The following is a 54519-nucleotide window of genomic DNA, read 5'->3' on the forward strand; positions in this document are numbered from 1 at the left end:
CCGGCCGCTCGGCCGCCTTGTCCGCGCCGCCCGCCTCGGTCTGCAGGCGCGCCGACAGCTGGTCGAAGGCCGTCTCGCTGTCGCCCACGAAGATGGCGCCCTGCTGGTCGATGCTGACCGACAGGGGTTCGGACTTGGTCTCGACCGCGCTGGCTTCGGTCTTGGGCAGCTCGACCGGCACCCCCACCGTCAGCAGGGGCGCCGAGATCATGAAGATGATCAGCAGCACCAGCATCACGTCCACCAGGGGCGTGACGTTGATCTCGGTCAGCGGGCCTTTGCGCCCGCGCCGACCCCGACGCCCGCCGCCGCTCGAACCACCACCGCCAAGCGCCATGGCTCAGCCGCCCCGCTTCAGGCTGAGGTCGGAGGCCGGCGGGGGCGGAGGCGGCGGGGCCGACGGCGCGCCCAGCCGGCGCGCGACCGCAGCCTGCAGGTCGTCGGCGAACGCCTCCAGCCGGCCGGTGAACTTGCCCGCGTCGATGGAGAATTTGTTATAGGCGATATAGGCCGGGATCGCCGCCGCCAGGCCGATGGCCGTCGCGAACAGGGCCTCGGCGATGGCCGGCGCCACCGTCGTCAGATTGGTGTTGCCCGCCGCCGCGATCCGCCCGAACGCATTCATGATGCCCCAGACCGTGCCGAACAGGCCGATGAAGGGCGAGGCCGTGGCCACGACCGACAGCACGCCCAGGCCGTTCTCGATCCGCTGGCTCTCGCGCGCGATCAGGCTGTTCATCGCCTTGTCGATCCGCACCATCAGAAGGTCGCCCTGGTGCTCGTTCAGCGCCCCGCGCTGCCGCGCCTCGCGCCAGTCCGACAGGGCGATGGCCAGCATGCGCGGCAGGGCGTGGTCCGGCTCCGGCCCGGCCTGGGCCGACACCTCCTCCAGCGACCGGCCCGACTGCACCGCCTTTTCGAATTCGTCGGCCTGTCGGTTCAGGGCGGTGAACCGCACCGCCTTGTCGATGATGATGGTCCACGACCAGATCGAGGCCGCCGCCAGGCCGATCATGACCGTCTTCACCACCCAGTCGGCGGTCATGAACAGCTCGACGGGGTTCATCATCGAGGCGTCGACGGGCAGGGTCATTCAGGCGCTCCGGGCGGATTCGGGATCGGTCACCTCGTCTTCGACCCAGCCGACGTGACCATTGTGTGGCGTCCGGCCCGTTTAACGACGACCCGACCGCCCGTCATCTGACAGGCGCGTCATAAGGGTTAACAGCGGGTTACCGCACGTCCGATCCCTATGCCGCTCAGGCGATCAACGAAAACGAATTGCCGAAATTGTGCAGCAGGACGGGCAGCAACAGGCTCCCGGTGCGCAGGCGCAGCCAGACGGCGATGAACGAGGGCAGAGCCGTCAGCGCCATCGTCATCGGATCGAAAGAAAAGGACCCGTTCGAGAAGCCGAAGGCGTGCGCCAATCCAAACAGGGCGCAGGACAGGACAGCGCCCCAGCTCCAGTCCACGCCGAGGAACCGCTTCGTCCCGGTGAACGCCTGGCACAGGGCGAACAGCAGAACGCCGCGATAGAAGGGCTCCTCCTCCAGGCCGGGCAGGGTCAGTTGGAACGCGACATCCTCGCCTGTGGCCGGCCCGCCAGGAAAGACCAGGGCGATCGCCACGAAGAAGGCGCAGTAGAGCACGGCGACCGGCAGGGCCGCCTTCAGACTGCCGGTCGCCTGGGTCAGGGTCAGACCCGCGCGGCGCCATCCGAACGCAGGCCATGCGGCGATGGCGAGGGTGGCGGCCAGCGCCAGCAGCTTGCCTTGCCAGTTCCAGGCTCCGCCGATCATGTCCGGCAGCCGGCCGTAGAATCCGGTCAGCAGGGCGTCATTCACAGCGACCAGAACCGCCGCGACGACCAGCCACCGCATCGAAAAGCGACGCCGGTCCAGCAGCCCTAGCACCGTTCCGACTCCCAGCAGCAGCACCAGCACGCCGCCCAAACCGATCAATCCATTCATACGTCCACCTCGTTTCCGTTCGACGGCGGCGGACTATCGGCGCGGGCCGCGGGCGTCTTCTCAAAACCCGGCTTTTCGCCGCTCAAAAGCGGGCGACGTCCGGTGCGGTGGGAACCTCGGCCTGCCGGGCGGCGGCGCGATACTGGCTGGGCGCGCATCCCTCAATCGCCCGGAACGCGCGGTTGAAGCTGGCCAGCGAGGCGAATCCGCTGTCCTGGGCCACGGCGATCAGCTTGTCGTCCGCCCGCGCTTGCGCGCCCAACAGACGCCGGGCCTCCGCGACCCGATAGTGGTTCAGGAAGCTGCGGAAATGGTCATGTCCCAGCTCGCGGTTGATCAGATTACGCACGGTGCGCTCCGGCGCGCCCATGCGGGCGACAAAGGCCGCGAACGTCAGGTCGGCGTCCAGAAAGACCCGCTCGGTCTCCATCAGACCTCTCAGGCGGCGATGCAGCGCGTCGTCGCGGTCAGGCGCCGATCGCGGCGGCGTCCTGTCCGCCGCGCCGAAGGTCAGTACATCGGACCGCACGCTCAGCAGCCGTCCCGCCAGCCACAGGCCGAACGCCAGCACCGCCAGATTCTGCCCCATGGCGAAGGCCAGCGGACGCCAGGCGAAACCGAACAGCACGTCCGCCGTCAGGTCCACGCACAGCATCCCGCCCAGCAGCACCGCCACCATGATGCGCGCGTCGTGGCGCCGCTGGATCAGGTCGCCCTGACGCTCAGCCAGCAGGCGCCAGACCATATGGCCGACGATGGCGAACCCCAGCGGCACCAGCACGACCGACCAGCTTGTCTGCGCCAGCGCCTTGCCGAGAAGCCCCCGGTCCATCGCGGCGATCAGCCCCCACGCCAGGCCGACGCCCAGCACCCCGCCCTTCAGCCGGAACCGGCTGTCGAAACACGACAGGCAGAACCACCACAGAAAGACGACGGTGAAACCGCTCAGCATATTGGCCATCGCCCCGACCGACCCGCCGGGGCTCATCGTCGTCAGCGGCGTATTGCCGACCACGAAACCGGCGACGCACGCCGCCAGGGGCGCGAACAGGATGGCGGGCAGCCCTAGCCGCCGCCGATGCCCCAGCATCAGCCACCCCAGCAACAGGATCGTCACCGCCGCCCCGGCCCGGATGGCGACGTCGATTGAGCCGATGATCATGGCGTCACATCAGGCGACGGCGCGTCGGGGGGAGTGTTCAGTCACTCCGACGCTGGCCGCCGCGTCGGATCGACGGCGACCGACACCGGGGCGCCGACGCTGATGATGACGCCTTCGTGGCCTTCCTTGGCGATGGAATAGGTGGCGGCGTCCCTCAGCAATTGTTCCTCGCACTGACGGTCGCCTGGGCGGCCCAGTTCGGCGCAGCCGCGCCTGGCCGCGTCGGTCCAGCCCAGCACCCGGCGCGTCGCCGCCTCGGCGCGCTTGATCGCCGCCTCGTCTTCCGCCGCCGCCTGGGCGATCAGCGCCTGACGCGCGCCCTGCTGGTATTGCAACTCGGCCTGGCCCGCCATCTTGCGCTCCCAGACCTTGTAATAGGGGCAGCCCACCAGCCCGCCGCCGACCAGCAGCAATGCCAGCAGCCCCGACACCACGACCGCGCTGGCCGACATGCTGTAGGTTTCGTTCGCCATGATCTTTCCCCACGTTTCGCGGTGATTTTAGAGCAATCGCCGAGACCCGACAGCCCTCTCTTTCCGCTCATCCCGGCGAAAGCCGGGACCCAGGTCTTTCGCAGAGAGGGTGCGTCGGATGACCACCGACTTTTGATCTCATGCAACCTTCGCCCAAAGCACTGGGTCCCGGCTTTCGCCGGGAGGAGCGGGATACGAGGGTTCTACCCCGCCCCCGCCAGCCACGGCGTCACCTTTTCGACCAGTCCCTTCGACGGTCGGCGCGGGCGGCCGTCCAGGTGGATGCACACCGCCGTCACCTCGGCCCGGCACAGCACCTCGCCCGCCCGCTCCACGCTCTGGCGGATGATCAGCCGAACGCCCTTCACCTGCTCATAGACGGTGCGGACAACCAGGGCGTCGTCGATGCGCGCGGGCTTCAGGTATTTGATGTTCAACTCGGACACCACGAAGGCCAGCGGCTCGGCTTCCTCCAGCAGATCGGCGTGCCCTACCCCGATGGCGCGCAGGAAATCGGACCGGCCCCGCTCGAAATACCGCACATAGTTGGCGTGATAGACCAGGCCCGTGAAATCGGTGTCCTCGTAATAGACGCGCACCGGCAACAGATGGTCGCGCCCCTCGAATCGGCCGGCGGTGGGAAGGTCGATGCTCATGACCGCAATCTAGCGCAACCGACGCCTCAGCGCGCCCCCGCCGGCGCGCCGGTGAAGCCGGGGCAATAGCGCAGCCGCATCTCGCGGAACTCGGTCGGCAGGGGGTCGTCGCTGAACAGGATGCGGTTGGGGATGGAGACGAAGGCCGTCGCCGGCCCGCCAGCGCGGCGTCCCAAATAGCCGCAAACCGCCCGCCTCTGGCCCGGTTCGGAATAGCGCAGCTCGGCCCCGCGCCCCGCCTGCATACGGATCTGACGCATCACCCGCTCGTTCGCCGGTTCGGGCGCCGGGGCGCCGCTCGGCCGCGTCGCCAGCCACACCCCGCCCGCGCACAGCGCCAGCACCCCCGCCGCCGCGATCAAGGCCGTGGTCCGTCGCTGTTGGGAAAACCGCGCACGCATGGCCTATCCCGCCGAGGCGGCCTCGATGAAGTCCAGCGGCGTATCCGCCGCCGGCAGGCAGCTGCGATCCACCGGGGCGGACGGATCGCGCAGGAAGTCGCGCGCCATCTTTCGCGTGCAGGGGCTGGCGTTGATGACGCCGTGGGTGGCGTTGGTCACGATCACCACCTGGCTACGGGAATAGCCCTTGGCCGCCGCCTCGGTCAGGGGCGGGGGACAGCCGGGGTCGATCTCGGCGGCGACGAACAGGGTCGGGATGTCGGTCGTGACGGGCTGGTTCTCGATGGGCGCGGCCGGGCTCTCGCCCACCGCGTCGCACACGTCGAACAGGCGCGACAGCGACGGGACCAGCACCTCGGCCACAGGATCGCCCGCCGCCCCGGCCGCCAGCCGCGCCTTGGATTCGAACGGCAGTTCCTCCTTGCACAGATGGGCCATGTGCTGGCCTTCGGTGTAGTAGGTGCGGTCTTCCGCGATCTCGGCCACCGGCGCGAAATCGCCGGCGATGATCGCCTCCAGATCGGCCGGCAGCCGCCGCACCCCCGTCGCGCTATAGGTCGTATCCATCAGAAACGCCGACAGGTCGTCGACGGTGAAGGTGCGCCCGTCCTTGCCCGTGACCGGCCCGGCCAGCCATTTTCGCGCCTCGGACTCGAACCGCGCCTGCAGGTTCGGATGTCGCGCCGCGCACGCCGCCTGCGCCTGGCATTTGGCCAGGATCAGCCGCACCGCCGCCGACACCTGCTCGGGCGTGCCGACGGCCCAGGCGCCCTCGGGCGGCCAGGGGCTGTCCATCACCGCCGCCCGCACGATCTGCGGCTGGTGGGTGATCACCGCCGCCTCGATGCGCGGCCCGTATGAGCCGCCCCACAGGTCGATCCTGTCGTAACCCAGCGCGTGGGCCAGGTCGCGCACGTCGTCGGCGATGACGGCGGCGTTGTACTGGTTCAGGTCGATCCCCTTGGCCTGATAGGCTTTCAGACAGGCGATCAACCCGTCGCGGTCGACGTCCGACGGCGGCCCCGCATCGGTCAGCTGAACCCCCGGACAGTCCATCGACGGATCGCCCCGCCCCCCGCCGCGCTGGTCGAACAGGACCACGTCCTGATCCACCGCCATCAGGTCCGGCCGCCGGGCCAGCGCGCGCAGCATATTGCCGACGCCCGGCGTCAGCGCTCCGCCCGGCCCGCCGTGAAACATGAACACCGGCGGCAGCGCCCGGCCTGAGGCGTCCTTGAACGGCTGGCTGGCCTTCAGCACCACCACCGCCACCTCGATGCGACGGTCGCTGGCCGTCCCGCGCGCCTCGTCCACCGTCAGGGTTCCGCACGTCGTCTTGCGCACGTCGGCGGGCCAGTCGGCCGGACAGGGCTTTTCGGTGAAGACGGGCGCCGCCGCGCGCGCTGGCGTCGGCGCCGCCAGGCCGCCCCACAATCCAAGGCTCAAAACCAATGCCGCGACAGGACGAAAGATCATGGGGCGCTCCGATGCCGCGCCAGCAAACGCCGATCCGCCCCGGCTTGGCAACGCCTATTCGAACAGGGGGCGGGAGATCAGGCCGCGCGCTTGCGCCGCGCCGCGTCCGTCAGGGCCTGCGCCATCCGTTCGCGCCAGTCCTCACCCTCCTCGGCGAAGGCCTTGATCGTCTCCGCCGACAGCTTCAGCGCCACGTCCTGCTCGGCGGTCAGCCGGGCGTAGAGGTCCGGCATGGCCTCGCGCAGAGGCTGGGCCTTGGCGAAGTCCTCGTCGGTCCATTCGGGATTGTCTGAATCGTCGATCTCGACGTCCGCGTAGTCGTTCGGATCGAGGCTGAGTTTGGGATCAGCCATAGCGTTTGCACTCCCTGGCGTTCGCTCTGGCCCTCAACGTCCCGTCCCGGAAGGTGAAGGCCAGCATATGCAGCCGCCCGTCCAATATACCATAGGCGCGCCATCGTGGCTCGCCGTAATCCTGGCGGTCGTCGGCAAGGACGGCGGCGGCGTGAAGATCCATGTCGGCCGCCCGCGCCAGCGACAATCCATGCTTGGCGCGATTGCTCGCATCCTTGCCTGGATCGAAGCCGATCCTCATTCGAACAGGTCGCCCGGCACGGGGCCGGCGGGGGGCTGCTGCGGCGCGCTCAGCCCCAGATGGGCGTAGGCCTTGGCGCAGGCCACCCGGCCGCGCGGGGTGCGCATGATGAAGCCCTGCTGCAGCAGATAGGGTTCGATCACGTCCTCGACCGCGTCGCGCGCCTCGGCGATGGCGGCGGCCAGGGTGTCCATACCCACCGGCCCCCCGCCATAGTTCTCGATCAGCGCCTTAAGGAACCGGCGGTCCAGGCTGTCCAGGCCGGATTCGTCCACCTCCAGCCGCGCCAGCGCCCGGGCAGACGCCGCCTTGGTGATGGTTTCGCAGCCGTCGGCGTCGGCGAAATCCCGCACCCGGCGCAGCAGCCGTCCGGCGATTCGCGGCGTGCCCCGCGCCCGGCGCGCGATCTCCAGCGCCCCGCCCTCGTCGATGCCCGCGCCCATCTTGCGCGCCGCGCCCCGCACCACGGCGGTCAACTCCTCGGGGCTGTAGAACTCCAACCGCAGCGGAATGCCGAACCGGTCGCGCAGCGGCGTCGCCAACAGGCCCGCCCGCGTCGTGGCGCCGACCAGCGTGAACGGCGCCAGGTCGATCCGCACCGACCGGGCCGACGGCCCCTCGCCGATGATCAGGTCCAGCACATGGTCCTCCATGGCCGGATACAGGATCTCCTCGACCTGGGGGCTCAGCCGGTGGATCTCGTCGATGAACAGGACGTCGCGCGGCTCAAGATTGGTCAGGATCGCCGCCAGATCGCCCGCCTTGGCCAGGATCGGCCCCGACGTCGCCCGGAACCCCACCCCCAGTTCGCGCGCCACGATCTGCGCCAGCGTCGTCTTGCCCAGGCCCGGAGGCCCGAACAGCAGCACATGGTCCAGCGCCTCGCCCCGCCCGCGCGCCGCGTCGATGAAGACCTTCAGATTGCCCTTGGCCTGCGACTGGCCGACGAACTCGGACAGGGTCTGGGGCCGCAGGGCGCGGTCATAGGCTTCGCCGGTCTCGGCCTCGGGGGAAATGATGCGGGTCATGGCTGATCCGAGTGGCGAGTGGCGAGCGGCGCGTTGCGAGTGGAACGTGAGCGCGGAGGCGAGCGAGGTGCAGGGACGGCGACATCACAGCCCACCTCCCGCTCCCTGGCAGTCATCACCCCTCGCCGCTCTCTTCGCCTCACCGTCCCAACTCCTGCAGGGCCGCCCGGATCACCGTCGACAGTTCGGCCTCTTCGCCCAGCCGGATCAGGGCCTGATCGACCGCCCGACGCGCATTGACCTCCACCACGCCCAGGCTCAGCAGGGCCGACACGGCCTCGCCGGTGATCGACGGCGGGGGCGGCGCGATCTCGACGTGCATCCCCGGCGCGTGCGGCGCAAAGCTGACGTCGCCCAGCGGCTTGCCCTTCAACTCGGTCACGATCCGCAGCGCCAGTTTCGGACCCACGCCGTTGGCCCGGGCCACCGCCGCCTTGTCCTCGCGCGCCACCGCCCCCGCCAATTCGCCGGGCGGCAGCACGTCCAGCACCGCCAGCGCGGCCTTGGGCCCCACGCCCTGAATGGCCAGCAATGTCGTGAACGCCCGCCGCTCGTCGCGCGTCAGAAAGCCATACAGGCGCGGCCCCGCATCCTCGCTCCATTGCGAATGGATGTGCAGCGTCGCCTCGTCGCCCGGCGCCGGCAGCCGTCCCAGCGTCCGCGCCCCGCACGCCGCCACATAACCCACGCCCCCGCAATCGATCAGGCATTCCGCCTCTCCGACCTCGGCCAGAACCCCTCTCAGACGACCGATCACGCCGCCCCCCGATGCATCGCTTCCAACAGGTTCCGTTTCCTCAACTGCGCATGGGTGATCGCCACCGCCAACGCATCGGCCGCGTCCGCCTTCACCTCGCCCGCCGCCGGCAACAGCCGTTTGACCATGAAGGCGATCTGGCTCTTGTCGGCGTGGCCCGCGCCCACCACCGCCTTCTTGATCAGGTTCGGCGAATATTCCGCCACAGCCAGACCCGCCTTGGCCGGCGCCAGCATCACCGCCGCCCGCGCATGGCCCAGCTTCAGCGTGGAGGCCGGGTTCACATTGACGAACACCTCCTCCACCGCCGCCTCGTCGCAGCCGTGGGCGGCGCACACCGCCCCCACATGGTCCAGCAGATGCACCAGACGCTCGGCGAAGGGCGCGGCCTCGGGCGGCGTCACCACCCCATGCGCGATCCAGCGCAGCCGCGCGCCCTCGGCCGCGATCACGCCCCATCCGGTGCGCCTGAGACCCGGGTCCAGCCCGATGATTCTGATCGGTTCGTTCGCCATCCGTTCCCCTCATGCCGCAAAGAGGGTTAGCGGGCAATGAACGGTTTCGGATCGGCTCTCAGCGCTGCATCCGCAAAGGCCGCCGAGGCGCAGCGTCCTGCGCCGGCGGCTCCGGCGAGACAGACTCGACATCGACCGTCGCGACATCCCTCTCCACCGGCAGGGGTTCGGCCGTCGGTTCGGAGATCACCGGCGGCGGCTCCACGACCTGGGTTTTTGGCGTCGCCTCCTGCCGCTCGGTCGTCACGGCCGTCTGCACCCGCGTCACCAGCCAGGTCGTAACGGCGGCGGCGCACAGCAGGACGACGATGGCCCCGCCCCATGCGCCGGCCTTGACCCAGGCCCAGCGCGCGCCCTCCACCGGGGGCCCCGCCGCGCCGGGCAGATCGGTCCTCGGATCGCGCGCCTGCTGCATCGTCCGTCGCTCCCGGCCTCAGCCGTGATTTTCGATATAGGTTTCGGGGTCCTTGTTGACCGGCTTGACCCCGGTGATGTGCTCGGCCTCGAAGGCGGCGAACTTGACCGCCAGGTCGTGGCGCATGTCGATGTCGGCGTTCATGCGGAAGTCGGTCAGCCCCTGCCGCTCCTCCTCGCCCATGTGTTTGGAGTTGACCACATTGGCCTCGCCCACCGCCTCGAACCAGGCCTTGGACCCAACCTCGTGCTTTTCGACCGCCTTGACCGCATCGCGCAGCTTGTTGTGGTCCTCGATGGCGTCTTCGGTTTCGCCCTCGACCGTGCCGTCCTCGGCGTCGTTGGCGCCCTCGCCCTGTTTCAGCAACTCGGGATAGAAGAACCGCTCCTCGGCCTCGGCATGGACGTCAAGGAAAGCCGACAGCCGGCCCCACACCTTGGTCAGGGCGTCCGTGTCCTTGGGATCGATCTGTTCGATGATCGAGAACAGCCGGCGCTGTTCGGCATGGTCGTCGAGGATCAGCTGGGTGATGTCCATGGGGCGCTCCGGGCGTAATGGTGAAGCCCCGATACGCCCCACACCCCGGCCGGTTCCGTGCGAACGACTCGCTGCTGTCAGGCCAACGGTTCGCGCGCGCCGTGCCAGAGACGGAGGATCGTGACCGCCTCGTCGCCGACCGCATAAACGATCAAATAGGGCGTGCCCAAGACGGTCAGTTCGCGCGTCCCGGCCTGGCGTCCCTCCCGGCCGCGGTTCGGCATGTCGCTCAGAGTGCGCGCAGCCTCGATCAGGCGATCCTGCACCCGTTCTGCTGCTGAAGGATTATCGGCGGCGATGAAGGCGTAGGCGTCGAGCAAGTCGGCCAGCGCCTCGTCGGTCCAATCGACCCTCATCCCCTGCGGGCGGCCCGCTGCGCAGCAAGCGCTGCGACCACCTCTTCGTGCGAGTGGACCCGGCCTTCCCCCAAGGATTTCAACCCCTGCTCCACGGCCGCCGCGAAGGCCGCCTCCTCGTCTGCCGAGACGAAAGGCGCGGCCTCTTCTTCCACCGCCATGTCCAGCACCGCCATGGCGACGATGTCGTCGATCGGCGCCTGCCGGGCGTCCGCCAGGGCGTCCAGCTTGGCCTTGACGTCCTCATCCAGGGCGATGGTCACGTGCACGGTCATGCGGGGACCGTATCACAGCCCCCAGGGGCGTGAAACGCGCCGCCCGTCACCCCGCGTATTTGGCGGCGTCCTCGTCCGAGACGTCCTCGTTGGAGTAGACGGCCGACACGTCGTCCTCGGCGTCCAGCGCGTCCAGCAGCTTGAACAGGGTGCCCACGGCCTCGCCGGTGACCGGCACGTCCGACTGCGGCTTCCAGACGATGGCGGTGGACTTGGGGTCGCCCAGCACCTTGGACATGGCCTCGGCCACCTCGTTCAGGTCCTCGTAGGCGGTCCAGATCACGTGGCCCGGCGCGTCCTCGTAGATGTCGGGCTTGACCAGGTCGCTCTCGACGTCGGCGGCGCCGGCCTCGATGGCGGCCTCCATCACCGCGTCCTCGCTGCCCGCCTCGGCCGGATAGGTGATCTTGCCCACCTTGTCCCACATGAAGGCGACCGAGTTCATCTCGCCCAGCGCCCCGCCGTTCTTCTTGAAGGCCGTGCCGATGTTGGAGGCCGCGCGGTTGCGGTTGTCGGTCAGGGCCTCGACGATGATGCCCACGCCGCCCGGACCCCGCCCTTCGTAGCGGACCTCCTCCATCGTATCGACGTCGCCGCCGGCGGCCTTGTTGATGGCTCGCTGGATCACGTCCTTGGGCAGGCTTTCGGCCTTGGCGTTGTTGACCGCCAGGCGCAGGCGCGGGTTGGCCGCCGGGTCGGGCAGACCCGACTTTGCCGCCACCGTGATGTCGCGCGACAGTTTGGAGAACAGCTTGGAGCGCTGCGCGTCGGCGCGCCCCTTGCGGTGCATGATGTTCTTGAATTTCGAGTGGCCGGCCATGGGATCGTCTTTTGCGCGTTCTGAAACCTTGAGCCGCGCGTCCTAAACGATGGGCGGCATCCTGTCACGATGGCTCTCGGGGGTGGAACCTCCACCGTTTGGGCGTATTGATCCCGGCAAGAGAGACGGAGCGTAAAGTCATGACCGCCGACGACACCATCTACGAAGCCGAAGGCTATATGGACGACGACCTGCACGAGGCCGACATCGTCGAATGGTACGAGGCCCGCCCCGTCACCGTCTCCACCGCCGTCGCCGCCGGCGCCGTCATCACCGCCTTCACACTGGGCGCCCTCACCGCCGTCGGCGCCCTGTTCCTGGTCGGCCGCCTGGACGACTGAGGGCCGCGGCCTGCGCTACGCCTCTCGTGGGGCGCAGGTGCTTTGGCGATCAGGTAAGCAGGATCTGACGCTACGCCTACATGACGTTCGGCCAGCGATGTGATGGGTAACCTGGTGCGACGTTTGCATTTCACGCTAGGGTCGCATGATGCGCATCCTGACCCTTTTTTGCTTGATCGTGTTCAACGTCAGCTCAGCAGCGGCCCAGGATTCGTCGTCGCCACCGAACGATCCTGTCCTTGGCGCGCGGCTTGTCGAAGGCGTCGCCACCGCACATCGGCTGTGGCTTAGAAGTGCGTCCGGAGCTGTTGTCGCTTTCGACCGAGCCAACGGCGAGCGGCGCATTGTGGTCGAGCAAGGCGCGGCGGATTTGCTGCGCGATTCGGGTCGAACTCTTATCCTGAAATCGGATGGCGCAACGCCGAGCCGTTTTTCTGTTTTTGATCCGGAAACGGGCTTCTCCCTGACGCCAGCGCTTCGCGCTGACGCCCTCGGCCTGCTACGTGTCGGGCCTGACTGGGTCGTCGTCACAAAGGACGCCCTTTATCGGAGCGACGGCGGTCGTTGGCGCAGGCAGGCCATAGAGGGCTCTGGGCGCCGTTTTGGCGTCAGAACCATGGCTTCGACCCCCGACAGGTCGATCTACATCGGCTTCAACTATGGGGAATGGGGCGGCGGACTTTGGCGGATCGCCCCGGGCTCATCGAAGATGGTCGAAGTCCGCAAGGTCGATAACGATCCTTGCCACGGCCCGCTTGCGGCTGAATGCGATCCGATCACCGGTCTCGTTCCCGACGTCGACCATCCCGGATGCCTTCTGGCGTCCATCGGACTGGATCATATGTTGTCCCACGGTCGGCTCATGCGCATCTGCGGTGATGAAGCGACGCTGGTGTTCAGTCGCGAATTGGACGCTCTTCCGGGTTCGATCGAGGCGTTCGCTCACAGCACATGGCCCTTGTTCGGACTGGCCGCGACACCGGACGGATGGCTCGCCATCGCGCCAGGGAAGGTGTTTATTTCGAGCGGCGGCGAGGTGCAGACCATCGATATGCCCAAGGCTACGCCCTTTGCGGATATTCAGGTCTCGCAGGTCGGCCAGGTTCTGATCCTGCCGACGGACGTCAACTGGGGCATGTCGCTCAGCGGCTATACGCCGATGCTCGTTCCGGTCACCGACTAAAACGCTTGAGGTCACCGCCCTCAATCCGCCCGCAGGTTCTCCACCACCGCGCGCAGGCGTTCAGGCAACGGCTTCGGCCGGCGGGTTTCGGCGTCGACATAGACGTGGACGAAATGGCCGATGGCGGCAGGCACGTCGACGCCGCGCTTGAACACCGCAAAGCCGTAGCTGACGCTGGAGGTGCCGATGCGGTCGACCTTGATCCCCACCTCGATCACGTCGGGGAACTTCAGCGACGAGGTGTAGCGACAGCCGGAATCGACCACCAGGCCGATGGATTCGTTCAGGGCGTTGGCGATCAGCAGATGGGCGTTCACCGCCGAGTCCACGAACTCGTAGAATTTGGCGTTGTTGATATGGCCGTACTGGTCGTTGTCGGCCCAGCGGGTGGAGACCATGTGATAGGCCTTGTAGGTCGCCCTTTGCGCCAGGGCGCCCTCGTCACGTTTCGGCATCGTCGTTTCCTCGGCGACGCGAACCGTCGCTCTCGATCACGACGCTCTCGCTTGGACGACGTTAGGTCAAGCGCCTATCGGTAGGTTGCTGATGACGAAGGCTTGAAGCATGACCCTCACGACCCGCGCCGCCGTCCTGTCGCAGATGGGCGCCGCCCTGCCCTACGCCGACAGCCGCCCCCTGTCGGTCCAGACCGTCGCGCTGGACCCGCCCGGCCCGGGCGAGGTCTTGGTCGCCATCAAGGCCGCCGGCCTGTGTCATTCGGACCTTTCCGTCATCAACGGCGACCGTCCCCGCCCCCTGCCCATGGCCCTGGGGCACGAGGCTGCCGGGGTGGTCGAGGCCCTGGGCGAAGGGGTCGCCGACCTCGCCATCGGCGATCCCGTCGTCATGGTCTTCATGCCGTCCTGCGGCCATTGCGACCCGTGCGCCGGCGGACGTCCGGCCCTGTGCGAGCCCGGCGCGGCCGCCAATGGCCGGGGCCAGCTTCTGTCCGGCGCCCGCCGCATTTTCCGCGAGGGCGAGCCCGTCAACCACCACCTGGGCTGTTCCGCCTTCGCCGAACACGCCGTGGTCTCGCGCCGCTCGCTGGTGAAGATCGACCCCTCCCTGTCCTTCGAAGAGGCGGCCCTGTTCGGCTGCGCCGTCCTGACTGGCGTCGGCGCCGTGGTGAACACGGCGGGCGTCAAGGCGGGCCAGAGCGTCGTCGTCATCGGCCTGGGCGGCGTGGGCCTCGCCAGCGTCCTGGGCGCGCTCGCCAGCGGCGCTTCGCCCGTCGTCGCCGTCGACCTGTCCGAAGACAAACTGGCCCTGGCCCGCACCCTGGGCCCGGTCGTCACCGTCAACGCCGCCGCCCCCGATGCGGTCGATCAGGTCCGCGCCCTGACGAACGGCGGCGCCGACTTCGCCTTCGAAATGGCCGGCTCGGTCCGGGCGCTTGAGGCCGCGTGGAAGATGACCCGGCGCGGCGGAACCACCGTCACCGCCTGTCTGCCGCCGCCCGACGCGGCGCTGGCCGTCAACGTCGTGTCGCTGGTCGGCGAGGAGCGCACGCTGAAGGGCTCCTACATCGGAACCTGCGTCCCCAGCCGCGACATCCCCCGCTACGTCGCCCTCTACCGCCAGGGCCGCCTGCCGGTCGATCGGCTGATGAGCGGCGTCATTCCCCTGGACGACATCAACACCGGCTTCGACCGCCTCCACGCCGGCGAGGTCGTGCGGCTGGTCGTACGACCGTGACGACAGTGTAATCCCGCCGCCCGGTTTCGGCCGCAAATCCGCAGACCAATGTCCGCTCAAGCTTCAGCGGAGATCTCCCATGCGCCCGTCTCGCCTGTCCTGCGCCGCCGCGATGTCGGCCGTCGTCCTCGCCTTCGCCGTTCCGGCGCTGGCGCAGGAGACCTCGCCTCAAAACAACGCCGAGATGGCCGCCATCTTCGCCGCCGACCAAGCCGTACGCCAGAACCTGACGCCGGACTTTTTCAAAGACCGCGCCCGCGTCACGGAAATGCTCGCCGAAGACGCCGCGCGCCGTGTCCAGTCCCGCGCCCTGCTCGACGCCGGCGCGCTCCAGACCGGCGAGGACTATCGCGCCGCCGCCTTCGTCTTCCAGCACGGCTCCACGCCCGAGGATTATCTGCTGGCCCATAGCCTGGCCGTCGCCGCCGTGGCCAAGGGCTCGCCCGAAGGCGCCTGGATCGCCGCCGCGACGCTGGATCGCTATCTGCAGATGACCGAAAAGCCGCAGATCTACGGCACCCAGACGCGCAAGACCCGCGACGCGCCGGCCACCCTCGATCCCTACGACCGCGCCCTGATCCCCGACAGCCTTCGCGCCGTCTTCGGCGTCCCGCCTCAATCGGAGCAGGACGCCCGTCTGGCGGTCGTCAACGCCGCGGCGGAGGCCGCGGCGTCCAAGCCCTGAGCTCTCAGTTCGCAGCCGGCCTCGGCGGCGCGTTCTTCACGTACTGGTCCAGCCAGCGGGTCATCTCCCACAGGGTGTGGCCCACCGATTCCCGCGCGCGGTATCCGTGCGCCTCCAGCGGCAGGGTGACGTAACGCGCCGTCGCCCCCAGCCCCTTCAGCGCCGCATAGAAACGCTCGGACTGCACCGGGAAGGTGCCCGAGTTGTCGTCGGCCTCGCCGTGGATCAGCAGGATCGGCTCGTTCAGCTTGTTCGCGTAGGTGAAGGGCGACATCTCGGTATAGACCTCGGTCGCCTCCCAATAGTTGCGCTGCTCGGACTGGAAGCCGAACGGCGTCAGGGTGCGGTTATAGGCCCCAGACCGCGCGATCCCGGTCCTGAACAGGTCGGTGTGGACCAAGAGGTTCGCGGTCATGAAGGCGCCGTAGCTGTGGCCCCCGACCGCGATCCGGTCGCGATCCGCCACACCCATCCGCACCACCGCATCGACCGCCGCCTGGGCGTCCGCTGTCAGCTGCTGAACATAGGTGTCGTTCGGCTCGGCCCCGTCCTTGCCGATGATGGGCATGGAGGGGTTGTCGAAGATGGCGTAGCCCTGGGTCAGCAGGAACAGATGGCTGGACCCGCCCGGCCGCACGAAGCGGTTCTGCACATCCACCGTCTGGCCCGCCACCGCCGCATCGGTGAACTCGGCCGGATAGGCCCACATCAGCATCGGCAGCGGCCCGTCGCGGTCCTTGTCGTACCCCGCCGGCAGATAAAGCGTCCCCGACAGTTTCACCCCGTCCGCCCGCTCATAGGTCACCAGCTGCCGCGTCGCCTCGGCCAGTTGCGGCGCCGGATCGGGGAAGTTGGTCAGGCGCGTCGTCTGGCCCGTCGTCAGGTCGCGGATCTGCAGGTTCGGCGGATCCAGCCGCGTCTCGCGCTGCGTCACCACCCGCTTGCCGTCCGCATCCAGGAAGCCGACCACCGCCTCGTAATCCGTATTGGCCGAGGTCCACAGCCGTTCGCTGCGTCCCGTCGCCGGGTCCATGGCGGCTAGGAAGGGGAACTCGCCCTGCGGCGTCGCCCCCGCGCCGGACATCAGAATGCGCCCCTGCGGATCGAAGCGGATCACCGACCGGCCCTGCGCATTCGGCTGGGTCACCGGCTGGCCCGGATTGTCGTAGCGCGCCTGATAGTTCCGCTCCAGCAGCACCCGACCGTCGCCGGGGTTGGAGGGATCGACCACGAATCGCGTCTCATGGCGGGTGTTGAACCATCGGCTGTTGACGATGGCCAGATCGTCCCGGCCCCAGACGATGCCGCCATACCGCTCCTTCAGGTCGATCAGTTTGACCGGCTCGCCCGTGAACGGCGCCGCCTGCATGAAGACCCGGTCCCGGAACTCGGCCGCCTTGCGGATGTCCCCGCCGTCCAGCGCCTCGACCCACGTCAGGGTGGCCGGCGCATCGGCCCGCCAGCCGACCGAACGCGGCCCCGGCGCCACGGCGTCGAAGGCGGTCGGCACATCGTCCCGCAACGGCAGGTCCGCGATGGTCCGCACCACCCGCCCGTTCAGGTCCGTCACCACGATCTCGGTCGGGAACAGGTCGTCCGGCACCGCATAGGAATAGGGTCGCTTGGCGATCTCATGCAGGATGTATTTCCCATCCGGCGACACCGAGGCGTCCAGATAGACCGCCGGCGCACCGATCGTCCGTGCACGGCCGTTCAGCGGAACCAGCGTCAGCTGGCTAGTGAAATAATGATCGAACAGCGCCTCGTCGCCAGGGTTCGACAGCAGGTCCTGATAGGTCCGCACCGGCGCCACCCGCCCGGCCGTCTCCTCGATGTTCGGCCCTGTCGGCGCAACCGTCACGTCCGGCGCTGGACCGCGCCCGGCCGGCACCGCCTCGACCAGCAGGCCCGAACTGTCGGGCAGCCATTCATAGCCCGTCCCGCCCGTCATATTGACCACCGGATCGGTCAGCTTCCTGGCTCGCGCCGTGGCTGTGTCCACGACCCACAGCTCCAGCCCCGTCGGCCGATCCATAACGAAGGCCAGCGACTTGGCGTCCGGCGAGAACCGCGGCGCCGTGAACCGCGCGCCGCTGGGCAGGGCCACGACGCGGGGTTGCCCCCCATCCACCGCCTGCAGGCTCAGTCCCGTCAGCCACGACACCCGGCTCTCGGCCGCGCCATTGTTCCTGGGATTGATCCGCGACCCCGCCAGCCTCAGCATCGGCTCGGCCAGGGCCTTGATGCTGGGCAGGTTCGACCGATCCATCAGCACCAGCGTCCGCCGGTCCGGGCTCAGCATCGACGACGGCGTCGGCTTGGCGTCCAGAATGTCCGCGATCGGCGCTGGCGGCTGCTGATAGACCATCGGCCCCGCCGCCGCCGGGCTATTCGCCGCCATCCCGTTCGCCGTCTGGGCAAACGCCGCCCCCGCCGTCGAAGCCAGCAAAACCGTCGCCAGCGCCAGCCCGGCGCCCCGCATACCCATCGTCATCATCCGAAGTCCCCACAAAAGCCCGAACCCCAGACCTACCCGCCCCCGCCCCCGACGCCAACCCTGAATGCCGTTACGGTGTTACAACTCTTGAGGCTCAAACCGTCATTGTTCCACAGGCGGGCTCGATCCCCCGAACCGTCTCTAGCCGCAGGAAGTAGGAACCGGGCCGCAGCAGCAGGGTCGCCTTCTCCTGTCCCTTCTCGAGCAGCAGATGGTCCGCCGGAACTACCGCCCCCTCGTCCATGTGCAACGCTTGCATCAGAGCCGGCCCCTCGAAGGCCGGAACGCTTACCTCGACCGCCTTGCGCGCCGGATCAGCCGCCAGCCAACCGGGACGGCCGGCGACCTTGGGCAGACGGGGATGGAAGACGCTCAAATCGACTTTTCCGTCAAAGAAACGGTTGCCGAACGCCCGACCATCCCGCCAAACCGAGAGCGGACGGGTCGGCGCGAACCGCTCGAGCACTGCCGCCGTCTCGGGCGTATCGGCCTCGGGCCGGGTCGCCGGCCAGTTGCTGGACTGTTCGATGGTGAGAGGATCAATACCCGTGGCGGCCTTCAATTGACCAGCGAACCATAGCCCGCCAACCCCCGCCATCTCAGTGGCGTGGCTGTAGCCGCACAGGACGAAGATTCGAGCGGCGGGACGCGGCTTCAGCACGTTGTGGATCAGATTTGCGCTTTGAGCGACTTCTCGTGCAGTCGTCTGCGCGTCCATGTCCGCGTCGGCGGGCAACCGCTGATCCGCTGTCTGCTCGTAGTCGGCGAAGGCATAGCCTAGCGACGCCGCCTCCCGCACCATCTCAGCAAAAACCGGATCGGCGGTGTAATAGCCAAACCTCGAATGGAAGGGGATGCCCGCGCGATAACCGCCCATTCCGCCGAACGTCTCGGCCGCAAAAGTGTCAAAGCCCAACGGTCGCAAGGCGCGCATGACACGCGCCGCGAAGCTGCGGTGGCCTGAAACGTTGTGCGCTTCGTTCAGGACGACGATCTGTTTGTCGGCAGCCGCCTGGACGATGGTTTCGAGCGCATCGCTGACTTCCGCGCCCGCAAGGTCGGGCAGCGGTGTTCCCGCCGGGCGCGGTCGTTCGTCGAATCCGATGGCAGTCGCCTCGTCGCCAACAAAGGCGGCAAACCACGGCAACACATATCGCGCCTCCTCTTCCCCTGCATCAGCCCTTGCCCGCAGGTTCAGATAGAATGGCAGGTAGCGACCTTCGGCCTGGTACTGTTCAGCCACCGTCATGGGGGTCTGAGCGGATGTTGTCCGACCCGCCATCGCAGCCGCAGCCGCTAACGACAAACCTACAAAACGCCTCGTCAGCATGGCTTCTTCCTGCAACCTGGAAGCGACACTCCATGACCTCGAGCCTGTACTGTCAACCCGCCAGCAACCGCTCCACCGCATCCCGCTCCGGCGCGGAAGGTTGGGCGCCCGCCCTTGTCGCGGCGAAGGCCCCGGCCGCGCAGGCGAACCGCAACGCCTCGGCCGGGTCCATGCCTTCCAGCAGGGCGACCGTAATGGCCGCCACGAAGGCGTCGCCGGCGCCGGTCGCATCGACCGCCTCAACCACCGGCGGGGTCGCCCAGGCCATTTCGACCCCGCGCTGGTACATGGCCGCGCCGCGTGCGCCCTTGGTGACGACCACGCGGCCGCCGCCCCGGTGCAGACCGTCGCCATAGAAGGCGGCCTCGGTTTCGTTGACCACGATCAGGTCGGCGCGGCGCAGCAGCCGTTCCGACACCGGCGCGGCGGGCGCCAGATTGGCGCAGACGAAGCCCGTCGCCCGGCCCACCGCCGCCTCCACCGTCTCGATCGGCAGCTCCAGCTGCACGATCAGCGCGCCCTCGATCCGCTGCGGCAGTTGTTCGGGCGTGACCATGTGGTTGGCCCCCGCCGCGACCACGATCTGGTTTTCGCCGGTCGGATCGACGGCGATCAGGGCGACGCCCGTCGGGGCCGCCACATCCACCTCCACCCCCGCCAGATCGACGCCCAGATCCTCCATCAGGGCCAGGGCCTCGCCCGCCATGGCGTCGTCGCCGACCCGCCCGATCAGACAGACCTCGGCGCCCAGCTTCTCGGCCGCCAGCGCCTGGTTGGCGCCCTTGCCGCCGGGATGGCGCGCCAGGGCCGCCCCCGTCACCGTCTCGCCCGGCGCCGGCAGCTGGGGCGCGGTGGCGACCAGATCCAGGTTGATCGAGCCGACGACGGTGATCCTCATGCCCCAATCCCCGGCGCCTGATCCTTCAGCTTCTCGACGATCAGGTCGAACACCCCCTGCGCATCCGCCGCCACGGCCCAACGATGACGCGCCGTGGCCGGATCGACCCGGAACTCCACCGCCGTATGGCCGCGCGTCAGGTCCGAGGCCGTCTCCACCTCGATCCGGCACGCCTTCGTCTCGAACAGGGCGGGCCGGATCAGCCAGGCGATGGGACAGGGATCGTGCAGGGGCGCAGAATCCCATCCCACGACTTCGCGCTCGACCCGTTGCGAGAACCGCAGCATCGCCGCCGTGGCCCGCGCCGCCGCGCTGTCGATGGCCTCTATCGCCACGATCCGGTCCTCGGTCGCGCGCACCTGATGGGTGGCGTCCAAACCGAAGGCGACGACCGGACACCCCGATCCGAACACCACCGCCGCGGCGTCCGGGTCGGCCCAGACGTTGAACTCGGCGGAAGGCGTGATGTTGCCGCCCTCGGCCCGCGCGCCGCCCATGACGACCACCGGCCCCAGCCGTTCGGCCAGCCGCCGCTCGCGCCGCATGGCCAGGGCCAGATTGGTCATCGGCCCGATGACGGCGACGGCGACCGAGCCTTCGGGTCGGCGCATCACCAAGTCGACGATGGCGTTGGCCGCCGGCCCGTCGCCGACGATGCCCGCCGGCTCGAACGGGTCCAGATCGCCCAGTCCCTCCGGTCCATGGAACTCTCCGGCCCCCGCCGGCGGGCGTTTCAGCGGCCGTTCCGCCCCGCCGAAGACCGGCACCTCCTCGCGCCCGGCGATCTGGCGGATGATCCGCGCATTGCGCTGGGTCTTGGCGCCGGGGACGTTACCCCCGACCGTGGTTATGGCCAACAGCTCCAACTCGGGCGCCGCAAAGGCCAGGAACAGCGCCACGGCGTCATCCACGCCGGGGTCGCAATCGATGATCAGGGATTGAATGCTCACCCGCTTCGTTTGACGGGCCGAACGCCGGGGGGCAAGCCCGTTGACGACGAAACTACAGGCACGCCTCGACGCACGCCTGCGCCAGCACCTCGGCCGAGTCCGTCAGCGGTACCGCGACGTCCTGCGCCCGCAGCAGCAGCGGAACCTCCGTACACCCCGCGATCAGGCCTTTAGCCCCCGCATCCGCCAGGGCCTGGGCCAGCCCGCGCATCCCCGCCCGCGCCGCCTCGCCGACGTCGCCGCGCTTGACCCCATAGACCAGGCCCATGAAGGTCTGGCGGTCCGCGCCGTCCAGCAGCACCGCCTCGACCCCGCGCGCCGCCAGCGCCTCCCGATAAAGCCGCTCGCCCCCCGGCGTCGCCAGGACCGCGATCCGCCCCGCCCCGGACGCCGCCGCCGCATCCGCCGTCGCCGCGATCATGTCGATGAAGCTCAGGCCCTGCGCCGCGCACACGGCCCGGATCGCCGCTGCCTGGCCATGGGCGGTGTTGCACGGCATGGCGATCACCGCCGCCCCCGCCGCCGCCAGCCCCGCCGCCATCCGGCCCAGCACCGCTTCCGCCTCGCCCGGCCGCGTATTCCTGTCCGGCACTTGCGGGTTCAGATCCATCACGACCCGGATATGGTCCGCATCCCCCTTGGCCGGCGTCAACGCCTGCACCCGCGCCAGAAAGGCCACCGTCGCCGCCGGCCCCATGCCCCCGATGACGCCCAGGACCTTGCTCATGCCACCCTTCCTGAACCGCATCGGTTCGCGTTCGAACGCGCGAAACGCCCCGGCGTCAGCCCGCCAAATCACTCAGCGGACACTCCCGAAATCCGTTAGAATAGGCAAGCAGCCCCTTGGACATCGACGTGAGCGCAAGATGAGACGCCTGCCTGCCATCGCCGCCCTGTCTTTCCTGGCCGCCTGCCAACCTCAAGGGCGCCGCTTTGGAGATCGGATCCCCTGATACGCGGTTTCCGTAACCGCCTGAGCACATGGACCGCTAGATAGCTGACATCCCCGCGACACGCCTGATCTTCGGCCACAGTATCCAGACCCCTATCAGGGCGCAGAACATCAGAACCATCGTCACTGCCATCCGTCCCGCCGACGCATGACGGGTGAGGGCGTCTGCGCTTTCCAAGGCTTGAGCGGCGAACCACAGGACGGTGAAAAAGACGACGAAAAACACCAGGGCGACAGGACTGTTGTTCATCCACCAACCTGCCAGCACCGCGACCAGCGGAATGATCGGCGGGACAGCAAACAGCCATGTCCACGGCGGCATGGGCGCACGGCTCTTCGCCGTCTTGGATACGACGAAGACGGACCAATACCAAAGGCAGGCGGCGGCGATCGGCAAGACGGTCACAAGGCCGCGCACAGGCGGCGGAGCCGTCGTGCCGGACAGGACCATCTGCATGACCAAACCGGCCACGAACAGAGCCGTGAGAAACGCGGGATGTGCGCGCGCGACACGTCGTGAAATCTCAGCCATGCCCGCTGTTAGCGGCATTCTCGAAAAAAACGCAACCGTCGAGCGACTCAATCGCCGCCCCGTCCGATCCGATACGGCCCCGCCCGCCGCGCCAGCCCGCGCCCCTTCCAGCTCAGCCGCACCACGCCTTCGCTCACCAGGACATCCACCGCCGCATGAACCTCCGGCATCGCGTCGCGCCATGCCCCCGTGGCGGCGGCCACGACGCGCGCCACCTCGCTGGGGCAGACGGTGGCGTCCTCGGCGCGGGCGGCGAGCAGCGCCAGCGTCGCCTGGCGCGCGTCCATGACGGGCGCCGCCCTTACAGCGCCCCTTCGATCTCGGTCTGATAGCCGAAAAGCCCCTGCGCCCCGCCGGTGTGCAGGAAGACCACCGTCTCGCCCCGGAACTGACCCGCCCGCGCCAGGGCGATCAGCCCCTTCATCGCCTTGCCGGAATAGACCGGGTCCAGCACGATCCCGTCCAGTCGCGCCGCCAGCGTCAGGGCGTCGATCACCCCCTGATCGATCAGGCCGTAGCCCTCGCCCACATAGTCGCAGTCGGCCACCACCCTATCGCGCGTCACTCGCCCCGGCTGGCCCAGCAGGGCGGCCGTCTCCTCGGCCAGTTTGAAGACGTTCGCCTCCTGCTTCTCCTTGGGCGCCCGCACACCGACGCCCAGCACCGGGATGTCCGCCCCCATGACCGCCAGCCCGGCGACCAGGCCCGCATGGGTGCCCGCGCTGCCCGTCGCTGTCACGATCCGGTGGACCTCCAGATCCATCTCGTCGGCCTGGACCACGATCTCGCGCGCACAATCGACATAGCCCAGGGCGCCGACCGGGTTCGATCCGCCGCCGGGGATCACATAGGGGTTGCCGCCGCGCGCCCGCACGTCTTGCGCCGTCTTCTCAAGCTCGGCGACCATGTCCGTCCCGCCCGGCACGGTGCGGATCGTCGCCCCGAACAGCCGGTCCAGCAGCACGTTGCCATTGCCGACATAGTCGCTGGCCTTCGATCCCGTCCGCTCTTCCAGAATGATCTCGCAGGCCAGGCCGTGGGCGGCGGCGGCGGCGGCCGTCTGGCGCACATGGTTCGACTGCACCGCCCCTTGGGTCACCAGGGTATCGGCCTCCTGCTCGAACGCCGCGCCCAGCAGGAACTCCAGCTTGCGGGTCTTGTTGCCGCCGCCCGCCAGGCCGGTGCAGTCGTCGCGCTTGATCCACAGGTCCAGACCCAGCTCCTCCGACAGCCGGGGCAGCGGCTCCAGCGGCGTCGGCAGATGGGCCAGGCGGATGCGGGCGAAACGGGCGAGATGCATGGGACGAACTCCGTGGGGGTCGCCCTGTCTTAGACGCCTGCGCCGGCTTTGCCGATGGCCCCCAGATGGGTCTGACCGAACGACGCGCCGATCTTGAGCCCATAGCCCAGCATCCGGTCGAACCCGACATGGGCGCCCCAGATCAGCGCGAACGGCGTCAGCGTGGGCGCCAGCCATAACCCGACCAGGCCCAGCACCACCGGACTGACCTCGTTGTGCGCCAGATTATAGGTCCACGCCCCGACGCGGCCGCCGAACAGATAGCCCGCGAACGACAGGTCGGGCGCCAGAAACGCCGCCGCGAACAGCCACCAGGGCGCGCCGATGTGGGAATAAAGCCCCACGCACAAAACCAGGATCGCCAAGCTTTCCAGCCGCAGCCAGTCGCGCATCGGCGGCTTCGTCGTCGTTCCCGTCATCAGGGTCGCTCCATATGTCTCACTTGTGGGACACATGGATATGTCTCATGTATGGGACATGTCAATCCCACCTGCGACGCCCCGTCCCCGCGACCGATCCGGCACCGAAACCGCCATCATCGAGGCCGCCCGCCGACTGTTGCTGCGCGACGGCTGGACCGCGCTGAATGTCCAAGCCCTGGCCGCCGAGGCGGGCGTGGATCGCAAACTGATCTATCGCTACTTCACCGATCTCGACGGCGTGGTCGAACGGCTGGCGGGGCGGCCCGACATCTGGTTGGGCCAGGCCCTGGCCGAACAGCCGCCCTCGACCGCGACCACCTATCGCGCCTTCATGCGTGAATCGGTCCTGGCCTATCTGCACGTCCTTCGCACCCAGCCGCTGGTGCTGCGGATGCTGGCCTGGGAGATCGCCCAGGACACCCCGCTTCTGCGGCGCCTGGAGATGGCCCGGTCCCGGGTGATGCAGGACTGGATGGCTGCGCGGCGCCCCCGGATCGCGATTCCGTCCGAGGGAGATGTGGTCGCCCTGAACGTGGTCGTCCTGGCGGCGGTTCAGCATCTGGCCCTGGCGGCCGACGCGCGGCGCCGGTTCGCCGGGGTCGATCTGGACGACCAGGGCTGGTCCAGGATCGAGGCCGCCATCGACCGCCTGATGCAGGTCTGGCCGGACTGATCGCCCTGGCGACGGACGCGCGGGAGCCAAAGCCCCGTCTCGACCGTTGCCGTCCCATGAGCACCGCCGCCCCGTTCGTGAACCTGGATCGAGAGCGGGCCTATGTGTCGGATCTGGGCCGCGCCTTCGCCGGCGCCCTGGTGTTCAACATCCCGCTTCTGATGACGATGGAGATGTGGGAGCAGGGCGTGGTCATGGACCGCTGGCGGCTGCTGACCTTCATCCTGTCCGGCCTGCCGCTGCTGTACGGCCTGTCCTATTATGCGGGGTTCTCAAAGCGGCGCGGCCTGGTCAATGACGCCCTGGACACGGCCGTCGCCCTGGCGGTCGGCTTCGTCACCGCCTCCCTCCTGCTGATCCTGTTCGGCGTGCTGGAATGGGACGCCCCGCCGCGCGAGGCTTTGGGCATGGTCGCCCTTCAGGCCGTCCCCGGCGCCATGGGCGCGCTCCTGGCCCGGCGTCAACTCAGCGGTGAAGGCGGTGGCGGAGACACGGACGAGGAGGAGGCCTCCTATTTCGGCGAACTGTTCCTGATGGCGGCGGGGGCCCTGTTCTTCGCCCTGAACATCGCCCCGACCGAGGAGATGATCCTGATCGCCTACAAGGCCTCGCCCGCCCACATCCTGGCCCTGATCGGGGTGTCGATCCTGCTGCTGCACCTGATCGTGTTCAAGGCGGGTTTCGCCGGCCAGGAAGAGGCCGACCGTCCCGCCGCCGCCTTCCTGCATTTCACCCTGCCCGGCTACGCCATCGCCCTGGGGGTCAGCCTGTTCACCCTGTTCCTGTTCGGCCGCGTCGACGGCCATTCGGTCGCCGGCGTGGTCCAGACCATGGTCGTTCTGGGCTTTCCCGCAGCCATCGGCGCCGCCGCCGCCCGCCTTCTGGTCTGACCCCCCATGCCCGCAAAGACGAAACGCGCCGCCGCCTCCACGCCCCGCCCGGTGCTTCAATGGGTCATGGCCGGCGTCGGCGCCGCCGTCACCCTGGGCGCCGTCGGCATCGTGGTGTGGGAGGCGCTGCAGCCGTCATCGCCTCCCGCCCTCAGCGCCCGCATCGTCGCGGTCCAGTCCACCGCCGCCGGCCAGGTCGCGACCGTCCGTGTGCAGAACGACGGCGACGACACCGCCGCCGCTGTCGATATCGAGGGCGTCCTGGGCGACCAGACCGCCACCGCGACCCTGGACTACGTCCCCGGCCACGGCCACGCCCGCGCCTACCTCCGCTTCGACGCCGATCCGCGCCCGGCGGCGGTCGCGGTCAAGGGCTGGTCGGCGCCCTGAGACAGGCCTTGAGCAGCGCCCTTCAGGCGGATTGAGCCATCGCGGCCTGCCGCATCCCTTCGACCGCCTCCGCGCTCGAACGGCCCTCGACCACGATCTCGCGCAGCAGGGGCTCCAACGCCGGGGTCACGCGCACGCTGGCCATGGCCCAGCCCGTGAATCGGCGTTCGGCGACAGGGATGCGCTCCATGATCGTCACCGCCTCGTGCCGTGGATCGCCGGCCAGCCGGATCATCAGCCGATCCAGGTCCTGCGCGGCGCCCTCCAGCACCTGCAGGAACCGACCGTCATGGATCATCAAGGCCCCGGTCAGGTTGTCGCGCGCATTGTTGCGCTGCGATGTCGCCAGAATATCCACCTGCATCAGCAGGCTGTCGGCGTCGCCCCTCGCCCGGCTGGTGTAGACGATCCGCTCCAGCGCCAGACCCATGACCGCCCCTCTTGTCGCCGATGAAACGCCGCCGGAACAGCATAGACGGAAAAATAGACGCTACAACAATAACTTATGTCAGATATCGCACATCTCGACTTCCCCCGCCGGCCGCGTTAGGCTGCAGGCGTTCTCCGGGGGGTCGCAATCGAGCGGCTGAGATTGAGGTTTCTCCTCTGACCCGTCGAACCTGATCCGGGTCATGCCGGCGAAGGGATGAGTAACGCTTTCGGTCCTCGCGCCACAGGACCCACGCGCCCGACGTCGGCGGACCTCACACCGTTTGAGGCCGCCATGAACATCCAAGTCACCCCGCCCGCCCTGCCCGAAGAGCCGAATGTGGATCTGGCGCTGAAAGACGCGCGCGAACAGGTGATGAAGGAGACCGGCGCCATCCCCACCGGCGAACGGGCGGGCAGCCGCAAGGTCTATGTCGCGGGCGAACTCTATCCCGACATCCGCGTCCCCTTCCGCGAGGTCGCCGTCCACCCGAGCGCCAACGAGCCGCCGGTGACCATCTATGACTCATCGGGCCCCTACACCGACCCGACCGTCGCCATCGACATCAAGAAGGGCCTGCCCCGCGTGAAGTCGTCGTGGCAGCTGGATCGTGGCGACATCGCCCCCGTCGCGAACCCGCGCGAGGTCAAGCCCGAGGACAACGGCCACGCCAGCGGCCGCCACCTGGCGCCGCGCTTCGACGTCTCGAACCACCGCGTCTTCAAGGGCGTGGAGGGCCGCCCGGTGACGCAGTACGAATACGCCCGCGCCGGCATCATCACGCCCGAGATGGAATATGTCGCCATCCGCGAGAACCTGCGCCGCGAGCAGAACTCCCCCTGCATCCGCGACGGCGAAGATTTCGGCGCCGCGATCCCCGACTTCGTGACGCCCGAGTTCGTGCGGCAGGAGATCGCGCGCGGCCGCGCCATCATCCCGCACAACATCAATCACCCCGAGGTCGAGCCGATGATCATCGGCCGCAACTTCCTGGTGAAGATCAATGCTAACATTGGAAATAGTGCGGTCCTGTCCAGCGTGGACGACGAGGTGGACAAGCTGGTCTGGGCCACCCGCTGGGGCGCCGACAACGTCATGGACCTGTCGACGGGTCGCAACATCCACAACATCCGCGACTGGATCATCAGGAACTCGTCCGTCCCCATCGGCACCGTGCCCATCTATCAGGCGCTGGAGAAGGTGAACGGCATAGCCGAGGACCTGACGTGGGAGGTGTTCCGCGACACCCTGATCGAACAGGCCGAACAGGGGGTGGACTATTTCACCATCCACGCCGGGGTGCGCCTGCCCTTCGTGCCGATGACGGCCAATCGGGTGACGGGCATCGTCTCAAGAGGCGGCTCCATCATGGCCAAGTGGTGCCTGGCCCACCACAAGGAGAGCTTCCTCTACGAGCATTTCGAGGACATCTGCGACATCATGCGGGCCTATGATGTCAGCTTCAGCCTGGGCGACGGCCTGCGCCCCGGCTCCATCGCCGACGCCAATGACGAGGCCCAGTTCGCCGAGCTGCGCACCCTTGGCGAACTGACGAGAATCGCCTGGGCCAAGGGCTGCCAGGTCATGATCGAGGGCCCCGGCCACGTGCCGATGCACAAGATCAAACAGAATATGGACGAGCAGCTGAAGCACTGCCACGAGGCGCCCTTCTATACGCTTGGCCCCCTGACCACCGACATCGCGCCCGGCTATGACCACATCACATCGGCCATCGGCGCGGCCATGATCGGCTGGTTCGGCACGGCCATGCTCTGCTACGTCACGCCCAAGGAGCATCTGGGCCTGCCGGATCGTCAGGACGTCAAGGACGGCGTCATCACCTACAAGATCGCCGCCCACGCCGCCGACCTGGCCAAGGGCCACCCCGCCGCCCGCCTACACGACGACGCCCTGTCACGCGCCCGGTTCGAGTTCCGCTGGGAGGATCAGTTCAACCTGGGCCTGGACCCCGAAACCGCCCGCAAATACCACGACGCCACCCTGCCCAAGGAGGCCCACAAGACCGCCCACTTCTGCTCCATGTGCGGCCCCAAGTTCTGCAGCATGAAGATCAGCCAGGACATCCGCCGCGATGCCCAGGCCCAGAATGATGCGGGCGGTTCGCTGACGGAGGCCGAAGCCGGCATGGCGGAAATGAGCGCGAAGTTCCGCGCGGGGGGCGGGGTTGTGGAGGTGAAGGTGTAACTTCGCTACGCGTTGCCGGGGGAGCCGATTTCAATCTAGGGTGTGCGGTCAAAGGGGGACAAATCGTGGCCTTGCCAAAATCCTATCTTACCAGCACCAAAAATCTCGCGGCGCTTCTCGAAGCGATGAAGACTGCGCAGGCACCAGATACGTTCAATCTGAAATTTCTGGAGGGGCTTGGTTTTCCCTCCAGCAATGACCGGCTGGTTGTGGGAGTGCTTGTGGCTCTGGGTTTTCTTTCCCAGGATAAAAAGCCCACAGATCGATACTTTAGATTTCTCGACCAAACCCAGTCGGCGGTTGTTCTGGCGGAGGGAATTCGCGAAGCATACGATGACCTCTTTAAAGTTAATACAAGCGCTCAGAAGCTCAGCCGTTCTGAGGTCATAAACAAGTTTAAGACACTTAGTCAGGGACAGCTGTCTGAGTCCGTTCTTGATAAGATGGCACTTACATTTAGCGAGCTTGTCAAGCTTGCTGATTTTGAAACGAAGGCTGCAACAACCCTAACTGAGCCTTCAGAGATTGTCGCACCGGATACAGAAGTTCAGAGGAGCGAATCTCGTTCCCCTTCATCGTCCCGGTCGCTAGGCGGCTTGCACTACAATATACAAATAATACTGCCTGAAAGTCGCGACCCAAAAGTATACGACGCTCTATTTAGAAGCCTAAAAGAGCACATTTTATGAAAGACATCGAAGCTTACAGCTTCGTTTATCGAGGAATGTTGACGCAAGAAGCCTTGGACTCGGCAGGCCGAACCAAGCCGCGCACTTCCGAAATGGATGACGCAGAAATAGGCATTCTCCTTTCTTTGAACGTTCTTAATGAAGACCTGGTCGCCGATGCTAGAGGCATGGCTATTGTCTATACAGCCGTGGCTGCGTTCGAGAACTCGGTGCGGAACTTGGTCTCCGCGACCCTTCTTGAGTCAAAGGGAGCCAATTGGTGGGCAGAATGCGTATCGGAAAAAATCCGATCCGCTGCAGAAAAACGGCTGGAGGAAGAAAAGAAGGTCCGCTGGCATGTTCAAAGAGGCGAAGACCCCATTCAGTTCACGATGCTTCCTAATCTTCTGAATATCATTCGCCAAAACGAAGAATGTTTCGAGCCATTTATACCCGATTTAGATTGGGCGGCTTCGATATTTGACGTGATTGAGAAGTCGCGTAACGTAATAATGCATAGCGGTCAGCTCAGTCGCCGGGATGTCGCGAGGTTAGGGACACATCTTCGAGATTGGTCCACCCAGATTACGGTTTAGAGCCATCCTCGAATGTGAATCGTCGTTATGCCCACCCTCGTCCTCCTCGCCGGACCGAACGGATCCGGAAAGACCACCTTCATCAACCGCTTCCTGCGTCAGCGGGCGGAGGCGTTTCGGTTCGTGAACCCGGACGCGGGGGCGTGATCCCCTCCTTTCGTCATCCTCCGGCAAGCCGCGCAGCGGCGCAGACCGGGGGACCCAGCGGCGCGCGAGAGCGCGACCCGAAGGGCGGCGCGTAGCTGCCAACCTGGTGCGAGCCGGGACCTTTCGACATCGTGCGGTGGATGCATCGCCTTCGGCGCCGCTGGGTCCCCCGGTCGCTTCGCGCCGGAGGATGACGAAAGACAGGGACCTGTTAGATTGGGGGCCGCGATGAACAAGATGCTGATCGATCACGAAACCGCACTGAAGGCCGCGCGCCGCGCCGCCGAGATGGCGAAGCATGGCACGCGCGAGGAGCAGTCCGGCAAGTTCCTGCCGCCGCCCGGCTGGAAGGGGCATCTGGTCACCGCCGCCGACGCCGCACCCTCGCGCCGGAAGACGCGCGCCTAGGTCTCCCCCTCCCCTCGAGAGCGGGGCGGATGAACGGCTGGTCCGCCTTCCTATGCACGATGCGCCTGCTCGGCCCGTTGAAATCCCTCGCCTTTCGGCAAAATGTGCGGCCCCAACCTATCACGGTTCCGGGCGGGGTTAGACTGAGGGGGCGCTCCGTTTCGGGGGCGTGGGCCAGGGGCTGAAGACGCAGATGGACAGCAACGCACCCCGCATCATCGCGCGCGGCGAGTGGGAGCAGAACGAGTTCGGGGACCTGTCCTACATTCCCCGGCACAAGGCGCCGCCGATGGGCGACGCGCGCGGCAATATCGGTCCCTGGCAGGAGGGGCGCGATCCCGACGACCTGCCGGTCGACGAATATGTCCCCGGCGCCCCGACCGATCCGGCGGTCGCCGCCGCGATGGCGGAAATCATGGCCGCGCGGGACGCGGCCGGGGCCGAGATCATGGCCGCGCGCGATGCAACCGGGGCCGGGTCGCGCGGCGGCTATGTCCGGGCGTCAGAGGCCGCGTGGCAGGCGGCGGCGAAGGACTATCTGGCGGGCGCCAGCGCCGAGACGGTCAGCGCCCGTTACGGCATGGCGGTCAGCACCTTTCGCGCCCGCGCCGCCGAGGAAGGCTGGCGGCGTCGGGACCAGCCCGACCCCGCCCCTCTGGATGATCGCGCGCCCGACGCTGACCTGCCCGCCGACCTGCCCGACCCCTTTGACGACGAACCGGCCGATTTCGCCGCCATGGCCGATCAGGCGCGGGCGCGGCTGAACCGGGCGGTCCAGGCCGGGCGCGCGCTGGAGGCCGCCCGCTGGATGCGGCTGCACCTCAGCCTGTCGGCCCTGGCGCGCCGGACGGAGGACGACGCGGCGCCCCCGCCCCCTGCCCCGCCGCCGCCTGAACCGAAGGAACCCGACCTGCTCGACCGCGCCGGCGCCGTCGCGCGCGAGATCGGCGTCATCGCCCGCGCGGCCATGGCCCTGACGCCCGGCGATATCGCCGGCCGCGACGCCCTGATGGCGCGTGTGGAGGCGCTGGACGACCTGAAGCCGTCGCCAATTTCAGACGATGTGCACACATTGGACGGTGTTTTTGTTCAGCCGCCGTCCGCGACCCGGCCGCCGTGATCGTCTCCGCCCCGCCGCGCAGGACGGAGGCGGTTCTCAGCCCTCCGACGCGATCTGTCGCAGCGCCTGTTCGAACGCCTCGGGCGGCTGGCCGCCCGAGATCAGATATTTGCCCTCGACCACCACGGCCGGGACCGAACTGACGCCGCGCGACCGCCACAGTTCCTCGGCCTGGCGCACCGCCTGGGCGTAGCGGCCCGAGGCCAGCACCTCGCCCGCCTCGGCCCGGTCCAGGCCCGCCGTCTCCGCCGCCTCGGTCAGGACGCGGGCGTCGGTGATGTTCTTGTTGTCGGTGAAATGGGCGGCGAACAGGGCCTGTTTCAGCGCCTTCTGCCTGTCGGGCGCGGTCTCGTGCGCCCAGTGCAGCAGGCGGTGGGCGTCGAAGGTGTTCCAGATACGGCTGTCCGGCCCCATCCGCATGTCGAAGCCGACCGCGCCTGCCCGCTCGCGGATCATGGCGCGGTTGGCGGCGGACTGTTCGGGGGTGGATCCGTATTTGCGGGCGATGTGTTCGCCGATGTTCTCGCCCTCGGGCGCCATCTGGGGGTTCAGCTCGAACGGCTGGAAGGCGATGTCGGCGGCGATCCCCTCGGCCTTCAGCGTGTCCAGCGCGGTCTCCAGCCCGCCCAGCCCCACCACGCACCAGGGGCAGACCACGTCGGAGACGAAGTCGATCTTGAGGGTCTTGGTCATCGGCGGCGGCCTTCTGGAACAGCGAGTGTTGCGAAGGATATGGCGACGCCCGGCCGGGCGACAAGGGCTATCCCAGCTTCAGGTCTCGGGGCGGCCGGATGCGCCGCCAGCGCGCCTCCACGAAGGCGAAGGCGCCGAAGGCCATCAGCCCCGCCGCCGTCAGCCCCAGGATCACCGAGCCGCCCGGCTGGGCCTCCAGCGCGTCCAGGGCCGCCGCCGTCGTCGTCACCTCGCCCGATCGCGCATGAAGCCCCGCCAGCACCACGAACACCCCCAGCGGCAGATAGGCGAAGCCCCGCGCCGCGTATCCCGCCCGCGCCAGGGCGGTGGCCGTCCCGCAGAAGGCCTTGGGACAGGCCAGGGCGTCGTCGAAGTCGTCGCGGAAGGCCCTGACGATATTGCCGACGCCGACACCCAGCACCGTCAGCCCCGCCCCGATCAGCAGCGCCTCGCCGAACGGCAGGGCCAGAAGGGCGGCGGCCTTCTCCTGGTTCTCGGCGACGCTCTCGGCCTGGGCGGAGGAGGCGTCGGTCGCCTCGGCGAACTCGTCCAGATACTCGAACACCCCCGACGCCAGCACGCCGTAGAACAGGCCGCTGACGGCCTGGCCCGCCCGCGTGGTCCAGCCCTTCAGGTCCGCCCCCTCATGGTCGGCGTCGAACACCGCCTGCAGTACGCGCCAGCCGACGAAGGCCCACAGGCCCAGGCCCAGCAGCACCAGCCAGACCTTGCCGAACGGCTGTTCCGCCAGCCAGCCCGCCGCCCCGCTGGTCCCCACCGCCTCTCCGATCCGGTCGGTCGCGGCCAGAAGCGTCAGGGCGCCCGCCGACAGATAGACGAAGCCGCGCGCCCCATATCCGATCCGCGCCGCGCCCTCGATCAGGACGTGCAGGCGGGGCGTGCGGCGCGCCGGGGGCCAACGGCGGCGAACGGTGCGGCCCAGGCCGGCGGCGGCGCGTCTCAGGCTTTCAACGGCGGTCATCGGGTCTCCGGCGGCGCGAAGCCCCTGAACGCCGCCGCGCCGGCAAAGGCTCCCGTCCGTCGCGCGTCAGCTCTGGGCCGCCGGCAGCTCCAGCACCGCCTTCAGCCCGCCCATGTCGCTGTCCGCCAGGGTCAGCCGACCGCCGTAGGCGCGGGTCAGGTCGTCCACGATCGACAGGCCCAGGCCCGACCCCGGCGCACTCTCGTCCAGCCGGGCGCCGCGCTGCATGACCGTGTCGCGCTGGTCGGCGGGCAGGCCCGGCCCGTCGTCCTCGACCACCAGGATCATCTGTCCCAGGCCGCTGCCGCCGGCCGAGACGCGCACACGGCGTCGGGCGAACTTGGCGGCGTTCTCGATCAGATTGCCCAGGATCTCCTGCAGGTCCTGCCGCTCGCCCAGGAAGGCCAGGTCGTCCGGTGCGCGCCAGTCGATCTCGACCCCCTTGGTGCGGAACACCTGTTCGATCATGACCGCCAGTTCGTCCAGCACCTCGGGCACCGGCGTCGTCTCGCCCAGGCCGTGGGCGGCGCGGGCGGCGGCGCGGGCGCGGCGCAGGTGGTGATCCACCTGGCCCTGCATGACCTGGGTCTGGCGGCGCACCAGTTCGGGCAGTTGCCCCTCCTGCGTCCCCGCCTCGGCCAGCATGACCGAGATCGGCGTCTTCAGCGCGTGGGCCAGGTTGCCGACATGGGTGCGCTGGCGCTCCACCACCTCCTGATTATGGTCCAGCAGGCGGTTGACCTGTTCGGCCAGGGGCTGGATCTCCAGCGGATAGGACCGGCCGATCCGCGCCGACCTGCCCTTGCGCACGTCCGCGATCTCGTCGCGCAGGTCGAACAGGGGCCGCAGGCCGATCCGCACCTGGATGAAGACCGCCGACACCAGCCCCAGCCCCAGGATCAGCAGGGCGATCCAGGCGACATGGGCGAACTGGCGCGTGTCGGCGTCCACCTCGGACCGGTCCACGGCGGCGATGAAGATGATCGGATGCTCGTGCCGGGGGATGGACTTCATGCTGGCGGCGACTCGAAGCGGCTCGCGCGTCTCGGCGTCGTCCTTGGGGCCGGTCGTGTTGAAGGTGATGACGTCGCCGAAGGCCGCATCCAGCCGCCGCGGCAGGTCCGGCGGCAACGCCAGATCATAGCGCCACAGCGAGTTGGAGCGCGCCAGATTGACCAGACGCCCGTCCGGCCGCACCTCCAGGATCTGCCAATATTTGCCCGACAGCAGGCGCAGGGTACGGGCGTCCTGGATCTGAGGCGACACATCGCCGGGCGGGGTGCGGCTGGCGGCGACCACGATCTCGTCGATGGTCTCGTTCAGGGTGGCCCCCAGTCGCCGCAGGGCCGACTCCTGAAAGGCCTGGGTCAGCACCAGGGCCGCGATCACCAGGGCGACCAGGATCCATGCCGAGGCCAGCCAGATCAGCCGGCGCGTCAGCGACCGGCCCGGCCGCCCGAACCATCGCCCCCAGTCCAGACGTTTCGCGACCGGCGCCTCGGTCACGCTGGTTCGGATTCGCCCGCCAGCGGCGTCAGCCGGTATCCCAGGCCGCGCACCGTCTCGATCCGGTCAGGCCCCACCTTCTTGCGGACCCGGCCGATGAAGACCTCGATGGTGTTGGAATCCCGGTCGAAATCCTGGTCGTACAGATGTTCGACCAGCTCGGTCCGGCTGATGACGCGGCCCTGATGCATCATCATGTGATGCAGCAGCCGGTACTCCAGCGACGTCAGCCGCAACGGCTCGCCGTTGACGCTGGCCCGCGCGGCGCGCGGATCGAGCCGCAAGCCCCCGCACGACAGGGTCGCCGAGGCGATGCCCGCCGAGCGGCGCAGCAGGGCCCGCAGACGCGCCAGAAGCTCTTCGGTATGGAAGGGTTTGGTCAGATAGTCGTCGGCCCCGGCGTCGAAACCCGCCACCTTGTCCGACCAGGCGCCGCGCGCCGTCAGGATCAGGACCGGCGTGGTCTTGCCCTCGCGCCGCCAGCGCTCCAGCACCGACACCCCGTCGATCTTGGGCAGGCCCAGGTCCAGAACGATGACGTCATAGGGCTCGTTCTCGCCCAGATAATGGGCTTCCTCGCCGTCCGGGGCATGGTCCACCGCATAGCCCGCGTCGCCCAGCGCCGCCTTCAGCTGACGCGACAGGTCCGCGTCGTCCTCGACCAAAAGCACGCGCATCAGTTGGGCCTGCGTCGTTGAGTGTTGTCGGGACCACCCTGGCGGGCCTGGCCCGTCTGGCCGTCGACGACGACCTCGCGCACGCGCCCGTCGCGTTCGACCAGGACGGAGTAGTTGCCGTCGCGGCGCGGCTGGGTGTCGATGGGACGGCCGCCCCCGGCCTCGCCGCCGCGACGGCGCGCCTCGTCGGGACTGACGCGCGGGCCGCGATCCTGCGAGCGCGGGTCCTGATCGCGGGATTGGGCGGCCGCCTGCGTCGTCAGGGCAGGCGTGACGGCCAGGGCCATGATCAAGGCCATGACCAGGCTTTGGGCGGCGACGATGAAACTGGCGGGTTTGCGGGACATGGCGACCGATCTAGCCCCCTTCATCTGAACGGGTGCTGAATGCCTCGTATAGGTCAACCGACGCCGCGCGCCAAACCGGGGATCGCGCAAACCTGTCGATCCGGCCACCCCGTCGATGGCCCAGTCCTATCACCGGCCGACGCCGCCGCATCATGGCCCCCATCAGCCCGGCCATGGCGCCTGGCCGCCGATCGACGCCCGCCAGGCCAATCTGGATCGCCGCATCGACCGGGGCGTCCGCACCGGCCAGCTCAGCCGCCGCGAAGCCGTCCGCCTGCGCGGCGAGTTCAACAGCCTGCTGCGGCTGGAAGCCAACTACCGCCGGGGCGGCCTGACCGCCTGGGAGCGCGCCGACCTGGACCGCCGCTTCGACCGCCTGTCGGCCCAGATCCGCCACCAGCGCGGCGACCGCGACCACTGGCGCGGCTAAAACCTCAGGACAGACCCTTCGGCAGATCAGCGCGCCCCGGTCGACACGGCCGGGGCGCGCGTCGTCGCGCGAGCCTGGGCCAGTTCGCGGGCGGCTATGGCGAAGTCGGCCTGGAAGGCCGGGTCGGCCTTCAGGGCGGCGAACAAGGCCGCGCCGACGATGCGGCCGGCCTCGACGTCGCTGGCGTAATGGACGCCGCAGATCGCCCGGCTGTCGCCATAGGCCAAACCGCGCGCCAGGATCTGGTCGGCCCGGTCCGGGGCCATTTCGGACAGGACCAGCGCCCAGGCCCAGCCCAGGGCCGAATGGCCGGATGGATAGGAGCCGCTGGCCGCCAGCCAAGGCTCGGGCGCGAAACAGGTCTCGGCCGGCTCGGCCACGAAGGGGCGCGGACGGGTGAAGCCGCGCTTGGCCGGGGTCTGGATCGTCTCCAGGTCGCCCAGCATCCGCCCCAGCAGCCGCGTCAGGGTCGGCATCCGTTCGGGAAGGAAGGCGACGCCCAGCGCCTGGTCGAACACGCGCGGCGCGGACGGGGTCTCGATCTCGTTGTCCGCGCGCGCCTGGTCCCAGCGGGCGGTCCCCTTCAGGGCGCGGGTGGCGCGGTAATAGGCCAGGTCGTCCTGCGCCCTCAGCGATCCGGCCTCGGGCGGCGGCGGCAGGAAGGCGGAGGCGTCGGGCGCATGCGCCTCGTCCAGGTAACCGCGCGGGTGATCGCGGAAGCCGGTCCAGAAGACAGGGTTTGGCGCAGGCGCCGAGGCGCAGCCGACGAGGGTCAGGGCCAGGGCGGCCGCCGTCGACCGGCGACCCAAGAGGGAAAGACGCATGGACACTCTGAAACTCTCGGGAAATCAGGCGACCTGGGCGCCGGGACGGCCGTCCTCGACGACCCAGGTCTTCAAGGTGGACAGCGAGGCCTTGGGATCGCGCACGTCGCTGACGGCCTGATAGCGGGCGGTCATTCGCTGGGGCGTGACGTCCATCGACATGTAGCCCCGCACGCGGCTGTCGAAGAATTTGATGTGCGGATTGGCCGGCATGGCCGCCATAAGACTGTCGTAGGGCGGCCCGCCCGATGTGATGGAGGTGCCCACGAACTCGGTCGCGACGACAGGCGAACGCTCGTCGCGGCTGTCCAGCAGGACGTCGTTGGTCCAGAAGGAATGGTAGTCCCCGGCCAGCACCACCGGATTGCGCGGCTTGATCGTGTGCAGCGCCTGGGTCATGCGGTCGCGCGCGGCGGGGAAGCCATCCCAGGTGTCGGTCCAGTAGCGGGTCTCGCCATTGGGGTCCTCGAACCGCAGACCGGCCATGACCAGGTCCTGGCCCAGGATGTTCCAGCGCGCCTCGGCGCCCGCCAGGCCGTCGTACAGCCAGCGCTCCTGCTCGAAGCCCAGGAAGGTGCGCGACGGGTCCAGGCGGTCCAGGCACTGGGCGTCGGCGACGATCTGGCCCTTGGCGCCGCCCTCGTCGACGCAGGCCCCGCGCGAGCGATACTGGCGTCCGTCCAGCATGAAGAACTCGGCCAGCCTGCCATAGCGGACGCGCTTGTGGATCGGCATCTGCAGGCGGCGATCCAGCCGGGTGCGACGGATCGGCATGGCCTCGTAGAAGGCCTGATAGCCGGCGGCGCGGCGGCGCAGGAAATCGTCGGGCCGGCCGCCCTTGTCGGGCCAGACGCCGGAATAGTTGTCCAGCACCTCATGGTCGTCCCAGACGACCAGACAGGGCGCCGCCGCGTGCAGGCGTTGCAGGTCCGCGTCGGTCCGATGCAGCGCATAGCGGTTGCGATAGCCGGCCAGGGTGGTGGCGTCCTCGAACCCGTAGGGCCGCACGATATTGGCCGCCCGCGCCCCGGTGCGGGTGTATTCGTAGATGTAGTCGCCCAGGAACAGGGTCAGGTCCGGCGCCTCGTCGGCCATATGGCCATAGGCGCTGAAATAGCCGACCTCCCAGTTCGAGCAGGAGGCGACGGCCAGCTTCAGCCGATCCACCTCCGCATTCGGCGCCGGCGCCGTGCGGGCCAGACCGACCGGGCTGCGCTGGCCGGCGGCGGTGAACCGATACCAGTAGGGGCGGCCGGGGGTCAGGCCCTGGACCTCCACATGGACCGAATGGGCGGCGGCGGCCTCGGCCGTGACCTGGCCCGAGGCGACGATGCGGGAAAAGCCCTCGTCGGCGGCGACATCCCAGCGCACCGGCATGGACGCGCCCAGACCGCCCTGTCCGTCAGCGGCGACCGGATCGACGGCTAGCCGGGTCCACAGCACGAAACCGTCCGGCCACGGATCGCCGCTCGCGACGCCCAACGGGAACAGATAGGCGCCGCCCGCCTGGGCTCGGCCGAAACGCAGCACGACGGGGGCGGCGACCAGCCCCCCGATCAGGGCGCGGCGAGAAAAGCCCGTGTTCAGAACACTCATCGACCCGCGCTCCCCGCAGCGGCGCCCGGGCCGAATCGGGCGCGGAAATCGTGCAGGCGGATGACGAAGTCGTCGCTGGCGACGAAGTCGGCGTCGCTCATCCGGGGCTGTTCGTTGGCCTTATAACGGCGGGCGTATTCCGGCTGGTCCGACGCATACTGACGATAACGGGTCGAATAGGCGCGAACCCGCACCGTTGGCGTCTCGCCGGTCATGTCGAAGGCCATCAGCCGCATCCAGCCGTCGCCGATTCCCGGCGCGCGATCCGGCGCCAAGCCTGCGTCCAGCGCGGTCTGATTGCGGTCCTGATAGTCAGACAGCAGTTGATAGACGGCGCCGCCCTGGCGGTTGAGATCGGAGCGGAAGGCCTGGCCGTTGTGGTGGCCGCTCAGCACCATGAAGATCTGCGGATTGCGGGCGATCAGCTTGTCCCACACCCCCTGGGCGTCGTTGTCGAACGGGTCCAGGGCGTGCAGATCGACCACCGGATGGGCGCGGCGCTGGCCGGTCTTGTCGATGAAGTCGTGGGTGGTGATCAGGGTCGGCAGGCCCGGATGGGCGTGGATGACCGTCTCGGCCCATTTCAGGCTGGCGTCAGACGGAGCCATCTGCAGGCCGATATGCAGGAAGCGATAGCCGCCCGCCTCGAACACCTGGGCGCTGTCGGCCCCGCCGTCGTGCGAAGCCACATACCAGGGGCGGTCTTTGAAGAACTTCGTCTCGGCCCCGAAGGCCTGGTTCCAGGCGGTCAGGCCGCCGATGTGAATCATGCCCAGGCGGCGCAGGTCGCCGGCCGGCGCGGTCAGGTCTTGAGGCCATTGTTCATCCCACCACTGACCGTCGTAGTCGTGATTGCCCGACACCACTGAAAACGGCAGGACGCCGTCGATGCGGTCATAGGCGGCGATGGAGGCCGGAATCTCGACCGTACGCACGCCCTCGGCAATCTTGTCCAGATTGGCGCCGCCGGGCGCAGGGCGGGGACGAAAGCCGCGCGCCGCATGGTCGGGGTCGATGGCCACGACCGGATGCTGCCACACGTCGCCGACGGCGGTGGCGAAGACGATGTCGCCGCCGCGCGAAACGGCGTGGTCGGCGATGAACTGCAGCTGTTCGGTCATCATGTCCCGCGCGTCGAAGGGAAAGCCCGCCGCGCGCTGATGGGTGAAATCGGCGTAGTTCTGGGTGTCGGGAATGACGGCGATGGTGAACCGGCCCGGCGCCGGCTGGGCCACGGCCGCGCCCGAGGCCAGGGCGATCCCGCCCGCCAGAAGGGCGCAGGTCAGGCGTTTCCAGATAGTCTGCACGGCGCGGTCTCCCGGCGAAAGGACGGGCTTCGGCCTGACGACCGAAGCCCGGGTTGGATCAGTAACGATAGCTCAGGCGCACGCCCCAGGTGCGCGGCGGATTGGGCGAACCCGTCGCCGCCGAGATGAAGCGGTTGCGCGATTCCTCGGAGTAGGAATCCGTCAGATTGTTCACATAGACGCCGAACGCATAGTTCCCGTTCATCGGCCGCGCCGTAACCCCGGCGTTGACCAGCCAGTAGGAGTCGATGATCGAGTTGGATGAGGTGGAGAACTTCTCGTCGCGGAAGGCGTAGTTGGTCTGCGCCTCCACGCCCCAGTCGCCCATCCGCCAGTCGTAGGCGACCGAACCCTTGTAGTCCCATTTGGGGAAGGGCAGCCGCTCGCCGGCGCGGTCGCTGTAGATGATGGTGTTGTACTGGCCCGTCGCCGGGTCCTTGGCCGCCTCGGTCGCGGTCGAGTTGACGAAGAAGAACTCGTCGTATTCGCCGTATTTGTAGGCCAGGGCCTGGGTGATGGTCAGGTTGGGCAGGGGCCGCCACACCGCCTCGATCTCCGCGCCCTGGATGTGGGACTTGGGCACGTTGATCATCCGACCGACGCGCCCGGTCTGGGTGTAGAGCACGCCCTGCAGCTGCTGGTCGCGGTAGTCGTAGTAGAAGGCGGCCGCGTTGAACTGCAGCTTGCGGTCCCAGAAGCTGGACTTCACCCCGGTCTCATAGGCGATCAGCTCTTCGAACTTGAACGGCTCCAGCTGGTCCGGCAGGCCGCTGTTATAGGTGGTGAAACCGCCCGACTTCACCCCGCGCGAGACGTTGGCGTAGGTCAGGATGTCGTCGCTGATCGTGTATTCGACGCCCAGCTTCCCGGTCCATTCGCGCATCGACTGCGACTTCGACGCGGTGGCCCGCACCGAGGGGTTGGGGGCCAGGATCTCGGTCTTGAAGTTGTTCAGCTCGCGGCTTTCGTCCTCGTAGCGCAGGCCCCCGACCAGGGTCAGGCGGTCGTTCAGCCTGTAGTCCAGGTTTCCGAACACGCCCGTCGTCTCGACTTTCTGGCCGTAGGTGGTGCTCATGTAGAAGCCCAGGGTGCGGGCCTGCGAGAAGTCGGAGTAGAAGCCGCCGTCCACGCTTTCGTTGGCGTGATAGACGCCGGCCAGCCACTGGGCGCGGCCGCCGGTCGGCGAGGCCAGACGGACCTCCTGCGACGAAGTCTTGATGTCGTTGAAGAAGAAGGTGCCGGCCTCGTTGGACGCGGTGGCGTCCCAGTCGTTGAACTCGTTGCGGTCGAAGGTCTCATAGCTGGCGATGGCCGTCAGGGTCGCCCAGGTCAGATCCTGGTTCAGGCGCAGGCTGACGCCCTTGCCCTCGTTGTCGCGGAACGGCTTGGCGTTGGGCGAGGCGCCGATCAGCTGGGCGAAATAAGGGCTGATGCCCCAGCCGGTGATGCGGTGCGCGGTGTCGATCGGATAGACCCGGCCGCCGCCTGCGGTAAAGGGGCTGGTGATCAGCCGCAGGCCCCGGCCGTCCGACTGGTCGCGGCTGTAGTGCAGGTTCAGGTCGATGTCGGTCTGGGCCGTCGGGGTCCAGTTGACGCGCAGGCGGGCGGCCTTGGTGTCCTTGTCGCCCAGGCTTTCGCCGGTGTCGCGGTTGTATTGCCAGGCGCCGCCCGATTCCGCCGCCACCGACAGGCGCGCCGTCAGGTTCTCAGCGACGGGCCCCGACAGATAGCCCTCCAGCTTGGCCGCGTCATAGCTGCCGTAGCTCAGGTTCAGGCCGGCGGCGACATGGTCGGTCGGGGCGTTGGTGATCACGCTGACGGCGCCGCCGGTGGTGTTGCGGCCGTAAAGCGTGCCCTGCGGCCCGCGCAGCACCTCGACGCGGGCGATGTCGTACAGCAGACCTTGCGTCATCACGCCGTAAGGATAGGCCACCTCGTCGACATAGATGCCCACGGTCGAGGTGTTGTTGGCGGCGTAGTCGGTCAGGCCGACGCCGCGAATGCGGAACTGGGGCTGGCCGCCGCCCAGCTGGCTGTCGACCTCCAGGCTGGGCACCGAGTTCTCCAGGTCGTTGACCGTCTGGATGTTGCGGTCGTCCAGCGCCTCGCCCGAGATGACGGTCAGGGCCAGGCCGACCTTCTGAGAAGATTCGGCGCGGCGCTGGGCCGTGACGATGACGTCGTCGACCGATGCGGTCGCAGCCTCGGACTGGATTTGGGCGACGGCGGGCAGGGCCGCCAGGGTGAGCGCGGCGACCGAGGCGCCGAGAAGAAGACGTTTCATTTTGACCATCCATCGGGCGACGCGCGGGGCCCCGCCCTCGCGTGTCGATGTGTTTCGGGATGTCGCCGAACAGCCGCCTGATCCACGCTTGGGTCGAGACGCGCGCGGCCCGGGGGAGACGAGCCTGGAGCGTCTTCGTCGCGTCGGAAAAACAACTGTTCGACAACGATGCCGCAATAGGCCGCGCGAACGATGCTTTTGTGACGCTTGTAGGAACTGTTTTTGTCAGATGGCGGCCCGCCAGCCGCAACAGGATAGTAACGCGCGTTCTACTACTCTACGCGCGCAACCAGCAGGCTGGCCGCCGCCTTCAGGGCGTCTTCGTCAAGCGCCCGACCGCGCCCGCAGGCCAGCAGGGCCTCGGCCTTGACCCACAGGGCGAACCGGGTCGCCGCCAGACGGTTGAGGTCGAAATCGGCCGGCCAGACGCCTGTTCGCTTGTAGTAGGTGCCCCCGCCCTCCGGCCCGCGCAGCAGCATGGCCAGGTCGCGCAAGGACGGATCGCGCCGGGCCTCGATGCAAATGCTGGCGATCAGACGGGCGTATCGGACATAGAAGCCTTCCGCCTCGCGCCCGATGGCCACGGTCGGCGCCATGATGGCGGCCCAGCGATCCAGATCGACGCCGGCCGGATCGCCGTCCGGCGTATGGCCGGCCAAATGCCCCGGCATGTCGCGGAACACGCTGTGCCAGACCGCGTCCAGCACGAAATGGCGCATGTCCGGCCAGTGATAGGCGATGGTCGAGGTCGAGGTCGCGGCCACGGCGCTGACCGAGCGATTGGTGATGGCGGTGATGCCGCCGGCCAGAATCTGGTCCGCCGCGATGTCCAGCAGCTTGCGCCGCATGGCCTCCGGCTCGGCGTCCCCCGCGGGCGCCTGGGGCAGGACCATGGCGTCGCGATACCAAAAGGTCGCCGTAGGCGGACCATCGGCGAGGCCGAAGGCGCGGTCGATCATCGCCCCCAACCCCTCGGCGGCGACGACGCCATAGTCCGCCCGGCCGCGAAGCGCGCCCGCATAGTATTGTTCGAACGTCAGCCAGGCGACCAGGGGCTCCACGAACCCGTCCAACCGCGCATCGCGCGCCAGATGCCGACGCCAGGCGTCGCAGCGCATGGCGTGCCAGCGACCCACCATGTCACGCTGCTCCGGGGCCGGCTCGGCGTCCAGCAGCAGGGCCTCCCAGATGCGGGCGAACCCCGCGTCGTCCGCCACCCGATGCCCCAGATAGGTCTGGGCCAGGGCCAGCAGGCCGTCGCGCGCCAGCGGCAGACCCGCCACCGAGCCGAAGAAGGCGTCGTGAAAGGCCGCATCGCGCCGCAGCGCCTCCTCGCCCACGGCCTGGATCAGGCCGGACTTGGCCCCGAACAGATTGACGATGACGGTGGTGCTCTTGCCCACCGCCTGGGCCAGGTCGCGCAGCGTCAGGCTGTGCAGCCCCTCCGCCGAGGCCCGCTCGATGGCCGCGTCCAGAATGAGCGCGGCTTCGACGGCGCGACTGTGGCTCTGGCTGATCGACATGGGTCCTTAGGCCGAAGTGCGCGGAAAGGCGTCATGTCATGCGGGGTCGGGGCGTTGCGATCAAGCCTGCCGACGAAACAGTCCGACGACCACGACGGCCGAGGCGAAGCAGGCGGCGGCGGCGATGTACAGTCCCCGGACGTCGATGTCGGCGCGCTCCAGGATCAGGGCGGCGATGGGCGCCAGGGCCTGAGGCAGGGCCACCGCCAGATTGTTCAGCCCCATGTCGCGCCCCCGGTTCTCCCGCGAGGGCAAGGCGTCGGCCATCAGCCCCATCTCTACGGAGCCATAGGCGCCCTGGCCCAGACCATAGGCGGCGAAGGCGACCACGGCGACGATCCAGGACTGGGTCAGGGCCAGGACCAGGGTCGCGCCGCACAGAAGCGCAGCCCCCAGCAAGGCGACCGGCTGGCGGCGCCGGATGCGCCGACCGAACACCGCGACCAGTCCGGCGACGATCACGACCCCGCCGAAGCCGACGCCGGTCAGCAGGGCGTGGGCGCTTTCGGGCGTGCGGCCGGCCCACCCCACCGCATCGGTGATGAAGTAAAGCAGATAGACGCTGACCAGCGCATATCCCGTCGCGATCAGCAGCCGGCAGGTCCAGACGACGACGAAGTTGCGCGATCGGAACGGATCGAAGAACGCCCCGCCCTCGGCGGCCGGTTTGGGCGCCTCGCTCTGCGGACCCTCGGTCGAGGCCGGTTCGTCGAAGACGATCAGGAACAGGGCGGCGGCGGCCAGCAGAATGCCGCCCAGCAGCGCCAGCCGCCCCGGCTCGTGCTGCGGCCCCAGCGCCATCAGGCTGGACCCCAGGGCGACCGCCAGGGGGTAGGACAGGCCCATCAGGGCGGAGGCGGTGCTACGCAGGGCCAGCGGCACGCGCTCGGCGAACACCGCCGACAGCGGCGCCATCAGAACGTTGAACGCAAGCTGGAAACCGATGATGGCCCAGACGAAGTGACCCGGCGTCGCAGACCGCCAGATGCCGACATAGCTGAGCACCGTCAGCACGGCGCCCAGCGCGATCCAGGGCCGACGACGACCGAACCGAGAGCGGGTCCGATCGCTGATCGCGCCCATGGCGATATTGGCGACGGCGGCGGTGACGGCGCCCCAGACCATGGCCCGGCTGAGGATCTCCGTCTTGGCCCTGGCGTCCAGACCGGCGGCGTGCAGCGGGGCGACGATCTGGAACAGGGGCGCCAGGCCGATGAAGGCGGCCAGGAAAAGCACCAGATAGGCGGCCAGGACCAGGGGCGTGCGGCGGGTTTGGGAACGGCTGGAAACTTCGCCCTCCTCCATCGAACGGCCCTCGCCTCTATGGCACGAGGCCCGACGCGCTTGCTAGGGCGATCATGGCGCCCTGCGGCGTGAACGGCTGCAACATAATGCGATCAGCCCGCCTCTTGTGACAACGCTGTCAGATGCTAGAGTTTTTGCAAGGGGACGCTGGCGTGGATCGGCGTCGTTCGTGAAGAACACAGACCTTGAGGGAGGTTGGGGTGAGGAAGAGATTGACGGCCGGCGTCGCGGCGTTGGCCCTGGCGGCCGCCTTTGGCGCAGCGCACGCGGAACCGGAAGCGGCCGCCGTGCGCATGAGCCAGGTCGGGTTCGAAACCCAGGGTCCGAAGACGGCCACGGTCGAGGATCGGGCGACCCGGCCCCTGCCTTGGCGCGTCGTGGACCCGGCGGGCGCCACCGTGGCGCAAGGGACGTCCAAGGTCTTTGGCCAGGACGCCGCCTCGGGCCAGGTGGTGCACACGGTCGATTTCCAGTCGCTACAGACGGACGGCGACGGTTATCGGCTGATCGTCGGATCGCACGAGAGCCGCCCCTTCGCGATCCAGCAGCATCCCCACGCCCGGCTGAAATACGACGCCCTGGCCTATTTCTATCAGAACCGGGCTGGCGTGCCGATCCTGGCCGCCCATGTGGCGCGGCCCGACCTGGCCCGCGCGGCCGGGCACCCGCGCGAGGTCGCCGGCTGCTTCTCGGGCGCGGACCAGGCCGGGGTGGTCTGGCCGGGCTGCGACTATACGCTGGACGTCACCGGGGGTTGGTACGACGCGGGCGATCACGGCAAATATGTCGTCAACGGCGGGATTTCCGTCTGGATGTTGCTGAACGCCTATGAGCGGGCGATGGCGCGTAAAGGGCCGGGCGCGGACGCCTTCGCGGACGGCAAGGTCAGCATCCCGGAGGCCGGAAACGGCGTCAACGATCTGCTGGACGAGGCCCGCTACGAGATCGAGTTCCTGTTGAAGATGCAGATTCCGGACGGGGTGAAGCTGCGCGTGCCCGTCGGCGCCCAGACGCCGGGTCAGCCGCTGACCCTGACCGAGATCGACGCCGGCGGCATGGCGCATCACAAGGTCCACGACGCGCGCTGGACCGGCATCCCCCTGGCCCCCGCCGACGATCACGAGACACGCCTGCTGTATCCGCCCAGCACGGCGGCCACCCTGAACCTGGCGGCCGTCGGCGCCCAGTGCGCGCGCATCTGGCGCGAGATCGACCCCGCCTTCGCCCGACAGTGCCTGGCCGCCTCGCAGCGCGCCTTCCGCGCCGCCCTGCGAAATCGCGACGTTCGGGCTGGAGAGAATTTCGCCGGCGGCGGCGCCTATGGCGACAGCGACTTCTCAGACGAGTTCTACTGGGCGACGGCCGAGCTTTTGGCCACCACGCGCAATCCCGCCTATATGACGGCGCTGAAGACCTCGCCCTATTATCTCGGAGGCCCGACATCGGGCAAAAGCGCGACCGGCGATCCGGGCTATTCGTGGACGGCGGCCCTGGGCTCGCTGACTTTGGCCACCGTGCCGGACGTGCTGCCCGAGGAAGACCTGGTCAAGGTGCGCGCCAACATCGTGGCGGCGGCCCGGACCTATGTCGACGCCGGCTATGGCCAGGGCTACGGCCTGCCGGTCTCGGGCGAGAAATACGAGTGGGGTTCGAACGGCGCCCTGATGAGCCGGGCGGTCGTGCTGGGTTCGGCCTTCGACTACACCGGCGACTGGAACTTCCGAAACGCGGTGATCGCCTCGCTGGACTATGTGCTGGGGCGCAATCCGCTGGATCGGTCCTATGTGACGGGCTATGGCGACCGGCCGGTCCAGAATCCGCACCATCGGTTCTGGGCGCATCAGGCCAACCCGGCCTATCCCCTGCCCCCGGCCGGCGCCCTGTCGGGCGGGCCGAACAATCAGGCCATGATCGACGACGTGGCCAAGACCCTGGTCGGCAAATGCGCGGCCCAGACCTGCTGGGCCGACGACATCAACGCCTATGCGCTGAACGAGGTGGCCATCAACTGGAACGCGCCCCTGGTCTGGGTCGCCGCCTTCATCGACGATCGCTGAAGCGAAAGGCCCGCTGCGATCTCGCGGCGGGCCAATGCCTTTTCAGGTTTTGGACGCCGGAACGGCGCGGGCCGCCAGGTCATCTTCCGCCGCGTCCAGGCCGCCCAGATCACCGCGCTCGCGCGCCTTTCGCCCATAGACCCATTCGAACATCGGCGAAGCCATCAGGGTGGTGACGATGGCCATCAGCACCAGGATCGAGAACAGGGCCGGGCCGATCACGCCCCGCTGGAGGCCGATGTTGATGATGATCAGCTCCATCAGGCCGCGCGCATTCATCAGGGCGCCGATGCCCAGGGCGGTGGCGTTGTCCTGACCCGTCAGGCGGGCGGCGGCCCAGCAGGCGCCGCCCTTGGCCAGGATGGAGCCGATCAGGATGACGCCCGTCACCGCAACCAGCCCCAGATTGTCGACCAAGGTCAGCTGGGTGTTCAGGCCCGAGAAGGTGAAGAACATCGGCAGCAGCAACAGGACCACCAGCGGCTCCAATTGACGCCGTACGTCCTGGGCCAACACGCCCCGCGGCATGACGACGCCCAGAATGAAGCCGCCGAAAACCGCGTGAACCCCGACCGCGTCCATGGCCCAGGCGCTGGCCATGAACAGGATCACGACGACGCCCAGCAGGGTCGGCCCCACCCGCCCCTCGCGCTCGGCCATCCGCCCCAGGGGCGCCAGCAGCCTGGGGCCCAGGGTCAGCATGAACAGGGCGAAGGCGCCGCCGCCGCAAATCGCCGCGATCGCCACCATCGGGCCGGCCCCGAAACTGGCCAGGACGACGGCCAGAACGCACCAGGCGCCCGCGTCATCTATGGCGCCGGCCGCCAGCGACAGCGACCCCAGACGGGTGCCGCTGAGACCCCGCTCATGGATGATGCGCGCCAGCATGGGAAAGGCGGTGATGGAGATGGCCGCGCCCATGAACAGCATGGCCTGCCATGGGGCGACGCCCTCGCCGAACAGACCCATGGAGACCAGCCACGGCGCGATTGCGACGGCGGCCATGAAGGGGGCGGCCATGCCCGCCAGGGAGACGGCCGCCGCGCTTTTGGCGTTGGCCTGGAAATGATCGCGCCGGAAGCCCAGGCCGACCAGGAACATATAGAGGCCGACGCCCAACTGGCCGCCGACGAACAGGATCGAGCGCGAGTCCTTGGGGAAAAGGGCCGCCTGCAGATCGGGCGACAGCAGGCCCAGCAACGACGGTCCCAGGATGACGCCGGCGATCATCTCGCCCACCACCTGGGGCTGGCCCAGGTAACGCTTGGCCAGCCAGCCCACGATCCGGCAGGCGGCGACGATGATCGCCATCTGCAGGAAGAAGGCGACGCTCAGCTCAGCGTTCGTCATCGTCCACCCCTCCCCCCGAAGGACGCTTATCGCGTCGTCGGGCAGACCGTATCACCCTCATTGGAGGCCAGGCGGATATTCTCCACCGTCACCGCGAAGGCGCCGTTGGAACGCAGACCCCAGGGCTGTTCGACCGCCGCCAGATTGGCACCGGCGTCGCGCAGGCACGACAGACGGACCTTGAGCGTCCGCCATTCGCCAAGCGGCGCAGCCTTGAACAGGCTGGTGAGGTCCACCTGTCCGTCGCCCAGCGCCAGTTGCACGGGGCCGACAGGCGCGGCGTCGACGCGATAGCGGAAGGCGATGGCCATCTCTCCGTTGGACTGACGGGTCAAATCGACAGGCTGGGCCACGATCATCGCCATGCCGCCGGCCGGCGAGAAGGCCAGGGCGCGCGCCGATTCCTGGCCGGCGCCGTCGGTGGAGCGCACGGAGACGCCGCCGCGCGGGCTGGCCCCGGCCTTCTCGGCGCCCAGTCGGAAATCGCCGCCCGCGTCGCGCAACATCAGCGACCAGGGGGCCACGAAGCGGCCATCGACGAAGTAGCGGTCCAGGCTGCTGCCCGTGCTGACCACGCCGCTGTCCTCGGACAGGGCGCCGACGCGGGCGGGACGGGCGTAGGTCAGGCCGTAGCCATAGGCGAACTGGGGGTCATAGCCCGGCTGGCCCACGTTCAGCGGCTCGCCCTTGGCGGTCTTGGGCCAGCTGAAGGACAGGGTTCCGTGGAAATCGTTGCGCGGCTTGCCGGCCGCATCGCCGATCAGCACGTCGGCGACGCCCGCACCTTCCGTGCCCGGCAGCCAGGCGGCGACGAAGGCGTCGGAGGCGTTGATCTCGGGGTTGGTCCACATCGGACGACCCGACAGGAAGACCGAGACGGTCGGAATGCCCGCCGCCTTCAGGCGCTTCAGCGTCTCCAGCGGCTCGGTGGGCAGGAAGTCCAGCGTGTCCACGTCGCCCTGGAACTCGGCATAGGGGGTCTCGCCGAAGACGACGATGGCGACGTCGGGCTTCTGGGTGAAGGACCCGTCGGCGCTGAGGGTCGCCTGGCCGCCGCCTGCGGTCACCGCCTCGCGGATGCCGCTCCAGATCGACTGGCCGTTGGGGAAATCGGCGTTGGTGTTGCCCGTGCCCTGCCACGTCAGGGTCCAGCCGCCCGAGGCCTGGCCGATGTCGTCGGCATGGCCCGCCACCAGCACCCGCGCGCCCGCACGGATCGGCAGGACCGAGCCCTCGTTCTTCAGCAGAACCAGCGACTTGCGCACCGCCTCGCGGGCCAGGGCGCGGTGAGCGGGCGAGCCCAGTTCGTTCAGATGCCCCTCGACCGGGCGGCTGTCGTTGAACAGGCCGGTCTTGACCTTGACCCGCAGGATGCGGCGCACCGCCTCGTCCAGCCGGGCCATCGGAATCTCGCCCGACTTCACCTGGGCCAGGGTCGAGGCGTAGAGCGGCTTCCAGCTGTCGGGCGCCATGAACATGTCGATGCCGGCGTTGAAGGCCAGGGCGCAGCTTTCGTTCGAACAGCCGGGCAGCTGGCCGTGTGCGTTCCAGTCCGACACCACAAAGCCGTCGAAGCCCAGGGGGCCGCGCAGCACGTCCGTCAGAATGGTTTGATTGCCGGAATGTTTGACGCCGTTCCAGCTGGAGAAGCTGGCCATGATCGACAGAACGCCCGCGTCGATGGCCTGAGGATAGCCGGACAGATGGGTGCGGATCATCTCTTCTTCGGAGCCGGCGTAGTCGCCCTGGTCCTTGCCGCCCGTAGTGCCGCCGTCGGCCAAGAAGTGTTTGGCCGAGCCGGCGATATGGCCGGCCGTCAGCGGATGATCGGCCGACAACGTCCCCTGCAGGCCCAGGGTCATCGGACCGGCGTAGCTTTGCGCCACCTCAGGGTTCTCGGCATAGCCTTCGTAGGCGCGGCCCCAGCGGTCGTCGCGGGGCACGGCCAGGGTCGGGCCGAAGGTCCAGTCGGCGCCGGTCACCGCCACTTCCAGCGCGGTCGCCACGCCGATGCGGCGGATCAGGTCGGGATCGCGCGCGGCGCCCAGGCCGATGTTGTGCGGAAAGATGGTGGCGCCGACGATGTTGTTGTGCCCGTGCACGGCGTCGATGCCGTAGATCAGCGGAACCTTGGCGCCCGGCCGCTGGGCCGCCGCCGCGCGGAAGGCCTGGGCCAGTTCAACCCATTTGTCGGCCGAGGCGCGCTCGTCCCCGCCGGGCGAAGAGTTGCCGCCCGCCAGGATCGACCCCAGCGGATAGGTCAGCAGATCCTCGGGCTTGATCGAGCCGATGTCGGCCTGAATCGTCTGGCCGACCTTCTCCTCCAGCGTCATCCGGCTCATCAGTTCGGTGACGAAGGCCTCCGTCGCCCGATCCGTCATCGCCGCCGGCGACGCCGCATGGGGCCAAAGCCCGGGATGGGCCCGCGCCGCATCCGTCACGATCGACGCTTCGGCCGTCACCGCCTGAACCGGGACAGGACGAGAGGGCAAGGCGACCGCGCAGGCGCTCGACATCAAGGTGATCACCAAGGCGGTGGCGGTCTTTCGCATGGATGAGGCCCGATCCTTACGGCCCTCGCACCGCCCAAGCCAACCCCGGCGGCGCGCATTCAGGCCAATGCTGACGTCCGATAAACAATGGACGATCCGACTGTGCCAAACCAATGACAGCGCTGTCAAGAAAAAGGCGGAGCGAGGATCTCAGCGCGGACGTTCCGCCGTCGATTGGCGGGCGATCAGGTCGTGACCGACGATGACCCGGGCGTTCGGGTCGCCCGCCAGAAGGCGGCGCAGCGGGGGAATCAACCGCTGGGCGGCGGCGGCGGCCATCTCCGCCACCGGCTGACGAATGGTGGTCAGATCGGGGGTGCTGAACCCGGCGCCCGGCGAATCGTCGAAGCCGGCGACAGACAGGTCGGCCGGAACGGACAGGCCCAGACGCGCCGCGCCATGCAGCACCCCCAGGGCGGTGTCGTCGTTGCTGGCGAAGACGGCTGTGATCTCGGGCGCCGCCTCGTGCAGCCGCTCAATGGCCACGGTTCCCGACCTGAAGGTGAAGTCGCCCTCCACCACCCAGTTCGCCTGAACCTCCAGCCCGGCCTCGGCCATGGCGTCGCGATAGCCGGCCAGGCGACGGCGGCTGGCCCCATAGGCGATGGGCCCGGTGACGAAGCCGATCCGGTCGTGACCCAGAGCGATCAGATGGGCGGTCATCTCGCGCGCCGCGCGCCGCTCGTCCATCTCGACGCAATACCCCCGGTCGAAAGCGGCCTCCGGCCCGATCCGGGCGTAAGGCGTGCCGGCGGCGTCCAGCACATCCATGACCATGGCGTTGTCCGAATTCGGCGGGGTCAGGATGACGCCCTCGGGCCGGATCGAATTCAGCAGGGCCATCAGGTCCCGTTCCAGGTCCGCCGAGTTGTGATCCACCAGTTCGACCATCAGATGATAATCGACCTGACGCGCCTCCATCAGGGCGCCGAACTCCAACCGCCCCAGATAGTCGCTTCCCCGGCCGCTCTTCCAGTGTTCGATCGTCAGGTCGGCGTCGACCAGGACGGCGATCAGGGACGAGGAGGCGCCCGCCAGACTGCGCGCCGACAGACTGCGCCGATAGCCAAGCGCGGTGGCGGCCTCCTCCACCTTGGCCCGCAGCGAGGGACTGACATTGGGCTCGTTGTTCAGAACGCGCGACACAGACTTGATGGAGACGCCGGCCCTGGCCGCCACGTCATAGATCGTCACCGTCGCCAAATTCCGCCCCCGAACAGCATCCGCTGCCGTCGTTCTTAGCACCTAAGACGGGAATAGCGATGTCGCGCGAACGCATATTCTTCGCCGATTGTCCTGCGCTGTCATGGGCCGATTTCATCTGATACGAAGTCGCATGGACACGATCAAAGATCAGGGCTCGATTAAACGGGTCGTCATTCTCGGCGGCGGCACGGCGGGGTGGATGACCGCGGCCGCCCTCTCGCATCGGCTGGCGGGGCGGGGCGTCGAAATCGAACTGATCGAGTCCGACGCCATCGGCATCGTGGGCGTGGGCGAGGCCACCCTGCCCCATATACGCGCCTTCAACACCGCCATGGGCATCAACGAACAGACCCTGATCGAACGCACCCAGGCGACGTTCAAACTGGGCATCCAGTTCGTCGATTGGGGACGGCCCGGCGAGGCCTACATCCACCCCTTCGGCGCCTATGGCGAGCCGATCGAGGGGATCGACTTCCACCAGGTCTGGGCCGCGCGCCGGGCGGGCGGCGACCCGACGCCCCTGGACGACTACAGCTATCCGGTGCGGGCGGCGGAGGCCTGCCGGTTCCAGCGTCCGACGTCGGACGCCGGATCGCCTCTGTCCACCTTCTCCTACGCCTTCCAGTTCGACGCCAGCCTCTACGCCGCCTTCCTGCGCGAGGTGTCGTGCGGGCGCGGCGTGGTCCGCACCGAAGGCAAGGTTGTCCAGCATCATCTGGACGCCGAGACCGGCCATGTCACGGCCCTGACCCTGGAAGGCGGACGGCGCATCGCAGGCGACCTGTTCGTCGACTGTTCGGGCTTTCGCGGGCGGCTGATCGCCGAGGCCCTGAACGCGGGTTTCGAGGACTGGAGCCATTGGCTGCCCTGCGACAGCGCCTTCGCCGTGCCGTGCCAGACAGCGGCGCCCGTCGGCCCCTATACGCGGGCGACGGCGCGTCACGCCGGCTGGCAATGGCGGATCCCGCTTCAGCACAGGACCGGGAACGGGCTGGTCTTCTCCTCGGCCCACCTTTCGGACGAGGTGGCGCAACAGACCCTGATGTCCAATCTGGAGGGGCCGGCGCTGGCGGAGCCGCGTCGCCTGTCGTTCCGCACCGGGCGGCGAAGCAGGCTGTGGGACCGCAACGTCGTCGCCATCGGCCTGTCGGGCGGGTTCCTGGAGCCGCTGGAATCGACCAGCATCTATCTGATCCAATTGGGCGTCACGACCCTGCTCGACCTGTTCCCGGATCAGGCGGGGATGGCGGACGATGCACGCGAATACAATGCGATCATGGCGCTGGAGTTCGACCGTATTCGCGACTTCCTAGTCTTGCACTATGTCGCCAACCAGCGCGACGAGCCGTTTTGGCGCGCGATGCGCGAGATGGCCTGGCCGGACAGTTTGTCGGCCAAGGTCGAGGCCTTCGTGTCGCGCGGCCTGCTGCCCGACTATGATGTCGGGGTCTTCCATCCGCCCAGTTGGCTGGCCGTGCTGATAGGCCAGAACATCGTGCCCCAGGGCTGGGACCCGCGCGTGGACCGTCTGGATGCGGCCAGGCTTTCCGCCAAGCTGACCGGAATGCGCGACGCGGTTCGGAGCGCGGTGGACCGGACACCGGATCATATGGGCTTCATTCAGGCCATGGGTCAGCCCAGGCGAGGGGCGGTCTGATGGCGACGAAGACCTGGAAGATTCAGGGCGACGGATTGGCCGCCTGGGCGGCGGCCGCCCTGCTGGCCCGCGCCCTGCCGGATGGCCATGTGGTGACGATCGAGGAAGGCCCTGAACCGGAGGCCCAGGAGTTGCAGCCCGTTCTGGTGGAGCCGGACGGCCTGCTCCTGCAGTTGGCCGACGGGGGCGACGACCTGATGGTTCAGGCCCACGGCGGCTTCTGCCTGGGCGTCGTGCTGCGCGACTGGCGCCAAGAGCGCGATGTAGCGGTGGTGGAGCAGGAGCCCCTGCCCGCCCTCGACGGGGTCGCCGTTCAGGACGTGGTGTTGCGCGCCGCGCAAAGGTCGCCGGGCGGGCATGACTACGCCGCCTTGCTGGAGCCGCTTCAGTTTCAGGCGCGGGTCATGTCGGCGGGCAGATACGCCCACCCCAGCCTCGACCGGCAGTCGCCGCGTTCCCTGCTAAGACCCCGA

59 protein-coding genes and 1 riboswitch (2 of these 60 only partly in view) are annotated in these 54519 nt (G+C 68.4%); of the genes, 16 read left to right on the plus strand and 43 right to left on the minus strand.

Annotated features, from left to right (window positions below; translation table 11 throughout):
* The 18 genes from tolR to ACYX4P_RS17075 form a co-directional block, all read right to left on the minus strand.
* A protein-coding gene (gene tolR, locus ACYX4P_RS16990) for a protein TolR (protein ID WP_248118418.1) crosses the window boundary here: on the minus strand, nt 1-337 show its 5' portion. Its footprint begins 119 nt before the window's first position; only the first 337 of its 456 coding nucleotides appear in the window; it begins with the start codon at nt 335-337; its stop codon lies beyond the left edge, outside the window.
* 3 nt (nt 338-340) lie between these two features.
* The gene (gene tolQ, locus ACYX4P_RS16995; protein ID WP_248118420.1) at nt 341-1093 is read right to left on the minus strand and encodes a protein TolQ; all 753 of its coding nucleotides are present in this window, start codon (nt 1091-1093) and stop codon (nt 341-343) included.
* 166 nt (nt 1094-1259) lie between these two features.
* On the minus strand, nt 1260-1973 hold the full coding sequence (locus ACYX4P_RS17000) for a CPBP family intramembrane glutamic endopeptidase, BDIM_20840 family (RefSeq protein ID WP_248118422.1): 714 nt from the start codon (nt 1971-1973) through the stop codon (nt 1260-1262).
* An 82-nt stretch (nt 1974-2055) separates the two neighbouring features.
* Nucleotides 2056-3135: a helix-turn-helix domain-containing protein gene (locus ACYX4P_RS17005; protein ID WP_248118424.1), complete on the minus strand. Its 1080-nt coding sequence runs from the start codon at nt 3133-3135 to the stop codon at nt 2056-2058.
* 41 nt (nt 3136-3176) lie between these two features.
* Complete coding sequence (locus ACYX4P_RS17010) at nt 3177-3608, minus strand: hypothetical protein (RefSeq protein ID WP_248118426.1); 432 nt, start codon at nt 3606-3608, stop codon at nt 3177-3179.
* A gap of 203 nt (nt 3609-3811) precedes the next feature.
* Nucleotides 3812-4264, minus strand: a complete 453-nt coding sequence (gene ybgC / locus ACYX4P_RS17015) for a tol-pal system-associated acyl-CoA thioesterase (RefSeq protein ID WP_282438847.1) — start codon at nt 4262-4264, stop codon at nt 3812-3814.
* A 26-nt stretch (nt 4265-4290) separates the two neighbouring features.
* Complete coding sequence (locus tag ACYX4P_RS17020; protein WP_248118428.1) at nt 4291-4665, minus strand: hypothetical protein; 375 nt, start codon at nt 4663-4665, stop codon at nt 4291-4293.
* Between the two features lie 3 nt (nt 4666-4668).
* Entirely contained in the window at nt 4669-6141 is a 1473-nt protein-coding gene (locus tag ACYX4P_RS17025; protein WP_248118429.1) for an alpha/beta fold hydrolase, read from the minus strand.
* Nucleotides 6142-6218: 77 nt separating this feature from the next.
* Nucleotides 6219-6494 carry a BrnA antitoxin family protein gene (locus ACYX4P_RS17030; protein WP_248118431.1) on the minus strand — a complete coding sequence of 92 codons (276 nt, stop codon included), beginning with the start codon at nt 6492-6494 and terminating at the stop codon, nt 6219-6221.
* Entirely contained in the window at nt 6487-6735 is a 249-nt protein-coding gene (locus ACYX4P_RS17035) for a BrnT family toxin (RefSeq protein ID WP_248118433.1), read from the minus strand. The genes ACYX4P_RS17030 and ACYX4P_RS17035 overlap by 8 nt, the downstream gene beginning before the upstream one ends.
* Entirely contained in the window at nt 6732-7763 is a 1032-nt protein-coding gene (ruvB, locus tag ACYX4P_RS17040; protein ID WP_248118435.1) for a Holliday junction branch migration DNA helicase RuvB, read from the minus strand. Before ruvB ends, ACYX4P_RS17035 begins: the two co-directional genes overlap by 4 nt.
* A gap of 139 nt (nt 7764-7902) precedes the next feature.
* Entirely contained in the window at nt 7903-8520 is a 618-nt protein-coding gene (gene ruvA / locus ACYX4P_RS17045; protein ID WP_248118437.1) for a Holliday junction branch migration protein RuvA, read from the minus strand.
* On the minus strand, nt 8517-9035 hold the full coding sequence (gene ruvC / locus ACYX4P_RS17050) for a crossover junction endodeoxyribonuclease RuvC (protein WP_248118438.1): 519 nt from the start codon (nt 9033-9035) through the stop codon (nt 8517-8519). Before ruvC ends, ruvA begins: the two co-directional genes overlap by 4 nt.
* 58 nt (nt 9036-9093) lie before the next feature.
* Nucleotides 9094-9450: a hypothetical protein gene (locus ACYX4P_RS17055; RefSeq protein ID WP_248118439.1), complete on the minus strand. Its 357-nt coding sequence runs from the start codon at nt 9448-9450 to the stop codon at nt 9094-9096.
* An 18-nt stretch (nt 9451-9468) separates the two neighbouring features.
* Nucleotides 9469-9987 carry a hemerythrin domain-containing protein gene (locus ACYX4P_RS17060; protein WP_248118440.1) on the minus strand — a complete coding sequence of 173 codons (519 nt, stop codon included), beginning with the start codon at nt 9985-9987 and terminating at the stop codon, nt 9469-9471.
* 77 nt (nt 9988-10064) lie between these two features.
* Nucleotides 10065-10343, minus strand: coding sequence for a type II toxin-antitoxin system RelE/ParE family toxin (locus tag ACYX4P_RS17065; protein WP_248118441.1), 279 nt, complete (start codon nt 10341-10343; stop codon nt 10065-10067).
* A complete protein-coding gene (locus ACYX4P_RS17070; RefSeq protein ID WP_248118442.1) occupies nt 10340-10618 on the minus strand; it encodes a hypothetical protein in 279 nt (92 codons plus the stop codon). Before ACYX4P_RS17070 ends, ACYX4P_RS17065 begins: the two co-directional genes overlap by 4 nt.
* A gap of 46 nt (nt 10619-10664) precedes the next feature.
* On the minus strand, nt 10665-11438 hold the full coding sequence (locus tag ACYX4P_RS17075) for a YebC/PmpR family DNA-binding transcriptional regulator (protein WP_087120598.1): 774 nt from the start codon (nt 11436-11438) through the stop codon (nt 10665-10667).
* Between the two features lie 140 nt (nt 11439-11578).
* On the opposite strand from ACYX4P_RS17075, the gene ACYX4P_RS17080 reads away from it, so the two are divergent.
* Both ACYX4P_RS17080 and ACYX4P_RS17085 read left to right on the plus strand, forming a co-directional pair.
* Nucleotides 11579-11779 carry a hypothetical protein gene (locus tag ACYX4P_RS17080; RefSeq protein ID WP_248118443.1) on the plus strand — a complete coding sequence of 67 codons (201 nt, stop codon included), beginning with the start codon at nt 11579-11581 and terminating at the stop codon, nt 11777-11779.
* A gap of 148 nt (nt 11780-11927) precedes the next feature.
* A complete protein-coding gene (locus ACYX4P_RS17085; RefSeq protein WP_248118444.1) occupies nt 11928-12962 on the plus strand; it encodes a hypothetical protein in 1035 nt (344 codons plus the stop codon).
* A gap of 20 nt (nt 12963-12982) precedes the next feature.
* Here the strand turns inward: ACYX4P_RS17085 and ACYX4P_RS17090 are convergent, their stop codons facing one another.
* Nucleotides 12983-13417: an acyl-CoA thioesterase gene (locus ACYX4P_RS17090; RefSeq protein WP_248118446.1), complete on the minus strand. Its 435-nt coding sequence runs from the start codon at nt 13415-13417 to the stop codon at nt 12983-12985.
* A gap of 109 nt (nt 13418-13526) precedes the next feature.
* Here ACYX4P_RS17090 and ACYX4P_RS17095 point away from each other — a divergent pair, with 109 nt between their 5' ends.
* Nucleotides 13527-14657 (plus strand): alcohol dehydrogenase catalytic domain-containing protein, encoded by a 1131-nt coding sequence (locus ACYX4P_RS17095; protein WP_314137027.1) that lies wholly within the window; start codon nt 13527-13529, stop codon nt 14655-14657.
* 79 nt (nt 14658-14736) lie between these two features.
* Entirely contained in the window at nt 14737-15342 is a 606-nt protein-coding gene (locus ACYX4P_RS17100) for a hypothetical protein (RefSeq protein WP_248118450.1), read from the plus strand.
* Nucleotides 15343-15346: 4 nt separating this feature from the next.
* On the opposite strand, the gene ACYX4P_RS17105 is transcribed toward ACYX4P_RS17100, so the two are convergent.
* The 9 genes from ACYX4P_RS17105 to ACYX4P_RS17145 form a co-directional block, all read right to left on the minus strand.
* Nucleotides 15347-17836 (minus strand): alpha/beta hydrolase family protein, encoded by a 2490-nt coding sequence (locus tag ACYX4P_RS17105; protein ID WP_292048250.1) that lies wholly within the window; start codon nt 17834-17836, stop codon nt 15347-15349.
* A 97-nt stretch (nt 17837-17933) separates the two neighbouring features.
* On the minus strand, nt 17934-19088 hold the full coding sequence (locus tag ACYX4P_RS17110) for a hypothetical protein (protein ID WP_248118452.1): 1155 nt from the start codon (nt 19086-19088) through the stop codon (nt 17934-17936).
* A gap of 133 nt (nt 19089-19221) precedes the next feature.
* Entirely contained in the window at nt 19222-20067 is an 846-nt protein-coding gene (locus tag ACYX4P_RS17115) for a ribokinase (protein ID WP_248118454.1), read from the minus strand.
* Entirely contained in the window at nt 20064-21017 is a 954-nt protein-coding gene (locus ACYX4P_RS17120) for a nucleoside hydrolase (protein ID WP_248118455.1), read from the minus strand. The genes ACYX4P_RS17115 and ACYX4P_RS17120 overlap by 4 nt, the downstream gene beginning before the upstream one ends.
* Before the next feature lie 52 nt (nt 21018-21069).
* A complete protein-coding gene (gene cuyB / locus ACYX4P_RS17125; RefSeq protein WP_248118457.1) occupies nt 21070-21744 on the minus strand; it encodes a cysteate racemase in 675 nt (224 codons plus the stop codon).
* 262 nt (nt 21745-22006) lie between these two features.
* Complete coding sequence (locus ACYX4P_RS17130; RefSeq protein ID WP_248118459.1) at nt 22007-22552, minus strand: hypothetical protein; 546 nt, start codon at nt 22550-22552, stop codon at nt 22007-22009.
* On the minus strand, nt 22549-22788 hold the full coding sequence (locus ACYX4P_RS17135) for a DUF3253 domain-containing protein (RefSeq protein WP_248118461.1): 240 nt from the start codon (nt 22786-22788) through the stop codon (nt 22549-22551). Before ACYX4P_RS17135 ends, ACYX4P_RS17130 begins: the two co-directional genes overlap by 4 nt.
* Before the next feature lie 14 nt (nt 22789-22802).
* On the minus strand, nt 22803-23801 hold the full coding sequence (gene cuyA, locus ACYX4P_RS17140) for a D-cysteate sulfo-lyase (RefSeq protein ID WP_248118463.1): 999 nt from the start codon (nt 23799-23801) through the stop codon (nt 22803-22805).
* Nucleotides 23802-23830: 29 nt separating this feature from the next.
* The gene (locus ACYX4P_RS17145) at nt 23831-24220 is read right to left on the minus strand and encodes a DUF4260 domain-containing protein (RefSeq protein WP_248118466.1); all 390 of its coding nucleotides are present in this window, start codon (nt 24218-24220) and stop codon (nt 23831-23833) included.
* 58 nt (nt 24221-24278) lie between these two features.
* Here ACYX4P_RS17145 and ACYX4P_RS17150 point away from each other — a divergent pair, with 58 nt between their 5' ends.
* The 3 genes from ACYX4P_RS17150 to ACYX4P_RS17160 are packed head-to-tail and all read left to right on the plus strand — an operon-like array spanning nt 24279 to nt 26176.
* Complete coding sequence (locus ACYX4P_RS17150; RefSeq protein WP_248118468.1) at nt 24279-24896, plus strand: TetR/AcrR family transcriptional regulator; 618 nt, start codon at nt 24279-24281, stop codon at nt 24894-24896.
* Between the two features lie 56 nt (nt 24897-24952).
* A complete protein-coding gene (locus ACYX4P_RS17155; protein WP_248118470.1) occupies nt 24953-25786 on the plus strand; it encodes a TIGR02587 family membrane protein in 834 nt (277 codons plus the stop codon).
* A gap of 6 nt (nt 25787-25792) precedes the next feature.
* Nucleotides 25793-26176, plus strand: coding sequence for a hypothetical protein (locus ACYX4P_RS17160; protein WP_248118472.1), 384 nt, complete (start codon nt 25793-25795; stop codon nt 26174-26176).
* Between the two features lie 22 nt (nt 26177-26198).
* On the opposite strand, the gene ACYX4P_RS17165 is transcribed toward ACYX4P_RS17160, so the two are convergent.
* On the minus strand, nt 26199-26606 hold the full coding sequence (locus ACYX4P_RS17165) for a BLUF domain-containing protein (protein ID WP_248118474.1): 408 nt from the start codon (nt 26604-26606) through the stop codon (nt 26199-26201).
* Nucleotides 26607-26731: 125 nt separating this feature from the next.
* Nucleotides 26732-26841, plus strand: a riboswitch (TPP riboswitch).
* Between the two features lie 140 nt (nt 26842-26981).
* Between ACYX4P_RS17165 and thiC the strand changes: the two genes are divergently transcribed.
* The 5 genes from thiC (at nt 26982) to ACYX4P_RS17190 (ending at nt 31750) form a co-directional block, all read left to right on the plus strand.
* Complete coding sequence (gene thiC / locus ACYX4P_RS17170) at nt 26982-28811, plus strand: phosphomethylpyrimidine synthase ThiC (RefSeq protein ID WP_248118722.1); 1830 nt, start codon at nt 26982-26984, stop codon at nt 28809-28811.
* 65 nt (nt 28812-28876) lie between these two features.
* On the plus strand, nt 28877-29500 hold the full coding sequence (locus tag ACYX4P_RS17175) for a DUF5343 domain-containing protein (protein ID WP_248118476.1): 624 nt from the start codon (nt 28877-28879) through the stop codon (nt 29498-29500).
* Entirely contained in the window at nt 29497-30075 is a 579-nt protein-coding gene (locus ACYX4P_RS17180; protein WP_248118478.1) for a Swt1 family HEPN domain-containing protein, read from the plus strand. The genes ACYX4P_RS17175 and ACYX4P_RS17180 overlap by 4 nt, the downstream gene beginning before the upstream one ends.
* A 375-nt stretch (nt 30076-30450) precedes the next feature.
* Entirely contained in the window at nt 30451-30630 is a 180-nt protein-coding gene (locus tag ACYX4P_RS17185) for a hypothetical protein (RefSeq protein WP_248118479.1), read from the plus strand.
* A 193-nt stretch (nt 30631-30823) separates the two neighbouring features.
* A complete protein-coding gene (locus tag ACYX4P_RS17190; RefSeq protein WP_248118481.1) occupies nt 30824-31750 on the plus strand; it encodes a hypothetical protein in 927 nt (308 codons plus the stop codon).
* Nucleotides 31751-31786: 36 nt separating this feature from the next.
* Here ACYX4P_RS17190 and ACYX4P_RS17195 read toward each other — a convergent pair whose 3' ends face one another.
* From ACYX4P_RS17195 to ACYX4P_RS17215, 5 genes are all read right to left on the minus strand, one after another.
* Nucleotides 31787-32443, minus strand: a complete 657-nt coding sequence (locus ACYX4P_RS17195; protein WP_248118483.1) for a DsbA family oxidoreductase — start codon at nt 32441-32443, stop codon at nt 31787-31789.
* Between the two features lie 67 nt (nt 32444-32510).
* Complete coding sequence (locus tag ACYX4P_RS17200; RefSeq protein ID WP_248118485.1) at nt 32511-33425, minus strand: DUF1206 domain-containing protein; 915 nt, start codon at nt 33423-33425, stop codon at nt 32511-32513.
* Between the two features lie 66 nt (nt 33426-33491).
* Complete coding sequence (locus tag ACYX4P_RS17205; protein ID WP_248118487.1) at nt 33492-34931, minus strand: sensor histidine kinase; 1440 nt, start codon at nt 34929-34931, stop codon at nt 33492-33494.
* Entirely contained in the window at nt 34928-35608 is a 681-nt protein-coding gene (locus tag ACYX4P_RS17210; protein ID WP_248118489.1) for a response regulator transcription factor, read from the minus strand. The genes ACYX4P_RS17205 and ACYX4P_RS17210 overlap by 4 nt, the downstream gene beginning before the upstream one ends.
* Nucleotides 35608-35955, minus strand: coding sequence for a hypothetical protein (locus ACYX4P_RS17215; RefSeq protein WP_248118491.1), 348 nt, complete (start codon nt 35953-35955; stop codon nt 35608-35610). The genes ACYX4P_RS17210 and ACYX4P_RS17215 overlap by 1 nt, the downstream gene beginning before the upstream one ends.
* Before the next feature lie 115 nt (nt 35956-36070).
* Between ACYX4P_RS17215 and ACYX4P_RS17220 the strand changes: the two genes are divergently transcribed.
* Nucleotides 36071-36385: a hypothetical protein gene (locus ACYX4P_RS17220; RefSeq protein ID WP_248118493.1), complete on the plus strand. Its 315-nt coding sequence runs from the start codon at nt 36071-36073 to the stop codon at nt 36383-36385.
* Nucleotides 36386-36411: 26 nt separating this feature from the next.
* Here the strand turns inward: ACYX4P_RS17220 and ACYX4P_RS17225 are convergent, their stop codons facing one another.
* The 6 genes from ACYX4P_RS17225 to ACYX4P_RS17250 form a co-directional block, all read right to left on the minus strand.
* The gene (locus ACYX4P_RS17225) at nt 36412-37209 is read right to left on the minus strand and encodes an acid phosphatase (protein ID WP_248118495.1); all 798 of its coding nucleotides are present in this window, start codon (nt 37207-37209) and stop codon (nt 36412-36414) included.
* A 24-nt stretch (nt 37210-37233) separates the two neighbouring features.
* On the minus strand, nt 37234-38805 hold the full coding sequence (locus ACYX4P_RS17230; RefSeq protein ID WP_248118497.1) for an alkaline phosphatase D family protein: 1572 nt from the start codon (nt 38803-38805) through the stop codon (nt 37234-37236).
* Entirely contained in the window at nt 38802-40112 is a 1311-nt protein-coding gene (locus ACYX4P_RS17235; protein WP_248118499.1) for a metallophosphoesterase family protein, read from the minus strand. The genes ACYX4P_RS17230 and ACYX4P_RS17235 overlap by 4 nt, the downstream gene beginning before the upstream one ends.
* 58 nt (nt 40113-40170) lie before the next feature.
* On the minus strand, nt 40171-42396 hold the full coding sequence (locus tag ACYX4P_RS17240; RefSeq protein WP_248118501.1) for a TonB-dependent receptor: 2226 nt from the start codon (nt 42394-42396) through the stop codon (nt 40171-40173).
* 272 nt (nt 42397-42668) lie between these two features.
* The gene (locus ACYX4P_RS17245) at nt 42669-43919 is read right to left on the minus strand and encodes a TetR/AcrR family transcriptional regulator (RefSeq protein WP_248118503.1); all 1251 of its coding nucleotides are present in this window, start codon (nt 43917-43919) and stop codon (nt 42669-42671) included.
* Nucleotides 43920-43979: 60 nt separating this feature from the next.
* Nucleotides 43980-45224, minus strand: a complete 1245-nt coding sequence (locus ACYX4P_RS17250; protein ID WP_248118505.1) for an MFS transporter — start codon at nt 45222-45224, stop codon at nt 43980-43982.
* 200 nt (nt 45225-45424) lie between these two features.
* On the opposite strand from ACYX4P_RS17250, the gene ACYX4P_RS17255 reads away from it, so the two are divergent.
* Nucleotides 45425-47281, plus strand: coding sequence for a glycoside hydrolase family 9 protein (locus tag ACYX4P_RS17255; protein ID WP_248118507.1), 1857 nt, complete (start codon nt 45425-45427; stop codon nt 47279-47281).
* Between the two features lie 42 nt (nt 47282-47323).
* Here the strand turns inward: ACYX4P_RS17255 and ACYX4P_RS17260 are convergent, their stop codons facing one another.
* The 3 genes from ACYX4P_RS17260 to ACYX4P_RS17270 all read right to left on the minus strand — a co-directional run bounded on the left by ACYX4P_RS17260 (nt 47324) and on the right by ACYX4P_RS17270 (nt 52386).
* The gene (locus ACYX4P_RS17260; RefSeq protein ID WP_248118509.1) at nt 47324-48631 is read right to left on the minus strand and encodes a cation:proton antiporter; all 1308 of its coding nucleotides are present in this window, start codon (nt 48629-48631) and stop codon (nt 47324-47326) included.
* Nucleotides 48632-48657: 26 nt separating this feature from the next.
* Nucleotides 48658-51183, minus strand: a complete 2526-nt coding sequence (locus tag ACYX4P_RS17265; RefSeq protein WP_248118511.1) for a glycoside hydrolase family 3 protein — start codon at nt 51181-51183, stop codon at nt 48658-48660.
* A 150-nt stretch (nt 51184-51333) separates the two neighbouring features.
* A complete protein-coding gene (locus ACYX4P_RS17270) occupies nt 51334-52386 on the minus strand; it encodes a LacI family DNA-binding transcriptional regulator (protein WP_282438848.1) in 1053 nt (350 codons plus the stop codon).
* Nucleotides 52387-52519: 133 nt separating this feature from the next.
* On the opposite strand from ACYX4P_RS17270, the gene ACYX4P_RS17275 reads away from it, so the two are divergent.
* Nucleotides 52520-54046: a tryptophan halogenase family protein gene (locus ACYX4P_RS17275; protein WP_248118515.1), complete on the plus strand. Its 1527-nt coding sequence runs from the start codon at nt 52520-52522 to the stop codon at nt 54044-54046.
* Nucleotides 54046-54519, plus strand: the 5' portion of a protein-coding gene (locus ACYX4P_RS17280) for a tryptophan 7-halogenase (protein WP_292049141.1). The gene runs 927 nt beyond the window's last position; the window shows 474 of its 1401 coding nt (coding positions 1-474); the start codon lies at nt 54046-54048; its stop codon lies off the right edge, out of view. Before ACYX4P_RS17275 ends, ACYX4P_RS17280 begins: the two co-directional genes overlap by 1 nt.

The organism is Brevundimonas sp. ABV4_179 (assembly GCF_056311945.1).

Bases quoted from the DNA above. Each gene is read 5' to 3' on its own strand.
- tolQ (WP_248118420.1), bottom strand. From the start codon at position 1,093: ATGACCCTGCCCGTCGACGCCTCGATGATGAACCCCGTCGAGCTGTTC.
- ACYX4P_RS17000 (WP_248118422.1), bottom strand. From the start codon at position 1,973: ATGAATGGATTGATCGGTTTGGGCGGCGTGCTGGTGCTGCTGCTGGGA.
- ACYX4P_RS17005 (WP_248118424.1), bottom strand. From the start codon at position 3,135: ATGATCATCGGCTCAATCGACGTCGCCATCCGGGCCGGGGCGGCGGTG.
- ACYX4P_RS17010 (WP_248118426.1), bottom strand. From the start codon at position 3,608: ATGGCGAACGAAACCTACAGCATGTCGGCCAGCGCGGTCGTGGTGTCG.
- ybgC (WP_282438847.1), bottom strand. From the start codon at position 4,264: ATGAGCATCGACCTTCCCACCGCCGGCCGATTCGAGGGGCGCGACCAT.
- ACYX4P_RS17020 (WP_248118428.1), bottom strand. From the start codon at position 4,665: ATGCGTGCGCGGTTTTCCCAACAGCGACGGACCACGGCCTTGATCGCG.
- ACYX4P_RS17025 (WP_248118429.1), bottom strand. From the start codon at position 6,141: ATGATCTTTCGTCCTGTCGCGGCATTGGTTTTGAGCCTTGGATTGTGG.
- ACYX4P_RS17030 (WP_248118431.1), bottom strand. From the start codon at position 6,494: ATGGCTGATCCCAAACTCAGCCTCGATCCGAACGACTACGCGGACGTC.
- ACYX4P_RS17035 (WP_248118433.1), bottom strand. From the start codon at position 6,735: ATGAGGATCGGCTTCGATCCAGGCAAGGATGCGAGCAATCGCGCCAAG.
- ruvB (WP_248118435.1), bottom strand. From the start codon at position 7,763: ATGACCCGCATCATTTCCCCCGAGGCCGAGACCGGCGAAGCCTATGAC.
- ruvC (WP_248118438.1), bottom strand. From the start codon at position 9,035: ATGGCGAACGAACCGATCAGAATCATCGGGCTGGACCCGGGTCTCAGG.
- ACYX4P_RS17055 (WP_248118439.1), bottom strand. From the start codon at position 9,450: ATGCAGCAGGCGCGCGATCCGAGGACCGATCTGCCCGGCGCGGCGGGG.
- ACYX4P_RS17060 (WP_248118440.1), bottom strand. From the start codon at position 9,987: ATGGACATCACCCAGCTGATCCTCGACGACCATGCCGAACAGCGCCGG.
- ACYX4P_RS17065 (WP_248118441.1), bottom strand. From the start codon at position 10,343: ATGAGGGTCGATTGGACCGACGAGGCGCTGGCCGACTTGCTCGACGCC.
- ACYX4P_RS17070 (WP_248118442.1), bottom strand. From the start codon at position 10,618: ATGACCGTGCACGTGACCATCGCCCTGGATGAGGACGTCAAGGCCAAG.
- ACYX4P_RS17075 (WP_087120598.1), bottom strand. From the start codon at position 11,438: ATGGCCGGCCACTCGAAATTCAAGAACATCATGCACCGCAAGGGGCGC.
- ACYX4P_RS17080 (WP_248118443.1), top strand. From the start codon at position 11,579: ATGACCGCCGACGACACCATCTACGAAGCCGAAGGCTATATGGACGAC.
- ACYX4P_RS17085 (WP_248118444.1), top strand. From the start codon at position 11,928: ATGCGCATCCTGACCCTTTTTTGCTTGATCGTGTTCAACGTCAGCTCA.
- ACYX4P_RS17090 (WP_248118446.1), bottom strand. From the start codon at position 13,417: ATGCCGAAACGTGACGAGGGCGCCCTGGCGCAAAGGGCGACCTACAAG.
- ACYX4P_RS17095 (WP_314137027.1), top strand. From the start codon at position 13,527: ATGACCCTCACGACCCGCGCCGCCGTCCTGTCGCAGATGGGCGCCGCC.
- ACYX4P_RS17100 (WP_248118450.1), top strand. From the start codon at position 14,737: ATGCGCCCGTCTCGCCTGTCCTGCGCCGCCGCGATGTCGGCCGTCGTC.
- ACYX4P_RS17105 (WP_292048250.1), bottom strand. From the start codon at position 17,836: ATGACGATGGGTATGCGGGGCGCCGGGCTGGCGCTGGCGACGGTTTTG.
- ACYX4P_RS17110 (WP_248118452.1), bottom strand. From the start codon at position 19,088: ATGACGGTGGCTGAACAGTACCAGGCCGAAGGTCGCTACCTGCCATTC.
- ACYX4P_RS17115 (WP_248118454.1), bottom strand. From the start codon at position 20,067: ATGAGGATCACCGTCGTCGGCTCGATCAACCTGGATCTGGTCGCCACC.
- cuyB (WP_248118457.1), bottom strand. From the start codon at position 21,744: ATGAGCAAGGTCCTGGGCGTCATCGGGGGCATGGGGCCGGCGGCGACG.
- ACYX4P_RS17135 (WP_248118461.1), bottom strand. From the start codon at position 22,788: ATGGACGCGCGCCAGGCGACGCTGGCGCTGCTCGCCGCCCGCGCCGAG.
- cuyA (WP_248118463.1), bottom strand. From the start codon at position 23,801: ATGCATCTCGCCCGTTTCGCCCGCATCCGCCTGGCCCATCTGCCGACG.
- ACYX4P_RS17145 (WP_248118466.1), bottom strand. From the start codon at position 24,220: ATGACGGGAACGACGACGAAGCCGCCGATGCGCGACTGGCTGCGGCTG.
- ACYX4P_RS17150 (WP_248118468.1), top strand. From the start codon at position 24,279: ATGTCAATCCCACCTGCGACGCCCCGTCCCCGCGACCGATCCGGCACC.
- ACYX4P_RS17155 (WP_248118470.1), top strand. From the start codon at position 24,953: ATGAGCACCGCCGCCCCGTTCGTGAACCTGGATCGAGAGCGGGCCTAT.
- ACYX4P_RS17160 (WP_248118472.1), top strand. From the start codon at position 25,793: ATGCCCGCAAAGACGAAACGCGCCGCCGCCTCCACGCCCCGCCCGGTG.
- ACYX4P_RS17165 (WP_248118474.1), bottom strand. From the start codon at position 26,606: ATGGGTCTGGCGCTGGAGCGGATCGTCTACACCAGCCGGGCGAGGGGC.
- thiC (WP_248118722.1), top strand. From the start codon at position 26,982: ATGAAGGAGACCGGCGCCATCCCCACCGGCGAACGGGCGGGCAGCCGC.
- ACYX4P_RS17180 (WP_248118478.1), top strand. From the start codon at position 29,497: ATGAAAGACATCGAAGCTTACAGCTTCGTTTATCGAGGAATGTTGACG.
- ACYX4P_RS17185 (WP_248118479.1), top strand. From the start codon at position 30,451: ATGAACAAGATGCTGATCGATCACGAAACCGCACTGAAGGCCGCGCGC.
- ACYX4P_RS17190 (WP_248118481.1), top strand. From the start codon at position 30,824: ATGGACAGCAACGCACCCCGCATCATCGCGCGCGGCGAGTGGGAGCAG.
- ACYX4P_RS17195 (WP_248118483.1), bottom strand. From the start codon at position 32,443: ATGACCAAGACCCTCAAGATCGACTTCGTCTCCGACGTGGTCTGCCCC.
- ACYX4P_RS17200 (WP_248118485.1), bottom strand. From the start codon at position 33,425: ATGACCGCCGTTGAAAGCCTGAGACGCGCCGCCGCCGGCCTGGGCCGC.
- ACYX4P_RS17210 (WP_248118489.1), bottom strand. From the start codon at position 35,608: ATGCGCGTGCTTTTGGTCGAGGACGACGCGGACCTGTCGCGTCAGCTG.
- ACYX4P_RS17215 (WP_248118491.1), bottom strand. From the start codon at position 35,955: ATGTCCCGCAAACCCGCCAGTTTCATCGTCGCCGCCCAAAGCCTGGTC.
- ACYX4P_RS17220 (WP_248118493.1), top strand. From the start codon at position 36,071: ATGGCCCAGTCCTATCACCGGCCGACGCCGCCGCATCATGGCCCCCAT.
- ACYX4P_RS17225 (WP_248118495.1), bottom strand. From the start codon at position 37,209: ATGCGTCTTTCCCTCTTGGGTCGCCGGTCGACGGCGGCCGCCCTGGCC.
- ACYX4P_RS17230 (WP_248118497.1), bottom strand. From the start codon at position 38,805: ATGAGTGTTCTGAACACGGGCTTTTCTCGCCGCGCCCTGATCGGGGGG.
- ACYX4P_RS17240 (WP_248118501.1), bottom strand. From the start codon at position 42,396: ATGAAACGTCTTCTTCTCGGCGCCTCGGTCGCCGCGCTCACCCTGGCG.
- ACYX4P_RS17245 (WP_248118503.1), bottom strand. From the start codon at position 43,919: ATGTCGATCAGCCAGAGCCACAGTCGCGCCGTCGAAGCCGCGCTCATT.
- ACYX4P_RS17250 (WP_248118505.1), bottom strand. From the start codon at position 45,224: ATGGAGGAGGGCGAAGTTTCCAGCCGTTCCCAAACCCGCCGCACGCCC.
- ACYX4P_RS17260 (WP_248118509.1), bottom strand. From the start codon at position 48,631: ATGACGAACGCTGAGCTGAGCGTCGCCTTCTTCCTGCAGATGGCGATC.
- ACYX4P_RS17265 (WP_248118511.1), bottom strand. From the start codon at position 51,183: ATGCGAAAGACCGCCACCGCCTTGGTGATCACCTTGATGTCGAGCGCC.
- ACYX4P_RS17275 (WP_248118515.1), top strand. From the start codon at position 52,520: ATGGACACGATCAAAGATCAGGGCTCGATTAAACGGGTCGTCATTCTC.